Source organism: Plantibacter sp. Mn2098, from assembly GCF_049319745.1.
Taxonomy (GTDB): Bacteria; Actinomycetota; Actinomycetes; order Actinomycetales; family Microbacteriaceae; genus Plantibacter.
This window is the reverse complement of sequence record NZ_JBMOUH010000008.1, coordinates 227967-285637: the sequence shown is the minus strand read 5'-3', so window position 1 is coordinate 285637 and position 57671 is coordinate 227967. Positions and strand designations below refer to the sequence as shown.

41 protein-coding genes and 2 pseudogenes (2 of these 43 cut by a window edge) are annotated in these 57671 nt (G+C 68.8%); 27 read left to right on the top strand and 16 right to left on the bottom strand.

Annotated elements, in window-relative coordinates; translation table 11 throughout:
• On the top strand, positions 1 to 557 hold the 3' portion of the coding sequence (locus ACL9RL_RS14260) for a heme ABC transporter ATP-binding protein (RefSeq protein WP_422780926.1). Its footprint begins 250 nt before the window's first position; 557 of the gene's 807 nt are visible here — the last part of the coding sequence; its start codon lies off the left edge, out of view; the stop codon is at positions 555 to 557.
• A 58-nt stretch (positions 558 to 615) separates the two neighbouring features.
• Here ACL9RL_RS14260 and ACL9RL_RS14255 read toward each other — a convergent pair whose 3' ends face one another.
• Together ACL9RL_RS14255 and ACL9RL_RS14250 are read right to left on the bottom strand one after the other, a co-directional pair.
• Positions 616 to 1284, bottom strand: coding sequence for a TetR/AcrR family transcriptional regulator (locus tag ACL9RL_RS14255; protein WP_422780925.1), 669 nt, complete (start codon positions 1282 to 1284; stop codon positions 616 to 618).
• Positions 1285 to 1477: 193 nt separating this feature from the next.
• On the bottom strand, positions 1478 to 2185 hold the full coding sequence (locus ACL9RL_RS14250; protein WP_422780924.1) for a LysE family translocator: 708 nt from the start codon (positions 2183 to 2185) through the stop codon (positions 1478 to 1480).
• Between the two features lie 97 nt (positions 2186 to 2282).
• Between ACL9RL_RS14250 and ACL9RL_RS14245 the strand changes: the two genes are divergently transcribed.
• Together ACL9RL_RS14245 and ACL9RL_RS14240 are read left to right on the top strand one after the other, a co-directional pair.
• The gene (locus ACL9RL_RS14245) at positions 2283 to 2738 is read left to right on the top strand and encodes an Lrp/AsnC family transcriptional regulator (RefSeq protein ID WP_422780923.1); all 456 of its coding nucleotides are present in this window, start codon (positions 2283 to 2285) and stop codon (positions 2736 to 2738) included.
• A 184-nt stretch (positions 2739 to 2922) separates the two neighbouring features.
• Positions 2923 to 3072: a hypothetical protein gene (locus ACL9RL_RS14240; RefSeq protein WP_422780922.1), complete on the top strand. Its 150-nt coding sequence runs from the start codon at positions 2923 to 2925 to the stop codon at positions 3070 to 3072.
• A gap of 130 nt (positions 3073 to 3202) precedes the next feature.
• On the opposite strand, the gene ACL9RL_RS14235 is transcribed toward ACL9RL_RS14240, so the two are convergent.
• Entirely contained in the window at positions 3203 to 5125 is a 1923-nt protein-coding gene (locus tag ACL9RL_RS14235) for a glycosyl hydrolase family 28-related protein (protein ID WP_422780921.1), read from the bottom strand.
• A 385-nt stretch (positions 5126 to 5510) separates the two neighbouring features.
• Here ACL9RL_RS14235 and ACL9RL_RS14230 point away from each other — a divergent pair, with 385 nt between their 5' ends.
• The 5 genes and pseudogenes from ACL9RL_RS14230 (at position 5511) to ACL9RL_RS14210 (ending at position 11244) form a co-directional block, all read left to right on the top strand.
• A complete protein-coding gene (locus ACL9RL_RS14230) occupies positions 5511 to 6425 on the top strand; it encodes an ABC transporter permease (RefSeq protein ID WP_422780920.1) in 915 nt (304 codons plus the stop codon).
• Positions 6426 to 6430: 5 nt separating this feature from the next.
• Entirely contained in the window at positions 6431 to 7450 is a 1020-nt protein-coding gene (locus tag ACL9RL_RS14225) for a carbohydrate ABC transporter permease (protein ID WP_422780919.1), read from the top strand.
• Between the two features lie 133 nt (positions 7451 to 7583).
• Positions 7584 to 9215: an ABC transporter substrate-binding protein gene (locus ACL9RL_RS14220; RefSeq protein WP_422780918.1), complete on the top strand. Its 1632-nt coding sequence runs from the start codon at positions 7584 to 7586 to the stop codon at positions 9213 to 9215.
• A 225-nt stretch (positions 9216 to 9440) separates the two neighbouring features.
• Positions 9441 to 10823, top strand: a pseudogene (locus tag ACL9RL_RS14215) (peptidoglycan D,D-transpeptidase FtsI family protein); the annotation flags it as partial.
• 19 nt (positions 10824 to 10842) lie between these two features.
• A complete protein-coding gene (locus ACL9RL_RS14210; protein ID WP_422780946.1) occupies positions 10843 to 11244 on the top strand; it encodes a penicillin-binding transpeptidase domain-containing protein in 402 nt (133 codons plus the stop codon).
• 206 nt (positions 11245 to 11450) lie between these two features.
• Here the strand turns inward: ACL9RL_RS14210 and ACL9RL_RS14205 are convergent, their stop codons facing one another.
• Positions 11451 to 17678 carry a hypothetical protein gene (locus ACL9RL_RS14205; RefSeq protein WP_422780917.1) on the bottom strand — a complete coding sequence of 2076 codons (6228 nt, stop codon included), beginning with the start codon at positions 17676 to 17678 and terminating at the stop codon, positions 11451 to 11453.
• 179 nt (positions 17679 to 17857) lie between these two features.
• Here ACL9RL_RS14205 and ACL9RL_RS14200 point away from each other — a divergent pair, with 179 nt between their 5' ends.
• From ACL9RL_RS14200 to ACL9RL_RS14190, 3 genes are all read left to right on the top strand, one after another.
• A complete protein-coding gene (locus ACL9RL_RS14200; protein WP_422780916.1) occupies positions 17858 to 18931 on the top strand; it encodes a hypothetical protein in 1074 nt (357 codons plus the stop codon).
• Positions 18928 to 22443, top strand: coding sequence for a fibronectin type III domain-containing protein (locus ACL9RL_RS14195; RefSeq protein WP_422780915.1), 3516 nt, complete (start codon positions 18928 to 18930; stop codon positions 22441 to 22443). The genes ACL9RL_RS14200 and ACL9RL_RS14195 overlap by 4 nt, the downstream gene beginning before the upstream one ends.
• Positions 22444 to 22939: 496 nt before the next feature.
• Positions 22940 to 23302 carry a ribbon-helix-helix domain-containing protein gene (locus ACL9RL_RS14190; protein ID WP_422780914.1) on the top strand — a complete coding sequence of 121 codons (363 nt, stop codon included), beginning with the start codon at positions 22940 to 22942 and terminating at the stop codon, positions 23300 to 23302.
• A gap of 69 nt (positions 23303 to 23371) precedes the next feature.
• Here the strand turns inward: ACL9RL_RS14190 and ACL9RL_RS14185 are convergent, their stop codons facing one another.
• Positions 23372 to 23737, bottom strand: coding sequence for a sterol carrier family protein (locus tag ACL9RL_RS14185; protein WP_422780913.1), 366 nt, complete (start codon positions 23735 to 23737; stop codon positions 23372 to 23374).
• Between the two features lie 19 nt (positions 23738 to 23756).
• Between ACL9RL_RS14185 and purD the strand changes: the two genes are divergently transcribed.
• Positions 23757 to 25025, top strand: coding sequence for a phosphoribosylamine--glycine ligase (gene purD / locus ACL9RL_RS14180; RefSeq protein ID WP_422780912.1), 1269 nt, complete (start codon positions 23757 to 23759; stop codon positions 25023 to 25025).
• Between the two features lie 17 nt (positions 25026 to 25042).
• Positions 25043 to 25906: an alpha/beta fold hydrolase gene (locus ACL9RL_RS14175; protein ID WP_422780911.1), complete on the top strand. Its 864-nt coding sequence runs from the start codon at positions 25043 to 25045 to the stop codon at positions 25904 to 25906.
• A gap of 284 nt (positions 25907 to 26190) precedes the next feature.
• On the opposite strand, the gene ACL9RL_RS14170 is transcribed toward ACL9RL_RS14175, so the two are convergent.
• Both ACL9RL_RS14170 and ACL9RL_RS14165 read right to left on the bottom strand, forming a co-directional pair.
• Positions 26191 to 27732 (bottom strand): DHA2 family efflux MFS transporter permease subunit, encoded by a 1542-nt coding sequence (locus ACL9RL_RS14170; RefSeq protein WP_422780910.1) that lies wholly within the window; start codon positions 27730 to 27732, stop codon positions 26191 to 26193.
• Between the two features lie 193 nt (positions 27733 to 27925).
• A complete protein-coding gene (locus ACL9RL_RS14165; protein WP_422780909.1) occupies positions 27926 to 28624 on the bottom strand; it encodes a PadR family transcriptional regulator in 699 nt (232 codons plus the stop codon).
• A 101-nt stretch (positions 28625 to 28725) separates the two neighbouring features.
• Here ACL9RL_RS14165 and ACL9RL_RS14160 point away from each other — a divergent pair, with 101 nt between their 5' ends.
• Entirely contained in the window at positions 28726 to 29703 is a 978-nt protein-coding gene (locus ACL9RL_RS14160) for a phosphoribosylaminoimidazolesuccinocarboxamide synthase (protein WP_422780908.1), read from the top strand.
• A gap of 20 nt (positions 29704 to 29723) precedes the next feature.
• Here the strand turns inward: ACL9RL_RS14160 and ACL9RL_RS14155 are convergent, their stop codons facing one another.
• Entirely contained in the window at positions 29724 to 30455 is a 732-nt protein-coding gene (locus ACL9RL_RS14155) for a hypothetical protein (protein ID WP_422780907.1), read from the bottom strand.
• A 248-nt stretch (positions 30456 to 30703) separates the two neighbouring features.
• Between ACL9RL_RS14155 and ACL9RL_RS14150 the strand changes: the two genes are divergently transcribed.
• Positions 30704 to 31585 (top strand): VOC family protein, encoded by an 882-nt coding sequence (locus ACL9RL_RS14150; protein WP_422780906.1) that lies wholly within the window; start codon positions 30704 to 30706, stop codon positions 31583 to 31585.
• On the opposite strand, the gene ACL9RL_RS14145 is transcribed toward ACL9RL_RS14150, so the two are convergent.
• From ACL9RL_RS14145 to ACL9RL_RS14120, 6 genes and pseudogenes are all read right to left on the bottom strand, one after another.
• Positions 31582 to 32709 (bottom strand): zinc-binding dehydrogenase, encoded by a 1128-nt coding sequence (locus ACL9RL_RS14145; protein WP_422780905.1) that lies wholly within the window; start codon positions 32707 to 32709, stop codon positions 31582 to 31584. The two genes, ACL9RL_RS14150 and ACL9RL_RS14145, sit on opposite strands and share 4 nt — an antisense overlap.
• 15 nt (positions 32710 to 32724) lie before the next feature.
• Positions 32725 to 33705, bottom strand: coding sequence for an HAD family hydrolase (locus ACL9RL_RS14140; RefSeq protein WP_422780904.1), 981 nt, complete (start codon positions 33703 to 33705; stop codon positions 32725 to 32727).
• Between the two features lie 44 nt (positions 33706 to 33749).
• A complete protein-coding gene (locus ACL9RL_RS14135; RefSeq protein WP_422780903.1) occupies positions 33750 to 35045 on the bottom strand; it encodes a TIGR03364 family FAD-dependent oxidoreductase in 1296 nt (431 codons plus the stop codon).
• Positions 35042 to 36889, bottom strand: a complete 1848-nt coding sequence (gene phnE, locus ACL9RL_RS14130; protein WP_422780902.1) for a phosphonate ABC transporter, permease protein PhnE — start codon at positions 36887 to 36889, stop codon at positions 35042 to 35044. Before phnE ends, ACL9RL_RS14135 begins: the two co-directional genes overlap by 4 nt.
• A 299-nt stretch (positions 36890 to 37188) precedes the next feature.
• A pseudogene (phnC, locus tag ACL9RL_RS14125) lies at positions 37189 to 38022 on the bottom strand (phosphonate ABC transporter ATP-binding protein); the annotation flags it as partial.
• A 175-nt stretch (positions 38023 to 38197) separates the two neighbouring features.
• On the bottom strand, positions 38198 to 39124 hold the full coding sequence (locus tag ACL9RL_RS14120) for a phosphate/phosphite/phosphonate ABC transporter substrate-binding protein (RefSeq protein WP_422780901.1): 927 nt from the start codon (positions 39122 to 39124) through the stop codon (positions 38198 to 38200).
• Between the two features lie 625 nt (positions 39125 to 39749).
• On the opposite strand from ACL9RL_RS14120, the gene ACL9RL_RS14115 reads away from it, so the two are divergent.
• Entirely contained in the window at positions 39750 to 40943 is a 1194-nt protein-coding gene (locus ACL9RL_RS14115; RefSeq protein WP_422780900.1) for an alpha/beta hydrolase fold domain-containing protein, read from the top strand.
• A 165-nt stretch (positions 40944 to 41108) separates the two neighbouring features.
• On the opposite strand, the gene ACL9RL_RS14110 is transcribed toward ACL9RL_RS14115, so the two are convergent.
• A complete protein-coding gene (locus tag ACL9RL_RS14110; protein ID WP_422780899.1) occupies positions 41109 to 42842 on the bottom strand; it encodes a helix-turn-helix domain-containing protein in 1734 nt (577 codons plus the stop codon).
• A 123-nt stretch (positions 42843 to 42965) separates the two neighbouring features.
• Between ACL9RL_RS14110 and gabT the strand changes: the two genes are divergently transcribed.
• The 8 genes from gabT (at position 42966) to purQ (ending at position 53053) form a co-directional block, all read left to right on the top strand.
• Positions 42966 to 44348, top strand: coding sequence for a 4-aminobutyrate--2-oxoglutarate transaminase (gene gabT / locus ACL9RL_RS14105; RefSeq protein WP_422780898.1), 1383 nt, complete (start codon positions 42966 to 42968; stop codon positions 44346 to 44348).
• Positions 44349 to 44571: 223 nt separating this feature from the next.
• Positions 44572 to 46038, top strand: coding sequence for an NAD-dependent succinate-semialdehyde dehydrogenase (locus ACL9RL_RS14100; protein ID WP_422780897.1), 1467 nt, complete (start codon positions 44572 to 44574; stop codon positions 46036 to 46038).
• A 275-nt stretch (positions 46039 to 46313) separates the two neighbouring features.
• Positions 46314 to 47747, top strand: coding sequence for an aminobutyraldehyde dehydrogenase (locus ACL9RL_RS14095; RefSeq protein ID WP_422780896.1), 1434 nt, complete (start codon positions 46314 to 46316; stop codon positions 47745 to 47747).
• A 68-nt stretch (positions 47748 to 47815) separates the two neighbouring features.
• Positions 47816 to 49258 carry a flavin monoamine oxidase family protein gene (locus tag ACL9RL_RS14090; protein WP_422780945.1) on the top strand — a complete coding sequence of 481 codons (1443 nt, stop codon included), beginning with the start codon at positions 47816 to 47818 and terminating at the stop codon, positions 49256 to 49258.
• Between the two features lie 173 nt (positions 49259 to 49431).
• Positions 49432 to 50328, top strand: coding sequence for a universal stress protein (locus ACL9RL_RS14085; protein ID WP_422780895.1), 897 nt, complete (start codon positions 49432 to 49434; stop codon positions 50326 to 50328).
• Positions 50325 to 51902 carry an APC family permease gene (locus ACL9RL_RS14080; RefSeq protein ID WP_422780894.1) on the top strand — a complete coding sequence of 526 codons (1578 nt, stop codon included), beginning with the start codon at positions 50325 to 50327 and terminating at the stop codon, positions 51900 to 51902. Before ACL9RL_RS14085 ends, ACL9RL_RS14080 begins: the two co-directional genes overlap by 4 nt.
• A 168-nt stretch (positions 51903 to 52070) precedes the next feature.
• Positions 52071 to 52355, top strand: coding sequence for a phosphoribosylformylglycinamidine synthase subunit PurS (gene purS, locus ACL9RL_RS14075; RefSeq protein WP_422780893.1), 285 nt, complete (start codon positions 52071 to 52073; stop codon positions 52353 to 52355).
• Positions 52352 to 53053: a phosphoribosylformylglycinamidine synthase subunit PurQ gene (purQ, locus tag ACL9RL_RS14070; RefSeq protein WP_422780892.1), complete on the top strand. Its 702-nt coding sequence runs from the start codon at positions 52352 to 52354 to the stop codon at positions 53051 to 53053. The genes purS and purQ overlap by 4 nt, the downstream gene beginning before the upstream one ends.
• 271 nt (positions 53054 to 53324) lie before the next feature.
• On the opposite strand, the gene ACL9RL_RS14065 is transcribed toward purQ, so the two are convergent.
• Positions 53325 to 53687: a winged helix-turn-helix transcriptional regulator gene (locus tag ACL9RL_RS14065; protein WP_422780891.1), complete on the bottom strand. Its 363-nt coding sequence runs from the start codon at positions 53685 to 53687 to the stop codon at positions 53325 to 53327.
• 96 nt (positions 53688 to 53783) lie between these two features.
• Between ACL9RL_RS14065 and ACL9RL_RS14060 the strand changes: the two genes are divergently transcribed.
• From ACL9RL_RS14060 to ACL9RL_RS14050, 3 genes are all read left to right on the top strand, one after another.
• Positions 53784 to 54707, top strand: coding sequence for an SDR family oxidoreductase (locus tag ACL9RL_RS14060; protein WP_422780890.1), 924 nt, complete (start codon positions 53784 to 53786; stop codon positions 54705 to 54707).
• Positions 54708 to 55078: 371 nt separating this feature from the next.
• Entirely contained in the window at positions 55079 to 57073 is a 1995-nt protein-coding gene (locus tag ACL9RL_RS14055) for an amidohydrolase (RefSeq protein WP_422780889.1), read from the top strand.
• On the top strand, positions 57070 to 57671 hold the 5' portion of the coding sequence (locus tag ACL9RL_RS14050) for an ABC transporter substrate-binding protein (protein WP_422780888.1). 292 nt of this gene lie beyond the right edge of the window; only the first 602 of its 894 coding nucleotides appear in the window; the start codon lies at positions 57070 to 57072; the stop codon falls past the right edge of the window. Before ACL9RL_RS14055 ends, ACL9RL_RS14050 begins: the two co-directional genes overlap by 4 nt.

Below are 57671 nucleotides of genomic sequence, written 5' to 3'. Positions count from 1 at the left end.
CGCTGCGGGATCTCGCCAGGCGTCGTGCGGTGCTCCTGCAGCACAACGAGGTCTTCTTCCCCTTCACGGTGCAGCAGGTCGTGGAGATGGGGCGCGCGCCCTGGCAGCGCACCGAGCGGGAGCGGGACGACGACGAGGCCGTCGCCGAGGCGATCGCGGCCACCGACATCGCCCGGTTCACCGATCGGCACGTCCCGTCGCTGTCCGGCGGCGAGCGCGCACGCACGGCGCTCGCGCGGGTGCTGGCGCAACGGACCGGCATCCTCCTCCTGGACGAACCGACGGCAGCCCTCGACCTGCGGCACCAGGAGGACGTGTTGCGGCTCGCGCGGGAGGCAGCTGCGGCCGGCGACGCCGTCATCGTGGTCCTGCACGATCTCAACCTGGCTGCGGCGTACGCCGACCGGATCTCGCTCCTGCAGACCGGGCGGCTGGTCGTGACCGGGCGTCCGGCCGACGTCCTCACACCCGAGCGGATCACCGACGTCTACCGTTATCCCGTCGAGGTCATGTCGCATCCGACCACCGGGGCGACGATCATCCTCCCCGTCCGATAGCTGCTCGCGAACGGTCACTCATGGCTGCTCCGACACCGTCGTGGCCAGCCACGACTGCCTACTCGCGGGCCAGGATGCCGGCGACGAGCACGTCGAACGCCCAGCGACGGCGGTCGAGCGGGTCGCCCTCGACGAACACGGCTGACCCGAAGTCGGCGACGGTCGGATGGCGGTCCGGATCGGCCGATTCGAGCGTCTCGATGAGGTCGTCGAGGTCCTGCCCGTCCTCATCGAAGCGTGCCGCCCGCTCCACGGCCGACGAGGTCGCGAACTGCAGCAGCAGGTCGACCGCCATCGCCGCGGTGCGCCTCGTGACGCCCGCCGCCGTCAGCAGACGCAGCAGGAGCTCGATGAGGTCGAGGTAGTGGGGGCCGTCCGGCCACACGATCTGGGCGGCGCGCGCGAACTCACGATGCTTCGTGAGCAGCGCCGTGTAATCGTCGAGCACCCGGTACAGACGAGGGCGCCATGCCTCCTTCCCGTCCCACCCGAGGTCGAGTTCGGCGACGAGGCGGTCGATCAGCAGCGCGTACAGCTCGGTGGTGTTCTTGACGTAGACGTAGAGCGAGGCCGGCCCGGTGTCGAGTGCGGCGGCGAGCTTCCGCATCGTGAGCTTGTCTGCACCGTCCCGCTCGATGACGGCGAGCGCCGCATCGACGATGGCCGCCCGTGACAGGGCTGGTTTGGACGGTCGGTCGCGCCGGCTGATCGGTTCCTGTCTCACCATGCGCTCACGATAGCAGCGGCTCGTTCGTGACGAACGCGTTCGTCGTTCCTGGATCCCGTTCACAACTCAGGAACGCGCTCGGCGTGTCGCCCGCACGGGCGACGAAGGGGCGCGACACGCCGGGGCTGCTCCTGAATTGCGAACAGCCTGCGGACGGAGATGCCCAGAGAGAGAGACAGGTCGCGGCGGTCGTCTAGATCAGTTCGATGACGCGCTCCACGAGGATGCCGGCGCCGATCACCAGCATCGCGATGCCGGAGGCTTTGGTCACGATGATCGTGGCGCGTGGGCGCGACCGCAGGATCCGACGTGCGAGATGCGCGACCGCGGAGTAGATCACGGCGCAGTTCACGAGGTGGATCGCGCCGAGCGCCAGCATCTGCACGGTGGACGGCCACCCGGTCGGCGAGGTGAACTGCGGCAGCAGGGCGAGCAGCAGAAGAAGCCCCTTGGGGTTGATCGCGCTCACGCCGGCACCGCGGAGGAACTGGCCCATCGCCCCATCGCTGCTTGCGCCCGCTCGCCCGCGCCCCGCATCGCCGGCCGGGCCGACGGCCCTCCCGGCACCTACCGGCTCGCGCACTCCGAGCCGAGCCGCCGCCACGACCTCCGCGACGGGCACCACGCGCCGCACGAGCGTCGAGACGCCCAGCCAGATCAGGTAGGCCCCTCCCGCGATCGTCAGGACGGTGAGCAGCATCGGGTACCGCGTGACGAGGGAGCCGACACCGACCGCGACGACCGTGATGACCACGGCGTAGCCGGACAGCATGCCGAGGATCGACGGCGCGATCGACCTGGCGCGGAGACCGGCGGCGATGGCATACGCCCAGTCGGCGCCGGGGGTGAGCGCCAACAGCACGGCGACCACCCAGAACTGCGTGACGAGCGATCCATCCATCGTGACTCCTTCCGACAGGAAGAAGCTACGCATGATGGCACGCAATGTGTTTCGAACCACGTCGCCAATTCCGGCATATTGCGGCAGAATTGACAGCATGGACGCACTTGACCGGGAGATTCTTGCAACCCTCCAGGACGACGGCCGGATCAGCGTGACCGAGCTGGCATCGCGGGTCGGGCTGAGCCTGTCCGCCTGCCATCGCCGCGTCCGCGAACTGGAGCAGTCCGGGGTCATCGAGCACTACCGCGCGGTGGTGTCCCCCGAAGCCGTCGGGCTCACCTTCGAGGCCATCGTCTTCGTGACGATCGGTCGGACGGACCCGGAGACGGTCGCGGCGTTCGAGGCCGCGGCATCGGCCCTGCCGAACGTCGTCCAGGCCGAGCGGCTCTTCGGCGACCCCGACTACATGCTGCGCGTGCTGACGAAGGACCTCTCGGCCTACCAGGAGTTGTACGACGGCGCCCTCGGCGGCTTGCCCGGTGTCCAACGCCTGCGGTCCACCCTGGTGATGAAGCGCCTCGACACCACCCCCGGCCTCCCGCTGGCCTGAGCGGCCCGCGCCGTCGTGAGGGTGGTGCCCTTCGACAAGCTCAGGGACCGGGGTCCAGCGGCCAGGACGACGGGGTGGTTCCCTTCGACAAGCTCAGGGACCGGGGTCCAGCGGTCGGTCCGGAAGGCTCGGTGGCGCACCCCGGGCGTTGTCAACCGACCGACTTCGTGCAACAGTGTGTGCCATGAACGAGATGACGGGTGTGCACGCGCTGGTGGTCCTCGCCGTCATCGCGCTGCCCTTCATCGCCGTCGCAGGGGTGACCTGGCTCGTCGTGCACCTGACGAAGAGCCGCACCGCACCGCCACCTCCGCCGGCACCACGCGGCGACTAGCGCGGCGCGGGCGAGTGCGCGGAGCACGGGAGAAGGTGAACCGCGCGAGAGAATGCCTGGATCGCAGATTCGGACCTTCTCTCGCGCGGTTCTCCTTGTCTCAAGACGGTTCGCGATGCGGGGAGGTGCGTCAGGCGGACTGACGCCGAGGCCGTGAGGAGTCCACGACGGTGAGCTCGGGGAGGTCTTCGAGGTGGTTGAGCGCGAGATGCAGCTCGCGCACGTCGCCGAGCACGAGAACCGGGTGGAACCGCTCGGTCGGCGGGTTCTCGGTGGCTCCAGCGGCACTAGCAGCACCAGCGGCACCGGCCACCACAGCAGCACCGGGCGCCGCGACCAGCTCGTTGCCCTCGAACCGCACGGACTCGACGTTCTCCGCCTCCAACACCCGGTCGTGCGCCAACACGAAACGGTTCCCACGGACATCGAGCCGACCGTAGACCGCCGCCGCCGGTAACGCGTCCGTGTTGGTGACTTCCAGGGTGATCGCCGGCCCGCCGGACTCGATGAACTCGTTCCCGGTGATCACGATCTCGGGACTCGGCCCGGTCTCGAACCACTCGCCAGCATCCGAGCTGAGGAAGATCGTGGGCATCGCCGACCGTTCGAACACGTTGTCGGCGATGAGGATCGGCTTGCGGCTCGTCGCCAGCACACACCGGACGGGCGAGTTGCGGAAGACGCTGCCCCGGATGACGATCTCCGGTGTGAGCGTCGTGTTCTCCAACACCGCCCTGCCGCCGCCGCGCACCTGGGCGAGCAATGCCTCCGGGAGCTCGTCGCGGAATCGGAGCACCGTTTCGAGCAGGCTCCCCGTCGACCCGACGCCACCGAAGCCGTCCGGACCGTCGACGGACTCCACCACGAGGTCGTCCCCCAGCGCATCCTGGGTCGCTCCGGCGAGCGCCGAGACGAGGTGCCCCGGACGGAACTGCGGGAACCCGCCCGTCTCGTCGTGCTGGAACGACACCCGCACGGTCCTGGCGTCGATGACCTCGTCGACCTCCAGGAACGTGCCGTGGATGTTGATCGGGTCGTCGTGCGGGTTGTCGAAGACGCAATCGGTCACGGTGACCGTCCCGCCGACACCGGAGAACTGCAGGAAGTCGGCGAAGCCTGCCGTGTACCGACCCTCGCTCCGCGGCGCCTCGAATCGGACGGCGTCGACCGTGAGGTCTGAGCTCATCTGCGCGACGAGCCCGAAGCCGTGCAGGTAGCGGACGTCGAGGTCGCGGAATGTGACGTCCTCCGTGTCGACCACGAGGATCCCGGGGTGATCGCGCGTCGTCTCCCGCATCTGATAGACGAGTCCCTGATCGGTCGGGGCCGCCGCGTCGACGCCGTAGTCGAGACGGACGAGGCCGTCGCCGAGGTCCGTCGTGGCGACGACGTCGGTGAAGACGGGGTTGTCTGCGCGGTAGGACCGCCCGGCGGCCGGGTCGTGGATCTGCGTGTAGACGAGTGCGTCCCAGCCGGTCCAGTAGGGCGTGCCGTCGAGGCTCGCCGATGAGCGCCACTGGATGTGACCGGCCGCATCGCCGGCGCCATCACCGACGGCATCACCGATGGCGTCGCCGAGGGAGAACGGATTCGCCGACGGGATCGACAGCACCCGGTACGCCCGACCGCCCGCGAGCCCGCTCTCGACGACCGTCGCGTCGATCACGGTCGGCACGTCGAAGTCGATGCTGAACCCCTCGATCACGATGCGGGAACTATCGATCACGGCGATCGTCGTCTGCCGGCCCGCGAACACGAGCGCCGACCCGTTGCCCTGCAACCGGACATCGTGGAGTCCCTCGACCAGCACGCCGATCGACTTGTCGCGGAACGCCTGGTCGACGCCGACCGTGTTCGACACGTACAGTTCGCGCCGCTGCGCGCCCTCCGGCCGGAAGAGATAGGTGCCGGTCGGGAAGTCGACGATGGCGGGCGCGCGCCGCCCCGCCTCCGCCAGGGCCGCCCACACGGCGGGAGCAGAGTCGTGCTCCCCCGTCGGATCGGCGCCGAAGTCGAGGACGGAGACGACGGTGGGCTGCGCGGTGGTCGTCATCGTCGACTCTGCTCGCTTTCAGTTGGAGACGGGATGGGCCGCCATGGCGGGGTTGGTGGCACCGCAGGAACCGGCGCATCCCAGGGTTCCAGAGAACCCCGGGTCACACCACCAGCACGCGGCATACATCTGACGTTACCCCTTCGGATGGATTCCTGCAGGCCGCCGAAATTCTCATAGACAGCCGATAACGCCGAAAACACGGCAATTTCTTGCAGTCCGACGGGTAGACATCGGATCAATGTGTCGGCGAAACATCCGAGCTGTGTAATGATGTGCTGACAAATAGTCATACATCGAGAGGTAGTCAAAGATGGCGCTCAACGTTGAGCAAGCGCCCCCGCTGAGGGTCAGCCGGAAGCAACCTCCGGCCAAGCGTCCTCGAGTGACCGGACGAGCCAGAGCCGCACGAAGCTTCCGCCGCCACTGGCAGCTGTACGTCCTCATGATCGTGCCCATCGCCTACTTCATCATCTTCAAGTACGTCCCCATGACCAACGCGGTCATCGCGTTCAAGGACTACAACCCGGTCCAGGGGATCTGGGGCAGCCCGTGGGTCGGCTGGAAGCACTTCGAAGCCTTCGTCTCGAACCCCGCGTTCTGGCGGCTCCTGCGGAACACCTTCATCCTCGCCGCCTACGTCCTCATCGCGAGCTTCCCGATCCCGATCATCCTCGCGCTCGCCCTCAACGAGGTCAGGCACCGCTTCTTCAAGCGCTCCGTGCAGATGATCACCTACGCGCCGTACTTCATCTCCACCGTCGTCATCATCTCCATGACGATCCTCATCCTCTCCCCGCGCATCGGCCTCCTCAACAAGGGGCTCAACATGTTCGGCATCGCATCGGTCGACTTCCTCGGCGACGCGGAGTTCTTCCGCAACATCTACGTCGTCACCGACATCTGGCAGACGACGGGCTACTCGGCGGTCATCTACATGGCGGCCCTCGCCGGGGTCGACCAGTCGCTGTACGAGGCGGCACGGGTCGACGGCGCCTCCCGCATCCAGAAGATCATCCACGTCGACATCCCCGCGCTCCTCCCGACCGCGACGATCATCATGATCCTCGGCGTCGGCAACATCATGGCGATCGGGTTCGAGAAGGCGTTCCTCTTACAGAATCCGTTGAACCTCTCGCAATCGGAGATCATCGCGACGTACGTCTATAAGACGGGTCTGTTGAACGCCGACTTCAGCCTGGCGACGGCGATCGGGTTGTTCAACTCGGTCATCAACCTGATCCTCCTGCTGATCGTGAACGCCGTGGCGAAACGCGTCACGGGGAACGGGCTCTGGTAACCGCCATGACGAATCTCACGACGAATTCCACCAACGTCCCGGACGAGACGACGACCGCCGCGATCGTGCTCCGCAAGACCCGCGGATCACGCGGCTCGCGAGGCTCACGCCCCTCCCGTCGCGACATCGCACGCGCGGAGCGCTCCGTGCGCATCAAGGACAACTCCACCGACCGCGTGTTCATGGTGGCGGTGTACATCCTGCTCACGACGTTCCTGCTGGTGGTCCTGCTGCCCATCATAAACATCGTCGCCTCCTCGCTCAGCAGCCCGGCGGCGGTCTCCTCCGGCCGGGTGCTGTTCTGGCCGGTCGACTTCTCCCTCCGCGGCTACGAGGTCGCCCTGAGCGACCCGCAGATCCTCACGGGCTTCGCGAACTCCGTCTTCTACACGGTCGCGGGCACCTTCGTGAGCGTCGTCCTGACGATCGCGATCGCCTACCCGCTGTCCCGCAAGAACCTGTGGGGGCGAGGCTTCATCACGAGCGGCATCATCTTCACGATGCTGTTCGCCGGCGGTCTGATCCCCGCGTACCTCGTGGTCCAGTCCCTCGGGATGCTCGACACCAGGTGGGCGATGATCCTCCCGCAGGCGGTCGGCGTGTGGCAGGTCATCATCGCGATGGTCTTCTTCCGCAGCTCCATCCCGGAGGAGCTCTTCGAAGCGGCGGAACTCGACGGCGCGGGCGACCTCAAGGTCCTCTGGCGGATCGTCCTGCCCTTGTCCAGGCCGCTCATCGCCGTCATCGCGCTCATGTACGCGATCACGCAGTGGAACTCCTACTTCGATGCGCTGCTCTACCTGCGCAGCTCGGAACTGTATCCGCTGCAACTGGTCCTGCGGAACATCCTCATCCTCAACAACTCCGGCGGCGGCGACATCGCCAACCAGATGGAGCGCCAGCAGCTCGCAGACCTCCTGAAGTACTCACTCATCGTCGTCTCGACGGTGCCGATGATGATCGTCTACCCGTTCGTGGCGAAGTTCTTCACCAAGGGCATCATGATCGGCGCCGTCAAGGGCTGATCCGGCGCCCGGACATCGGCTCCCGGTTCCGTCCGCACCTCCCCACACGTTCAATCCGCTCCACCGCACCACGCACATCCCATCCACAGCACTGCCGGAAACGGCACCCACTCAATGAAGAGGAGCACCTCCAATGCGTCCGAAGTTCACCAAGATCGCCGTCGCGGTGGCCGCACTCGCGGTCACGGCGCTCGCGATGTCCGGCTGCTCGCCAGCCGCGTCCGACAACGGGAAGTTCACCGTCTTCGCCCCGCAGGGCGCCGACGGCAAGCTCTCGAAGAACGCGTTCACGAAGGTCGTCGAGGACAAGTTCGGTCTCGACTTCGACTTCCAGACCACCACGTACGACAACGGTGCAGCCAAGGAGAAGCGTCAGATCTCCCTCGCGAGCGGCGACTACCCCGACGCGTACATGCTGATCTCCTGGGTCGACACCTTCTCCCAGGCCGAGATCCTCAAGTACTCCAAGCAGGGCGTCATCGTCCCCCTCGACGACCTGATCAAGAAGTACGCGCCCAACATGACGAAGGCGCTCGACTCCGACCCCGAGCGGCTCAAGGCGATGACGGCGCCAGACGGTCACATCTACGGCATCAACAGCTGGAACGACTGCTACCACTGCTCGTACCCGAACAAGCTCTGGCTGAACTCCGCCTGGCTGAAGAAGCTGGGTCTCGCGCAGCCGACGACGACCGAGGAGCTGCGGACCGTCCTGCGCGCCTTCAAGACGCAGGACCCGAACGGCAACGGCATCGCGGACGAGATCCCGCTGAGCGGTTCGATCAGCAACTCGATCATCCCCTACCTCATGAGCGCCTTCACCTACTCGCCGATCGGCGGCGACAACAAGCCGGCCCCCATCGTGCTGAAGGACGGCAAGGTCACGATGCAGGCGACGACAGACGAATGGCGCGCCGGCCTCGAGTACATCCAGTCGCTGTACGCGGAGGGACTCATCGACAGCGGTGCGTTCACGCAGAACTCCGACGCGCTCAAGGCGCTCGGCGACAATGCGGACGCCGTCATCGTCGGTGCCGCCACGATGACGCACCCGGCCATCCTCACGACCCTCGGTCAGGCGGACGGACGCGACAAGCAATACGACGCCGTTCCGCCGCTCACCGGCCCGAAGGGTGTCAGGACGGCGACGTTCCAGTCGTCCATCGACTCGAACGCGATGTTCGTCCTGACGAACAAGTCGACCGAGAAGGAGCGCATCGCCGCCATCAAGATGGTGGACTACCTCTACACGCTCGACGGTCAGCTGGCCGGTCAGTTCGGTGCGGAGGGTGTCGGCTGGAACCCGCCGAAGGCCGGCGACGTCGCCCTCGACGAGTCGCTCGAACCGCAGTTCTCCCGCATCTCCGGCAGCAACCGCAGCGGTGAGGTCGCGTGGGATGCGCTCGCGCAGTACTACAGCCCGCAGTCGTTCCGGAACTCGGAAGCGGTGTCGACCGACATCTACGACCCGAACGGCTACGAACGCCGCCTCTTCCAGGCGACCAAGGAGTACGACGGCACCGCGCCGAAGGACGAGATCTTCCCGTTCAACAGCCTGTGGCCCGACCCGGAGACATCCGGCGAGCTCGCGACGCTGCAGACGAACATCACGACGTACATCACGCAGGCGAACGCCGAGTTCGTGACCGGTCAGCGCAACATCAACGACGACGCGGCCTGGAAGTCCTACGTCAAGGACCTTAACGACCTCGGGATGCCCCGCTACCTGGAGATCTGGCAGAAGATGTACGACGCCGGCAAGTAGCCGTCGCACACCGTCGAAGCACCACCACCCGGGGTAGCGCGATGCGCTCGCGCACGCGCTACCCCACACCGCGAGCGCGGGTCGGATACGGCCCGCGCTCGCGGCGTTCACCCGCGCTCACGGCGCGCCCGGGGGCGCGAGGCGCGCGCGGGCGCGGGCGCGAGGCGACCTGGGAAGCGCCTCCATGCTCACCATCAAACATATGTCTGCGCTTAGACTGGGACGATGAAGCGTCGTGGCAGGCTGGTCGTCCGGCGACGACCCGGGGACTCCCGTCGCCGCCGGACGACCGGCACCCTCGTCATCGTGTGCGTCGCCGCCGTCCTGTTCGGCGGACGACTCGTCGACATCCAGGTCCTCCGCGCCGACGAGCACAACGCCGACGCCCACGAACGGATCGGTGTGCAGACCGCCGGCGTCCGGAGCGAACGCGGGCGGATCCTCGACCGGGACGGCGCGGTGCTGGCAGCATCGGTGCTCCGATTCGACCTCACCGTCTCCCCGAAGGACGCCAACACCTTCGAGCGCACGGCCGATGGCGTCTCGACGACCGTCACGCGCGAGCAGGCCGCAGCCGACATCGCATCCGTGACCGGCCAGGCCCCGGAGGACGTGCTCGGCGTCATCTCCTCGGCGCTCGAAACCGACCGGGCGGCGAACTGGGCGATGCTCGCACGAGGACTCACGCAGGAGCAGTTCGAACGCCTCGACGCACTCGACATCCCGTGGACGTACTTCGAGGAGCGGCAGGCACGCAGCTACCCGAGCGGAGCCGTCGCCGGCAACCTCGTCGGCTTCGTCGGAGCTGACGGCACCGCGCTGGCCGGCATCGAGCTCCAGCACAACGACTGTCTCGACGGCGAGGACGGCTCGTCGAGCTACATCAGGAGTGCGGACGGCGTCCCGCTCCCAGGCACCCGCCGCGACACCCCGGCACGGAACGGCGACGACGTCGTCCTCACGATCGATGCCGAACTCCAATGGCTCGCCCAGCAATCGCTCGCAGCGCGTGCAGAGGAGGTCGGAGCCAGATGGGGCGCCGTGACGGTCATGGACGTGCAGACGGGTGAGCTCCTCGCCGTCGCCGAGTACCCGAGCGTCGACCCTGGCGACGTCTCAGCGAGCGCACCGGAGGATCGCGGGTCGCGGGCGTTCACGGCGCCGTTCGAGCCGGGATCGACCTACAAGACCCTCACAGCGGCCGCACTCATCGAGGAGGGCGCTGCGGGGCCAGGCACGGAGATCCTCTCCCCGTACCGCTACATCGCCCCGAACGACGCCGACATCAACGACACAGAACTGCACGGCGACCTCCGCCTCACCCTGACCGGGGTGATGGTGGAGTCCTCGAACACCGGTATCTCTCAACTGGGCGAGCGCCTCTCGGCCGAGACCCGCGCCGGCTACTTCACCCGCTTCGCGCAGGACCGCGAGAGCGAGGTCGACTTCCCCGGCGAGTCCGGCGGGATCCTCGCCGACGTGGACGCCTGGGACAACCAGACCACGTACACGACGATGTTCGGGCAGGGCTTCTCGACGACCGCGATCCAGGGCGCCAGCCTGTACCAGGCGATCGCCAACCGCGGGGTGCGGATGCCGGTGTCGCTCGTCGCGGGATGCCGCAGCGATGGCGGGAGCGTCGATGCGCCGGGTGGCGCAGGGGGGGGAGCGCGTCCTCTCCGAGTCGACCGCAGAGCAGGTCGCCCTCGTCCTGGAGGCCGTCGACCGGGAGAGCTGGGTCGCCGACCAGGTCGCGATCCCCGGGTATCGCGTCGCCATGAAGACGAGTACGGCGCAGCAGCCGGACGGCTCTGGCGGGTACAGCACGAGCTATCTGGTCTCGATGGCCGGGTTCGCACCGGTGGAGGCGCCGCGGTACGTGGTCACGGTGAACCTCGCCGACCCGGTCGACATGAACACCTCGGCAGCAGCTGCACCCGTGTTCCGCGATGTGCTGACCTACGCGTTGCGCGACGGTCTCGTCCCGCCGTCGACCACATCGCCGCCGGATCTGCCGCTCACGTACTGAGCCGACGACGCCCGAGCGATCCGCGCCACGGGTGTCCATTCACAACTCAGGAGCGGACTCGGCGTGTCGCCGCGACGCGCCGTGAGCGCGGGTCGACACGCCGGGGTGCTCCTGAATTGCGAACGGACGGACGACGCCGGGTGACATGCGTGTGGCCGTGAGCCGCTGCGGTGCGCGCAGCGGCCCACGGCCACACGGGTGGCTCATCAACCGATGAGCGCTCCCTGCTCGCGGCGGCGACGGGCGGAGACCGCCAGCCACGCGCCTGCGAGGAGGAACAGGCTCGCCGCGAGGATCGGCAGGACGGGGTCCGCACCGGTCGAGGCGAGCTTCGTCGCGGTGGTCGTGGTCGTGCCGTCCGGGTTGACCATGACGGTCACCGTGAACGTCGCGACACCGATCAGCTCACCAGCGGCGTCGACGACCGCGATGCGGTGCTCACCGGCCGGCAGACCGGCAGGCAGCGTGATCGTGACCTTCCCGGCTGCGTCGACGAGCGACCAGCCGACCCACTGCGGCGTCGAGTACACCGTCGCGCCGACGTACTGTCCGGCGTGCGAGACACCGACGTCGAGCGTCACGGTGCGACCCGTGATGCCGTCGATCGTGACGTCCGTGTTGGGCGTCGCGCCGTTCAGCTGCTCGTCCGTCAGCGGCTTGGGAGCCGATGCCGGAGCGGTCAGCGTGATCGCTGCAGCGGAGCTCGTGACCGAGCTGCCACCCGAGCCGCCCACCGTGGTGGGGATCGCGTTGCCCACCACCGCACGGTAGGACTCGCCGTTCCGGACATCACCCGGAGCGACGGTGAGCGTCGTCCCGGTCGCACCAGCGACATCGGCCCACGAAGTGGCACCGAGCGCCTGCTTCTGCCACTGGATGGCTGGAGTCGGCGATCCGGCCACCGCGACCGTGAACGATGCCTCGGCACCGCTCGCGACCGTCACAGCGACCGGCTGCGCGGTGATGCTCGCCTGCTCGCCGACCGTGAGGGTCGCAGCGCTCGAGCGGACCGCGTCACCGACACCGTTGGTCACGACCGCGCGGTACTGGTTACCGTTGTCGGCAGCCGTGTACGCGACATCGAGCGTTGTGCCCGCCGCGCCATCGAGTACCGCCCACTCGCCGCCCGGAACCTGACGCTCCCACGAGACCGTCGGGGCGGGGCTGCCCGCGACACCGACCGCGAACCGCGCGACCGGCGAACCCGTCACCGGTGCGACCGGACCGGTGACCGATGCCGGCTGCGCCGTGATCGTCGCCGGGGTGGTGACGGTCAGGACGGCCTGCTCGGAAGTGACGGTGCTGCCGATGCCCGCGAGCGATGCGTCGGTGATCTCCGTCGGGATGGTGCCCGCGACGATGGCGCGGTACGCGGTTCCCGAGTTCGCGAGCGCTGCAGAGACCTGCAGGGTCGCGCTCGTCGCACCGGCGAAATCGGTCCAGGTGGACGCACCGGCCGCGAGCGACTGCCAGCGGACGGTGGTTCCCGTTCCGGTGAAGGCGACGGTGAAGTCGACCTTCGTCCCGTCGAGGGCCGTTACCGCCGCCGGCTGTGCCGTGATGGCCGCCGGGGTCCCGACCGTGAGGGTCGCGACGTGGCTCGTCGCGCTCTCGTCTGCCGTGTTGGTGACGACGGCGCGGAACTGCGCACCGTTGTCGGCCTCGGTGTAGGCGAACGGGTAGGACGCGCTCGTCGCACCGTCGACATCGGTCCAGTCGGACCCCGTCAGGCGCTGCCACTGGATCGACTTCAGCGCGGGCTGCGCGGTCGCCTCGATGCCGAAGGTCACCGATGCAGCACCGGTCGCCGGGGCGACGGGGGCGATATAGCTCGTCGGCTGCTTCGTGATCGCAACGGCCGTGGTCTGGACGGTGAGGCCGGCTGCCGCACTCGTGACCGTGAACACGGAACCGTTGACCTCGGTGGGGATGGAGCCGGTGACGACCGCGCGGAACTGCGCACCGTCGTCTGCCTTCGCCGCCGTGATGCTCAGCGTGGTCTTCGTCTCGCCCGCGAGGTCCTTCCAGGTGGAAGAACCGGCGTCGAGCCGCTGCCACTGCACTGCCGCGTCATCGCCTGCGACGCCGACCGTGTAGCTCGCGGTCTGCTTCGGAAGGACGTTGGCCGCGACCGGCTGCGAGGTGATCGCCGGCGCGTTGCCGACGGTCAGCTTCGCGGCGTCGGAGGTGACAGGCGCGCCGAAGCCGTTCGTCACGACCGCACGGTACGAGGTGCCGTTGTCCGCTGCGGTGTACGCGACGTTGAGCGTGGCTGCTGCCGCACCGTCGATCGTCGTCCACTCACCGGAGCCGACGCGCTGCTGCCAGCTGATCTGCGGCGTCGGGGCACCCGTCGCCGCGATCGTGAAGCTCGCCGTCGCATCGCCAGTCGCAGGCGTGACCGGTGCGGTCACGTTCTTCGGCTGGGTGGTGATGACGGGTGCGCCCTGACCGGCGATCGGGAGGACGATTCCGGCGTCGTAGCTCCGGTCGGTCGTGTTCTTGTTGAACACCACGGCGGAGTACGCGACGTTCGGGTCCAGCATGCCCGGCTCGATCGTAGGCACGAAGGTGAAGTACCCCTTCGTGAAGTTCCACTGCGACTGGATGTCGTTCTTCCAGACCGCGTCGGGAGCCGTGTAGGTGGCGCCGCGCGCGTTCCAGCTCGCCGTCGGAACGACCGCGACCGTGACGTCGGCGGTCGGGTCGGGGAACCCGCCTCCGCGGATGTAGACGTTCGTCTCCACCGTCGGGTCGATGACGCCGGTGCCAGGGAGGCTCTCCGGGGCGACAGCGACGGTCGGCTTCGTCGGCTTGGGCAGGACCCGGAGGGTGGCCGGCTTGCTCTCGATCGTGTCGTAGCCGTTGGTGACGTGCAGGCGGTACAGCGCGCCGTCGTACGACTCGGGGATGTCCGAGATCTGGTAGTTCGAATACGGCTGGGCCGGCGCGAGGTCGGTCCACGTCTTGCCGCCGTCCGAACTGAGCTGCGGCGTGTACGACGGGTCGGGGAACCCGCTGACGTACGCGCTCAGGGACAGGTCGGAGCCCGCGAAGACGGTCTCATCGCCGACGGGGTACTCCTCCACCAGCGGCACCTGGGCCTTCACCCGGAAACGGGCAGGGTCGGAGTCGACGGACAGGCCGTCGTTCGTGATCCGCACCTTGACGTACGTCTGGTCGTTGGTCGCCGGGGCGTTCGTGACCGAGTAGTCCGCTGACGTCGCACCGGCGATGTCGGTCCAGGTGACCCCATCGGGCGTCTGCATCCACTGGTAGTGCAGGTCCTGCTCGCTCGTGGCCTGGACGGAGAAGGTGGTGTCCTTGCCCGTGACGAGGCTGACGCCCTTCGGCTGCTGCGTGATCGTGATCGGCTTGAGCGTCGTGTACGGCGGGATTCCACCGTTGAGGCTCAGGCCGACGCCGGTCGGCGGCTTCAGCGGGTCGGCGCTCAGACCACTCGTGTGCCAGTAGCTGGACAGGCCGCTGCGGTACTGGAAGTCGACCATGTCGGTCGGCCAGGAGCCCCAGTTCGGGTTCGCGGCCTTGGCTGCGTCCGGGATGGCCGATGCGGCTTCACGGCCGGAGTTCGGGTCGTTCGCGTGCACCAGACGGTGGTAGTCGACACCGGCGTAGACGGGCGTCGAGGTGATCGTGTCGCCCGAGATCGAGACGTTCTTGAGGTTCAGGATCGTCATGTCCGGCTCCGGCGGGAGCGGAACCTTGACGTTCGGGTCCTCCATCGACGCCGCGAAACCGGAGAGCTGCGCCTTCATCACGCCGTTGCCGGCTGCATCGATCGTGAGCTTCGGGTCCGTGACCGACCATGGAACGAGGCCGCCGTAGGAGTTGATCGTGAACGATCCCTTCCACTGGATGACGGTCTCGCCGGTGTCCGGGTTGGTGGTTCCGGTTCCGTTCGTGAACAGGACGCGCTGACGTGCGTCGCCGTTCTCGATCGGGGTGCACCGGTTCTCCTTGGTGACCTCGATGGCTGCACCGTTCGAGGCGCGCTTGATGAGGACGACATCGCCGTCCATCGTCTTGTAGGTCGCGTCGGTGCCGTCGGCGATGCCCGCGACGAAGAAGCTGCACGCGCCATTGGCGGACGCGCCCTGCGAGACCGCGTTGATGCCCCACTCGAAGGTCGCGTGCTCGACGGGCTTCAGCACGACGGGCTTCGGGACGACGGTCAGGGTGACGACGTCGGAGGTGACGGTGCCGGCGACCACAACGCGGAACTGCGCGCCGGTGTCGGCCTTCGCAGCCGAGAGGCTGAGCGTCCGGTCGGTCGCGCCCTGGACATCTGCCCAGTCGGTGCCGTTGTTGCTGCGCTGCCACTGGTAGCTGACCGGGTTGCCAGAGGCGTTGACGGTGAACGCCGCGGCCTTGCCCTCATCGACCGTGACGTTCTTCGGCTGCGTCGTGATCACGGCAGGGGTCTGCGCGAGCGAGACGGTGAAGGGGAGCGTCGGCTTCTTGAGGTTCAGGCCGGTGCAGCTCGTCGTGTAGTAGTGCGTGCGGACCGAGGACGGGACGAAGTTGATCCAGTCGGTCGGCCAGGCGCCGCCGATGCCGTCGCAGAGGTTGTTCTTGACGACGCCGTCGACGGAGTAGGTGCGGCCGGCGTACTCGGGGACCACGGAGATGACGCCGTCCTTGAGGGTGACCTTGGAGAGGGTGACCGTCGTGATGCGGGTCGGGCCTGCCGCCGGAGTCGGGTTGCCGGACATGTCGACGCCGGCCGGGATGTACGCCTCGAAGCTGAGCGAGCCGGTGCCGTCGGGGTTGATCGTCAGGATGGGCTTGCGGAGCGTCTCGTCCGGGGCGCCGAACTGGCCGCTGTACGCGTTGATGACCCAGTCGCCGGTGTCGGCCCAGGTGATGGTGCCTGCGCCGGTCGCCTCGTCGAGGGTTCCCGTGCCGCCGTCGAAGCGTGCGAGTGTGAAGGCGGTGTCCTTGTCGGTGTCGCTTCCGGTGACGTCCTTGCCGTTCTTGGTGGTGAGGCTGACGTTCTTGCCGTTGGCCTTCTGCGACCACGGGCCGAAGACGCCGTACTGCGCGTACGCGGTGTACGCCCACTCGAGCTGGGCTCCGGTGACCTCGATGGTCGGCTTCGCAGCGACCGTGAGCGCTGCAGCGTCGGAGGTGACGGGCTTGGCCGCCTGGTTGTCGACGATCACGCGGAACGATGCCGCATTGTCCGCCGCGGTCGCGGTGAACGTGTAGCTCGCCGAGGTCGCTCCGTCGATGTTCGCCCAGTCGGTGCCGTTGCCGCTGCGCTGCCACTGGTAGCTGAGCGGTGCGTCACCGGCTGCCGTCACCTGGAACGACGCCTGTGCGCCATCGGCCACGGAGGCAGCGACGGGCTGGGTCGTGATGGACGCAGGGACGATCGTCGGCGTCGGAACCGCCGTGTACGCGATCGAGAGCGGCAGGGTCGGCTTCGGGCGGTCGGCGCTGCTGCCGCTGGAGTACCAGTACGCGGCCTGGCCGGTCTGGACCTGGAAGTCGACGAACGACTGCGGGAAGGAGCCGGCGTTCGCGCCGCCCATCTCCTGCGCCGGGATCGACGGGTCGGTGGTGATCTGCACACCGAGGTAGTCGGGGGTGACGGTGAAGCCCGTCGGGGTGACCGTCACACCGGAGAGGCTCGCGATGACGACGCCGGGCTTCTCGGGGAGGACCACGAACTTCGTCGGGTCGTTCATGTCGGTGCCCCAGCCGCCGAGGGTCGCGGTGACCGTTCCGACGCCGTCGGAGTCGACGCTGAGCTTGGGGTTGACGATGTAGAACTGGGTCAGGCCCTGGTAGTAGGCGACCGTGAAGGTGCCGGTCCACTGGATCTCGGCGGTTCCGGCCGATGGGTCGACGGTTCCCGTTCCTGCGCCGATGACGACCTGGTGGTCGCTGTAGACGGCGCTCGTGGGGGGCGAGATCGGACCGCCGGTCGCCGAGGTGCGGAGGCCGGCCCAGGTGGCGGCCGCGTAGCTGCCGTCCGCCTGCTTCTTCTCGATGCTGACGTTGCCCTGGTGCTGCGACCACTGCGCTTCGGTCATCTTCGATGCCGCGCCGGTCTTGTCGATCTTGCCGGCCGCGAGCAGGTTGATGCTGCCGTCGAACGCGGAGTTGTTGGTCTCGTTGTTGATGCCCCAACGGAACACGGCGTCGGAGACGGTCGATGCGCCGACGGGTTCCGCTGCGGTCGCCGGTGCTGCGGCGGTGAGGCCGACGGCGACCACGGCGATGGAGGTCAGGAGGGTCGTCGCGGTGCGGAAGAGGCGACGACGGCGTGGTTCGCCTGGGGTGGCGTCGCGTCGGCTGCGCGACCGGCTGCGCGACGGATTGCTGGGCGGACTGCTGGGCGGGCTGCTGCTGATTCCCCCGGCTGCTGCGCCTGGGGCGCTGCCGGGAGTGCTGCTCGGAAGTGGCACGACGGACTCCGTTTACTGTGACGAAGGGAACGCCTGGAACCGTCGAGGTGACGGGCTCGCTCGGACGAGTCGATCCAGGCCTGGTTAGCCTAGCCTTAACTAACTAAGGTTATCCATACCTAATTAAGGGTAGGCTTACCCATTGCCCCTCAACCACGTCACCGCAGGAGAGAACCGGCATGACCGCGAGCACCACCCCGCAGCTCCCCCAGCAGTTCGCCAGCCAGCTTCCCGGCCACGCTCCCGGCCACGCTCCCGGCCGCGGCGCCACGAAGCTCCCGGAACGACTCCTGCGGCGCATCGCCCGCCGCCCGGTCTTCGCCGCCGCGATGGCCGCCGGCATCGTCCTCGCAGCCATCGGCGCACCGCTCAGCGTCCCGTCGCCGGCGCACGCCCAAGGCTCGGTCTCGGTGAGCGTCGTCGATCATCCGGAACTCACCAACGTCGCCGACAGCACCTACCTGACGCAACTCCGCGTCTCCGGCAGCGGATTCCAGTCCATCAAGAACGGCCACGGCGGCATCTACGTCCTGTTCGGTTGGGTCGAGCCCGGGCAGTCCTGGCGTCCGAGCAACGGCGGGACCACGGGCGGCGAGTACCGCTACGTCCCAGACGACGAGACCAACCCGGCCGGCTACGCACTCTTCGTCTCCTTCCCAGGCGGCGACACGGAATACGCGGCAAATGGCGGAGAGGTCGATGCCGACGGCAACTGGTCCGGCGTCATCAGCGTCCCCGGGTCGAGCTTCCAGGCCTTCGACCGCAGCGGCAACCCGACGAACGTCGACTGCGCGAGCGTGCAGTGCGGCATCATCACGATCGGCGCCCACGGTGTGAAGAACGCCAACAACGAGAGCTTCACCCCGGTGAACTTCACCGACCTGTACGGCCCGGACGCAGCGACGAAGCTCGCGCCGCCCGCAGCGCCGGCCGCCGCCCCGGAGAGCGCACCGACGCCGACGATCATCTCCAGCACGATCACGGCCGAGGCCCCCGTCGCCACGGCGTCCTCGAACACCGACGACCTCATCCCGATCCTCACGGGCGCGATCATCGGGGTCGGCGTCCTCGCCGTCGGCGCCGTCGCATTCCTCGTGTGGGCGGTGCTGAGCGGGCGGAGGAAGGCGAAGGTCGCTGTGGCAGACGGCGATGGGGCGGGCGGCAGTTCGGGCGGCGGCTCGGCTGGCGGTTCGGGCGACAGCTCAGCCGACACCGCTGCCGGCGCGGACCGGGCGGGAAACCCCTCCGCATGATCCGGACGACTCGACCACGGACCGCGGTGACGCTCGCCGCAGCACTCGGCCTCGCCGTCATCGTGTCGGGTCTCGGGGCGGGGGCGGCCGCGGCGACGAGCGCTCCGCCGACTGGATCGCCCGGTTCAGCCGGCTCCGGCGAGCACGCCTACGCTGCGCCCGTCGTCGAATCCTCCACGTCCGACGCCGTCACCCTGAGTTGGCCCGCTCCGACCAGCGACCACCTCGGGCTCACCGGGGCGCTTCCGGCAGGCATCGACACACACGTTCTCGTCTACCCGGGCGATGCGGTCCTCCCGGCGGATCCGACGGCAACACCGCCGACGCCGCTCGCCGAGCTGGACCCGACGCCTGGTGATCCGGATGCCGGTGCCGGCGGCAGCGGCGCCCCGGCATCGACCGGCCCCTCCGCTTCGCCGTTCACCATCGTTCCGGCGACGCTCGACCGGCCGCTCGGCGACGGCGAGACGGCTGCCGTGATCGGCGGGCTGACCGCCTCGACGGCCTACCGCTTCACGCTGCGAACCCTGGATTCCACGGGCGCGACCGTCCGGGAGTCCGCCCCCACCGACATCGTCGAGACGGCTGCGGCACCCGACGCCGGGCCATCACCGTCCGCCGATCCCACCGCCGCCCCGACTCCTGCGGCAGAGCCCACACCCGCCGCATCGCCGTCTCCGACACCGAGCGCGGCGACGCAAGATGGCGACGCATCGGCATCGGCGAACGCCCGCCTCGCCCCGACGGCTGAGGCGCCCGGCACCCCGGACGCGCCCAACGCGACGCCGGTCAGCAGCACGGTGATGACCGTTTCCTGGCCGGCCGTCTCCTCGGGAGCGACCGTCAAGAGCTACGCGATCCAGGTGTTCCGCGGCACCGAGCTCGTCCGCACCGTTCCGAACCTCGATCCGCTCCTCGTCGGCACCACGTACGACGTGACGGGTCTCATCGCGAACACCGAGTACACGTTCCGCATCGTCGCACAGGGTGTCGACGCCGCGAGCGAACCGTCCCAACCGTCGAAGGCGGCCACCACCCTCCGCGGAGCCCCGTCCGCGCCGGCCAAGCCGGAGACGAGCCTCGCGAAGAGCGACCCGCTCGGCATCGACGTCACCTGGTCGCCCCCTGCGACCGACGGCGGGTTCGGCATCACCGGCTACCGCCTCGAACTCTTCACCGGCACGACCGTGAACCTCACGAACCTGGTGCAATCGGTCGAGGTGCCGTCCGATGCGCGCAGCCACACCTTCGCGCGCATCGGGCTCATCGGGAGCAACCTGTCCGTGCGCGTCGTCGCGATCAACGGCGCGGGCGAAGGCGTCTCGGCGCTGAGCTCCGCGGTGCGCATCGAGGCGACGGCCGTGCCGTCGACGCGCATCGCCCAGCCGACGCTGACCGAGCCGCGCCCCGGCCGGGTGTCGGTCACGTGGACGGCGCCGACGGGCGCGAGCACAGCCACCGGCTACCTCGCGACCGTCACGACCACCGAAGGCCAGAGCACCTCGGCCGCCGTGACCGTCGTCGATCTCAGCACCGGCCATCCGACCTCCGGCGATGTCACGGTAGGCCTGCCCGACCTCCCCGGCGGGCGGGTCATCGCCGTCCAGATCACCGGCTACGAGCAGACGGGCGGCGAGCAGGGCGGCGAGAAACGGTACCGCGTGACCTCACTCAAGAGCGCCCAGCTCCAGGTGTCAGGGTCATCGGTCCCGCAGCGGGCAGACCGGCCGACCACCGTGACGGCGAACGGGATCGACAGCGTCACCGTGTCGGGTGCAGGCATCGCCGCCGCCAAAGCGAACGGGTCGGAGATCACCGGCTTCGAGCTCACGCTCTACCAGGCCGGAACCTCCTCGGCCGTGGGCAAGGCGACCGTGGCCGCATCGCCGTCGCCCGACGATCCGACGTACATGCTCCAAACGGCATACACCTTCACCGGCCTCGACCGATCGACCACCTACACGGTCAGGGCTGCCGCGGTGAACGCCGCCGGATCGGGACCGACCTCGGCATCGAGCGTCCCGGTCACAACTCTCGCCACACCCGTCCCAGGATCGGTCCCGCCCTCCATCACGACGCTCGCGGGGCTCACTGCCGCGATGAAGAACGGCACCGTCCGGACCGTCGCCCCGAAAGACGCCGGGATGAAGGACACCGTCGAGCCGACATCGACCGTCGAGGTCTCGTTCCCGTGGACCGGTGCGGCGAGGAGCGGTGAGGTGTGGCTGTACGAGCCGCTCGCGTTCGTCGGCACGTTCAGCGTCGCATCCGGCACGCTCACCGCATCCGTCAAGCTCGGCGAGCTGCCGGACGGCGACTACGCGTTCTCGTTCGTTCCGGCTGCGGCAGACGACGGGAACCGCGCGTCCGCCGCGAACGCCACGCCGGATCAGGTCACCGCGATCCGCTTCGTCGTCGCCGCGAACCGGGGCGGCCCGACCACGATCGACAACGCCGTCCTGCGCTGGGGGTTCAGTCACGAGGCCGGGAACGGCGCGTTCTTCGGCGGCTGCAACTTCCTGACCGCCGGGCGCATCCCGGATGTCGGCCACGGCGAGATCGTGGGGCCCGACCGCTACTCGGCATCGTCCGGGGCCGTCAGCATCGAGAAGCCGAACGCTGCTGGAGCCTACGAACGCGCACGCTTCGAGACCCGCTGCACCGACCGCAACGGCAAGCCGGTCGACTCCAACGTCAACAGCCCCGTCACCGATGCCCAGCTCGTGATCGTGGGCGGTGCAGGCACGGTCGATCCGTCGACCAACAGCGGCACGATCCAGTGGAAGGGCGACTTCTCCGTCGCCTTCTACGGCGGGCTCACCTTCTGGTACGGCTCCGACCCGAAGCTCACGGTCGTGAACGGCGTCGGGACGCTCACCGCGACGGCGAGCGGATTCGGCACCGACATGGACGACCTCAGCAAGTGGGTGCAGCTGCCGCCGCGGGAGATCATGCTCGCGACGCTCAACGGTGTGACGATGCGGTCGGACGGGTTCACGGTGGATCCGGACTACGTCGGCGTCAAGATCAGCCAGGGCGAGCAGGTTGCCCAGGACTCGGTCAACCGCGGCTACTGGGGTTCGTTCCCGCAGTCGTTCGTGGACTTCCAGCAGCTGACGGGTCAGTTCTCGTACTGGTTCACGAGCGGCGGCCGTCAGGACCCAGGGAAGGTCGCCTCACCGTTGACGGTCGGGTTCGACGCTGCGACCTTCGTGGCGGTGCCGCCATCGCAGCACGGTGACGGCACGACGGTGTCGCTCGTGCCGAACGCGAAGAAGCCGCCGTTCGGGATCAAGGCTCCTGCTGCGCCGAAATCGGTCGGGGCGCTGCCCTTGGCCGGGACGATCTACGAGACGGTCACCGTTGTGCAGCCCGCCGCGGCGTCGCCGCTCGCGTCGCAGCTCGTGCCGCTCATCCTGACGCTCCTCGTGCTGCTCGGCGGGGTGACGGTCGTCGCGGCCGGCGGTGGGGGTCTCATCGCCTCCGGTCTCGTCCCCCTGTCCCGTCACTGACCCCGTCCGCGCCCGGTCCCTGAGCCCCAGCCCCGCACGGTCCCTGAGCCTGTCGAAGGGCCCGGCACAAGGAGAACCGCACGAGACAAGGACGTTTCCGCCCAATCCCTCCTTCTCCCACGCGGTTCTCCTCCTCCCGCGCAGCGCCCCGATGCCGGTGTACTCGACATCTGCAGCATATTGTGTAACCCTTAATGCGGACACACAATGGTATCTTCGGATATGGCACCACGATAGGAAACGTCCAGCCTCAAACACGGCATCCCCCGAGGCGACCAGATCTACGCGATGCTGCACGCGACCCTCGTACAGTCCCTTCCCGATGAGGAGGACGGTCGCGACGGGCGGATCCGACTGTTCATCGGGCCCGCACACGCCCAAACCGAACGTGAATTGGAGATTCTGGTGCGTGAGTTCGACGACGGGCGAGAGGCCATCGTCTTCCATGCCATGGAACTCGGATCCAAGTACCGCATCTACCGGGAGGAGCATCGCAATGACTGACGAAACCGACTACGAAGCGCTCGCTGCGCGATTGACCGACGAGAGGCTTCCCATTCAGCCGACTGGCGGGTCCCTTGCGAAACCCCTCACGGGCGAAGCAGCTGCGGCGGCAGGACGCGCGTTCCTCCTCGAGCAGTACGGCGACGATGAGGCTATCGAAGCTGCCATCCGCGCCGGACGTCCGAAGCTCGGGCGCACAGCGACCAGCGGCCCGTCTCCGCTCGTCAAAGGGCGAATCGCGGAAGCCGACTTCGCCGCGTTCAAACTCCTCGAAGCACAGACTGGCAAGAAGCAGAGTGAACTCGTCCGCGAAGCAGTCCATCTGCTCCTCGAACGCTACAAGCTCGCGAGTTGACACTCGTGGCGGGTTTCAGCCCGCTCTAGCCAGCCACGACTGACAGTTCGCGGGCAGAAGCGACAGGGGTCAGCGCGGGAGGAGGAGCGGGACGAGTCCCGTCAGATCGGCGCGCTGACCGGAGGCGTGCACCTTGCCGGTCGCGACGGCCTCGGTCCACGTCGCCCCTCCGCTCGCGAGCGAGAGCCACGTCTGCGCATCCATCTCGACGACGTTCGGCGGGGTTCCGCGCGTGTGACGAGGGCCCTCGATGCACTGCACGGCCCCGAACGGCGGCACCCGCACCTCGACCGTGTTCCCCGGCGCACGCTCGACGAGCAGCTCCAGGAGGTAGCGGACGGCTGTCGCGATGTCGGTGCGTGACGCCCCCGGTCCGGCCAACGCCTGCTGGAGAGCTGCCCTGCCGGTGGAATCCGTGATCCGAGGTCGTGCCATGCGCCCTAGGCTAGTACGCGTGAAGATCCTCGTCCTCGGTTCCGGTGCCCGTGAGCACGCCATCATCAAGGCCCTCCTCGCTGAGGAAGCCGGCCACCAGATCATCGCGGCCCCCGGCAACATCGGCATCGCCGGTGACGTCACCGTGGTCGGCATCGATCAGGAGAACCCGTCGATCGTGCGCGACTTCGCCCGCGATGAAGGGGTCGATCTTGTGGTCATCGGTCCGGAGGCACCGCTCGTCGCGGGCGTCGCGGACAAGCTGCGCGCAGCCCGCATCCCCGTGTTCGGCCCCAACCGGTCAGCCGCAGCGCTCGAAGGCTCCAAGTCGTACGCCAAGCGCATCATGGACGAGGCCGGTGTGCCGACGGGCCGTGCGGTTCGCGCGGAGACCGTCGAGGACGCCATCGCTGCACTCGACGAGTACGGCGCGCCCTACGTCGTCAAGGCGGACGGCCTCGCAGCAGGCAAGGGCGTCCTCGTGACGACCGAGCGCGATGCCGCCATCGAGCACGCCACCTACTGGCTCGGCTACGGCGGCGTCCTGGTCGAGGAGTTCCTCGAGGGCCCGGAGGTCTCGCTCTTCTTCGTGACCGACGGCGAGACCGTCTACCCGCTCTCCCCCGCACAGGACTACAAGCGCCTGCTCGACGCCGATGCCGGCCCCAACACGGGCGGCATGGGCGCGTACTCCCCGCTCCCGTGGCTCGACGAGCGCTTCGGCGGAGAGGACCTCTTCGTCGACGAGGTGCTGAAGACCATCGCGATCCCCGTCGTCCAGCAGATGGCCGCCGAGAAGAACCCGTTCTCCGGCCTCCTCTACGCCGGCCTCATCCTCACGGAGCGCGGCATCCGCGTCATCGAGTTCAACGCGCGCTTCGGCGACCCGGAGACGCAGGTCGTCCTCCCCCGCCTCGTCACGCCGCTGTCCGCACTGCTGTTCGGCGCGGCCACCGGGACGCTCGCGCAGCAGCCGAAGCCGGCCTTCGCGGAGGCGAGCGCCGTCACCGTGGTCCTCGCGAGCGAGAACTACCCGGAGAAGCCCGTCACGGGGCGACCCATCACGGGGCTCGACCAGACTGTCGCCGTCGACGGTGTGCACCTCGTCCACGCGGCGACGGCCGATGTCGACGGCGGGCTCGTCGCGACGGGCGGGCGCGTCCTGAACGTGGTCGCCCTGGGCACCACCTTCACCGAGGCGCGGGCCCGTGCGTACGACGCGATCGGCCGCATCCAGCTCGAAGGCGGCCAGTACCGCACCGACATCGCGGCGCGCGTCGCCGACTGACCAGACGGGACATACCGATGCCGAGCTTCACCAGCCATGACGGGACCCGTCTGCACGTCGACCTGATCGGCGACGCCTCGCTCCCACCGCTCGTCGTCCTGGCGGGCGGTCCGGCGCGGCACCCAGAGTACCTGGGCGATCTCGGCGGGCTGAGTTCGCGACGTCGGCTCGTTGTACTGCATCAGCGCGGCGTCGGAGAATCGGAGTCCGGTCCGGACACGGAGGCTGGCGCCGCCGCCGCGACGTGGCCGGGTCTCGCCGAGGATGTCGAGGCGTTGCGTCTCTGGCTCGAACTCGACCGCATCGAGCTCCTCGGGCACTCGGCGGGCACACGCGTCGCGATCGCGTATGCGGCTGCACACCCCGAGCACGTCGAACGCCTCTGCCTCGTCACACCGCCGGCCACCTGGCTCGTGGACACCGACGACGACAGCGCAGGCATCATCGCGAAGCACGCCGGTGAGGACTGGTATCCGGACTTCCTCGATGCGGTGCCCGGCATCATGTCGGCCCCGGATTCCGCGACGGGCAACCAGTTCTTCCCCAGGCTCGCTCCAGCAGCGTGGGCGGTCTGGAACGATGCGGCCAAGGCCCACGAGCAACTCGGCGCGTGGCATCCTGTGGCGCAGGACGCGTTCGTCCGCACGATCGACGATGAGGCCGTCTACGAACTGCGCGATGCGCTCAAGGCGGTCAGAGCGCAGGTGCTCGTGGTCGCCGGGGCCGAGGACGGCCTGACGGGGCTGGCCCCGGTCGTCGCGCTCGCGGAGCGGTTCCCCTACGGTCAGGCGGTCGTCCTGGACGACTGCGGTCACTATCCCTGGATCGAGCAGCCCCGTTCCTTCTCCGCGGCCCTGACCCCCTTCTTCCCGCTCTCCTAGCCGCCCCGGACCCAGCCCGCCTCAGCCCGCGAGCTGTCACTCCTGGCTGCTTTCAGGCCGCCAGAACGGCCACGACTGCCAGCTCGCGAGTTGTCAGTGGTGGCTGTTCTGGACGACGGAGAACCGCCACGACTGACAGTTCGCGAGCGGAGGTGGGACGACGAATCCCGCCGACCGGGGAGTCCGACGGGATTCGGGTGCAGCTGGGCGTGTGAGGCGACGGGCGCGACGTCAGTCGACGAACGACGAGGACCGACGAACGACGAACGACGACGGGCGCGACGTCAGTCGACGACCGCGACCTCCGGAGCCGCCGCCGCGGCCTGCTGGCCCGTGCGGGTCTCCGGCGTCGACCAGGCGGCCGCCTTGGGCTTCTGGAAGAACAGCACCACAACGGCGCCGACGAGCGCGAGCGCAGCCGGGAGCAGCAGCGACTGCGACATCGCGGTGGTGAATCCGGCGTGGAGCGCCTCCGGCAGTTCGGATCCGGTCACGTCGCCGGCCCCACCGGTGCCGCCAGGAGCAGCCGGCAGGTTCGCGGCGAGACGCGACTGGATGAGCGCGGCGATGCCGGCGCTGCCGAGGACGGCGCCGATCTGACGGGTCGTGTTGAACACGCCTGATCCGGCGCCCGCCTGGTGCTGCGGCAGGTTGCGGGTCGTGAGGTTGGAGACCGGTCCCCACATAAAGCCGTTCGCGAACCCGAGGATCGCGCTCGGGAACAGCAGCATCCAGATCGGCTGCTCCGGCGTCAGCAGCAGCGAGTACCAGCCGAGCGCCAACGACAGAAGCAGCAGGCCGGCGAGGGCGAACCACTTCGGATTGACCTTGTCGATGGCGCGACCGACGACGGGTGCGAGGCCGGCGGAGATGACGGCCATCGGCACGAGCATCAGGGCGGACTGCGTCGGTGTCAGGCCGCGGACGGTCTGGTAGAAGAACACGAGCGGGAGGGACATGCTCGTGATCGTAAAGCCGATGGTGGAGATCGCCAGGTTGCCGACGGAGAAGTTGCGGTCGCGGAACAGACCGAGCGGCAGGAGCGGCTCGCCCTTCGTGATCGCCTGCCAGCCGACGAACAGCGCGAGGACGACGACACCGGCGATGATGAGGCCCCACACCGTGATCGGCCCAGTGATGGTGCCCCAGTCGTAGGTCTGCCCCTCCTGGATGCCGAACACGAGCAGGAACATGCCGATGGCGCTCAGCACCACACCGAGGATGTCGAACTTGTGTGCGCTGGTCGCGAGGTGCGGGACGTTCCGCCACACCATGATGAAGCCCACGATGCCGACGGGCACGTTGATGAAGAAGATCCACTCCCAGCCGAAGCCGTCGACGAGCACGCCGCCGAGGATCGGGCCGACGAGCGTCGCGACACCGGCGGTCGCGCCCCACAGGCCCATGGCCGCACCGCGGCGGTCCGGCGGGAAGATGCGGGTGATGACGGCCATGGTCTGCGGCGTCATGAGCGCTGCGCCGAGGCCCTGGATGACGCGGGCGACGATGAGCATCTCGATCGTGCCGGACAGGCCGCACCAGAGCGATGCGAGGGTGAAGATGACGAGCCCGATGAGGTACAGGTTCTTCGGGCCGAAGCGGTCGCCGAGGCGGCCGGTGATGAGCAGGGGGACGGCGTACGCGAGGAGGTAGGCGCTCGTCACCCAGATGACGCTGTTGATGTCGGTGTCGAGCCCCTTCATGATCGAGGGGTTCGCGACGGACACGATGGTCGTGTCGATCAGGATCATAAAGAACCCGATGACGAGCGACCAGAGCGCCGGCCAGGGCCGCACTGCGGTGTTCTTGGTGGTTGTCTGTGACATGCTTCGTGCTTTCTGAGCTGAGGCGGTGGCTGCCGCGGGATGCCGCGGCGGCGGTCTACGAGCGAGCGCGGACACTGAGGGTGTGCGCGCCGGTGCGAGAACTTGGGGTGTTCGGCGGCCTGTCCGCGCCCTCCGATGGTGCTGGAGGCGGTGCGGGGGCGAACCGGGGACGATGCTGGGCCGACGGTGCGGGCTAGCCGCTCGGGGAGGAGATCGGCGAGGGTCGGTTGTCGTCGGTCCGATGGTCGCCGGAGTCGATTCTGGCGGCGACCTCCGACACCGATGCGCCGTCGTGGATGTGGGACATGGAGCAGTGGTGGTGGTCCGGGTCGTGCCAGGGCAGTTCGCCGGATTCGATCTCCGCGAGGAGGGATTCGGTCCACTCGACCTCCGCGTGGGCGAGGGCCTGCGTGTATCCGACGTTCATCCAGTACACGCGGGGTACGTTGCGCAGCACGACATCCGCGACGCGCGCATCGGTCTCGGCGATCTCGCGGCGTCTGGCGACGAGTCGTTCGCGCAGGAGCCCGCAGACGACCTCGCGCGTGAGGTTGTGCGCCTCCGCCATGGCGAGGGCGAACTCGGGGAACTCGTTGACGGGGGTCCGCAGCATCTCGACGAGACGATCGGTGAGCGCCTCTCGTCCGGCATCGGTGATCTCGAAGGTGGTCCGCTCCGGACGGGCGCCGTCCCGGTCGGTGCCGACGTCGCGGACGAGGCCGTCGCGTTCGAGGGCGTACACGGCGCGGTAGAGGGAGCCGGCGCTCGCCTTGACGACCCGGTCCTCCTGGCGCAGCACGGCGAGTTGGTACATCTCGTAGGGGTGCATGGGGCGTTCGTTGAGGAACCCGAGGGCTGCGACGCCGAGGGCGCCGAGTGGTTTTGCGACCATGATCGTATCCTCTCCGTGTGTGCGTCTGGGCTCGGATAAAGCTCCGCGTGAACTATTCCACATGGAATATACCCCGCGGAATGCACCGATGCAACCATCAGATGTCGGGCACTCGCCCACCGCCGATCGCACCACCCGCCGTACGGGATAATGTTCCGGTGAGCGAAACCACGGAACCCAACGGCTGGACCCACACCTACTCCGGCAAGGTGCGCGACCTCTACGCGCCGGCCGACGGGAGCACCGATCGGATGCTCGTCGTGGCGAGCGACCGGGTCAGTGCGTTCGACCACGTCCTCGAACCGGGCATCCCCGGCAAGGGCGAACTCCTCACCGCGCTCAGCCTGTGGTGGTTCGACCAGCTGTCGGACATCCCGAACCACCTCCTGCCCGACCACGCGCAGAACGCCGACGACACGGTCCGTGAGCTCATCCCGACCGAATTCTCCGGGCGGGCGATGCTCGTCATCGGTCTCGACATGTTCCCCATCGAGTGCGTCGTGCGCGGCTACCTCACCGGCTCCGGCTGGAAGGAATACGTCGCCAGCCAGAGCGTGTGCGGCATCCCGCTGCCGTCTGGCCTCCGCAACGGCGACCGTCTTCCTGAGCCGCTCTTCACGCCCGCCTACAAGGCGCCGCTCGGCGAACACGACGAGAACATCAGCTTCAGCCGCATGATCGAACTCATCGGAGAGGATGACGCGGTCGCTCTCAAGGACCTCTCGCTCGCCATCTACGACACCGCGTCGACGATCGCCGAGGCTCGCGGCGTGATCCTCGCGGACACGAAGTTCGAGTTCGGCCGCAACCCGGCGACCGGCGTCATCACGCTCGCCGACGAGGTGCTCACGGCCGATTCCAGCCGCTACTGGGACGCGGCGGCGTACGCGGCCGGCGGATCACCGGAGGAGCGGATGGCCAGCTTCGACAAGCAGATCGTGCGCGACTGGATGGCCGCCAATTGGGACCAGGCGGAGGGGTCGACCCCGCCGGCGCTCCCGCAGGACATCGTCGAGCAGACGACGGCGCGCTATCGCGAACTCCTCGAACGCCTGACGTCCTCGCCGTCGCAGCGCTGATCGGGCGGCCGAAACCGATCTCAGAGACCGGCGGCGGAAGAATTCCGACGACCGTTGCGCCCGCGCTGCTTGACACCGTTCGCCAGGATCGCCTGCGCATCGGGCAGCGGCCCTGTCGGGACCGTGACCCCCATCTGCTGCGCGGTCTTCTCCAACGCGGCCCTCGTGTCGTTCGCGATGAACTGCGCATCGGCGACCCGCTGGGCGCTCTCGGTGCCGACCTCCTGCTGCGTCGCCCCCATCTGGACGAGCTCGCGCTGGGCACGCTCTGCGGCCGAGTACATCCGGCTGAGCGTCCAGAGCTCCGTCCAGGCGACATCGTCGTCGAGCCCGATGAGGTGGTCGTTGAGCGGATCGATCCAGCGGGAGGGCTGGTGACCGCCGTAGATCGATCCAATGCGACGGCGCCGCTCTCCGCGAGCGACCAGCAGGAACACCGCGAGGATGACCCCGAGGACGGCGCCGGCGACATCGAGCCCTGGCACCCAGTTCGGGTCGGATCCGGGGAGTGACAGCGAGAAGCTCTGGCCGCGGCCGCGTGCGATGAGCCCGTCCGCGATGGCTCCGAGCAGGCCGCCGACGATGATGGCGACGAAGACGAGGAAGCCGCCGAAGAGCATCGTGAGGCGCATCCTGAGCCGTTTGACCTGCAGCTGGGCCTCGGTGAGTTCACCTCGGTCCGCGAACGGATCCACCACCATCAGGCGGCCGCCAACGCGAACCACCCCGGGGTGCCGCGCGGAGACCGTCATGTCGACAAGATACCTCAGATGGCGTGCATTCCGGTCCGTGTGGACCGCCTACTTCTCAGTCGTACCGCGGGATCGCGCGGGGGTTGTCCCCTGAAAAGAGGACAGGCGGATCGCGCCTGTTCGGGTGCGACTCGTCCGGGGGCGATTCGCGGGTTGCTCAGATGTGTCCAGGACGTTTCACGATCGCTCCTCCGAGCGCGTGGACGGACATCGGGAATGCCTCGGCGTCGGCGATGGTTTCTATGCACATGAATGCTGATCTGGGGACGACGAACGCCGACAAGCTCGCTGGCGACACCGCGATGGGAGCCGTCACGCTCCTCGTCGGCGACCTCGACGCGATGACCGCCTACTACCGCGACGCCGTGACGCTCCAGGTCATCGGGAGCGATGTCGGCAGTGTGACGCTCGGCCGCGGGACGACGCCCATCGTGATCCTCCAGGCCGCCCCTGAGCTGCGGCACGCGGCATCGGGATCCGCCGGGCTGTATCACACGGCGATCCTGTTCGACACGCAGGCGTCGCTCGCCGCAGCGCTCAACTCCGTCGCCAGGCACGCGCCCGGGACGTTCACCGGCAGCGCAGACCACCTCGTCAGCCAGGCGTTCTACTTCACCGACCCCGAGGGCAACGGCGTCGAACTGTACTGGGACCGCGCGCGCACCGAGTGGAGCTGGGTGCACGGACAGATCGAGATGGCGACGCTCTACCTCGACCCCAACGAGTTCCTGCGCGAGCACCTCACCGAAGCGCAGCTGGCGGCCGCACCCGGCCCCGCCGTCGTCGGGCACGTGCACCTGTCCGTCGGCGACGTCGCCTCGGCCAGGGACTTCTACGTCGGCACGCTCGGGTTCGAGCAGACGACGGCGCTCGGCAACCAGGCGCTCTTCGTCTCGGCGGGCGGCTACCACCACCACATGGCGATGAACGTGTGGGACTCCCGCGGCGCCGGCCCGCGGATGCCGGCGCTGGGGCTCGGCCGCATCGACATCGTCGTCCCGACGGCCGACGACCTCGGCGCCATCGAGGAGCGGCTGCGGCACCACCGGCTGCCCTCGAGCAACGACGGCCGGACGCTCAGCGTGCAGGACCCCTGGGCGAACGCCCTGCACGTCGTCGCCGCCGGCTAGGGGCGCAGCGCCACTCTGGGGTGGGCCCCTGAGGCCGCCAGGTCGAGCGCCGCGTCGACGTCGGCGAGTGGGAACGTCGCCCCGACCAACTCGGCGAACGGGTGCCGCCGCCACGCGCCCGTGAGGAAGTCCACCGCACGCGACAGGTGCTCGGCACGATAGTTGTGCACACCGCGCACCTGCAGCAGGTTCCGGACGATCTGCTCCGCATCGATCGTCAACGGCACCCCGGGGAACACACTCCCGACAAGGATCGCCGCCCCACCGACCCCGAGCGACCCGATCGCGGCCTCGACCGCTGATCCTGCGCCGGACATCTCGATCGCGATCGGGAACCCGTCGACCTCGGCTGCGAGCTTCGCGGCCGAGATGGCGTCGGCGGAATCCACCGCGGCGATCGCCCCGAACTGCAGCGAGAGCGCCCGGCGTCCGGGATCCGGGTCGCACACGACGACCCGCGCACCGGCATCAGCAGCGATCGCCGCGACCGTCAGCCCGAGCATCCCCGCACCCGTCACGAACACGGCCTGCCCGGCCAGCGGGCGCGCCGTCGACTCCACAGCGGCATCCAGTGCAGCGATGGCGGTCGCCGTCGCACACGAGGCAGGCGCGAACACCTCGGCAGGCGGCGTCTCCCCCACGATGACGATGGGCGTCCCCTCCAGGACCTCGACGTGCGTCGCGAACCCGCCGCTCAACTCCCAGCCGCGGTGCACCCGGTCGTGCCCGTACTTCGCAAGCCGGCGGCACTTCTGCTCCAGCCCGGCGACGCAGCGGTCGCACGAGCCGCAGCTCACGATGACCGACCAGACGACCCGCATCCCGGCCACGAGCACGGTGCCGTCGACGGCGGTCACCGGCCCTCCGACCACAACGACCCGACCGACCTGCTCGTGCCCGAAGACGAGCGGCGTCGTCGCGTTCCGGTGCCCGAGCACGGTGTGGACGTCCGACCCGCAGACCGTCGCGAGCTCGACCTCGACGAGGACGTCGCCCGCGCCGAGCGTCACGCCGGGGACGGCCATCGCCTGATGCGGCAGTCCGACCCCCTGCCAGACCATCGCGACGGGTGAAGGTTTGATGAGGACATCGCTGCCGACGTGCGCAGTGAGTGTGGTGTGCATCCCCCGGACCGCCCGTCAGTCGAGACCGAGGAGCGCAGGCAGTTCCGCGATGCTCGAGATCACGTCGTCGGCACCGGCCTCGAAGAGCGTGTGCTCGTCGTGCGCGCCGGTGAGGACACCGACGACGAGCGCTGCGCCCGCGTTGATGCCGGAGAGGATGTCGCTCGCCGTGTCGCCGACGACCACCATCGTGTCGACGGAGCTCGTGCCCGTGCGGATGAGTGCGGTGAGCGGCAGGTCGGGAGCCGGACGGCCGCGACCAGCGTCCGACGGGGAGAGGACGAGGTCGGCGATGTCCGTCCACCCGAGGCTCGCGAGGAGCGCGTCGCGCGTCTCCGGCGCGAAGCCGGTGGTCAGGACGACGGTGACGCCCAGCTCGCGGAGGAGGCGGATCGTGTCGCCTGCGCCGGGGATCTCCTCGATGCGGCCGTCCGTGATGAGCTGCGCGTACGCCGCCTCGAACGCGGCGTTGCCGGCCTGGGCGCGCTCCTCGTCGCCACCCGTCAGGACACGGAAGACGTCGATCTTCGACTGGCCCATCGTGCGGCGGACGTAGTCGAGGGCGTCGTCGATGCCGGTGCCCCGGTCGAAGCGGTCGGCGGAGGTGTGCTCGTCGTCGTCCGCGTCGTCTTCGTCCTCGTCGTACTCGTCGTCGTCCTCGCGGGCGCGGTCCTCCGCGTCGTCGGAGTCGTCGTCGTCCGCGTCGTCTTCGTCGTCCTCTTCGTCGTCGTCCGCGTCGTCGTCGAACGCGTCCTCGTCGCCGAGGCCGATCGCCGTCGCAGCGATCCGGAACGCCTCCTCGACGATGCCGTCGTCCGCGACCGTTGTGCCGGCGAGGTCGAGGACGACGAGCTCCAGGACCAGTTCGTCGTCGAGGTCGTGGTCGTCGGCAGCCGTCGTGTCCAAGGGGTGGCGCTCATCGAGGTCGCGCTCGTCGAAGTCGCCTCCGTCGACGGCAGCGGTCCGGTCGGTCCCCGAGGTGTGGATGGTGGTCATGGTGTGCCTTTCGAGAGAAAACGGATCGGACGGATGTTCACAACTCAGGAGAGCGCCGGCGTGTCGGCGCCGGAATGCGGCGTCCCGGCGCGACCCGCCGAGCCGCTCCTGAATTGCGAACGGGACTGGGTGGCGATGGGGCCGGACGATGCTGCTGCCCGACCGGCGAGGGCCGCGATGACCGCGTACTCGCCGAGCGCGAGACCCGTCGTCATGCCGATGCCCGTCGTCGCGGCGACCAGATGGACGCCAGGGTCCGGCTCGTCGACGAGGAAGTCGGCCGGCGCACTCGCGTACACGCCCTGCCACCGCTCGATCACGCGCAGCTCACTCGTCCCGAACAGCTCACCCGTCGCGCGCAACAGCTCCTGGAACGCGTGCTCGCTCTGGAACGGCGGCACGGCATCGCCCCGGTAGTGCGTGTCGCCGACGATGAGGCTGCCGTCCGGCAACTGCGTCGACATGAGGTTGAGATCGAGTGCCGCGAGCCCCGGCTCCGTCGTGGTCAGTCGTTCACGGACCGCCGCGATCGACGGCAGCACGGCGAACGCGCCGTAGCGCAGCATCGACCACCCGGTGAGCAGCGGCGCGTACAACGGCGCGCGCAGGTGGCCGCGCACGCGCATCATGTCGAGGCCGCAGCGCCTGATGCCCTCGCGTTCGGCGATCTCCGGGTACAACTGGTCGATGTCGTGGTTGACGGCGACGACGATGCTCCCGGCCGCGATCGCACCACGGGTCGTCTCGACGACGCCCGACCGCACCGCGGTGACCGCCGTCCGCATCCGGAACTCGACCCCGCGCGAGCGCAACCACGACGCGATCGCCGGGGCCGCCTGCCGCGGATTCGTCTGCAGGTCGCGCGGGAGCCACGCGCCGCCGACGACGTCAGCCGGCGCGACGGGCGCCATCGACCGGAACGTGTCGGCGTCGAGCAGCCGCACATCGACGTCGGCGGGGGCGGCGCCGGCGCCAGCATCCGCACCAACGCCGGCGGGCCCGGCCGCGGACGCCTCCGCGAACTCACGCAACGCCTGCATCTCGTCCTCGTGCCGCGCGACGACGAAGGTGCCGCTCTCGCGCACCCACACATCGGCCTCCGTGCGCAGCCGCAACCAGATCTCGCGGGAACGCTCCCCCAGCTCCCTCGCGAACCCGGCCTGCGGCGTCACGCACAGGTGCCCGAAGTTCCGCACCGTCGCACCCTGCACCTCGGCCGAGCGATCGATCACGACCACGCGCAACCCGCGATCGGCAGCCGCGAGCGCAGCCCCCAGACCGACGATCCCTGACCCGACGATCGCGACGTCGAACGTCTCCGCATCGGCGCCCCGCGTCATCGGAACACCCGCCGCATCCACATCGCGAGCCCCTCGACGACCAGCACGACCGAGAGGATCATGAGCACGATCGCGGTCACCTGGTCGTAGTTGCCGCCCTGGTCCGCCTGGATCAGGTAGTAGCCGATGCCGCCTCCGCCGACGATTCCGAGCATCGTCGCCGCCCGGATGTTCGTGTCGAGCGCGTAGAAGGTGTGCCCGATGAGCGCCTTCACACCCTGCGGGAGCGTCGCGGACCCGTAGACCTGCAGCCTGGTCGCGCCGACCGCCTTGAGCGCACGCTCCGGACCGCCCTTGACCTCCTCGAAGGAGTCGGCGATGAGCTTCCCGAGCAGGCCGATACCGCAGATCCCGAGCGCGAGCACACCGGCCTGCGCGCCCATCCCGGTGACGACGATGAGCAGGATCGCGAGGATGAGTTCCGGGATGCCGCGGATGCCCACGAGCAGGAAGCGGAAGCCGGAGCGGACCGCCGGGGTCGGTGCCACGTTGCGTGCCGCGAGCGATCCGACGACGATCGAGAACACGAGCGAGATGAGGGTCGCCGCGAAGGCGATCGCGATCGTGTCGAGCATCGCCTGGAACATCTGCTCAGGCAGGTAGGTGCCGAACGACGGCGGCCAGAGCTTGCCGAGGACCGCCGGCGCCTTCGCCCACACGGTCAGGAAGTCGCCCCATTGGATGTCGGAGACGACGATGCCGCCGAGGACGACGGCGACGCCGATCCAGCCGTACACGGTGCCCCTGATGCGGGCCGGCGTCCATGGGCGGCGCGCGGCGGCGGCGATGCGGTCGCCGTCGCCCCCGGTCGCTGAGGCCGAACCCCCGGTCACTGAGCTTGTCGAAGTGCCCGCGCCGCCGGTCACTGAGCCTGTCGAAGTGCCCTTCGACAAGCTCAGGGACCGCGCGGCAACCACATCGCCCGCTTCACCACCACTCCGTCGACCGAACCCCCGCACCACCCGATCGCCGATGCCGCGTCCGCTCGGCGCGACCCCGAGCATCGACTTCCGGATCGTGCTCGACACGATCTCCATCACGATGCACAACGCGAATAGGACGAGCGCCAGCCCGATGCCCGTCGAGTAGTCGAGCGACTTGAACGACAGCGACAGTTCACGCCCGAGCCCGCCGACGCCGACGTACCCGAGCAGCACCGAGCCGCGCAGGTTGATGTCGCCGCGGTGCAGCACGGTCGCGACCCAGGACGGCAGCACCTGCGGCAGCACACCGCTCGTGAACTCCTGCAGCTTCGAACCGCCTGCTGCGCAGATCGCGAGCCGTGGCCCCTCGTCGATCTGTTCGATCGCATCGGCGAACAGCTTGGAGATCATCCCGATGGAGTGGATGCCGATGGCGATGATGCCTGGCAGGGATCCGAGCGAGAACATCAGCACGAGGATCATCGCGATGACGACATCGGGGACGGCACGGGTGAACACGCCGATGAAGCGTCCGAGGGCGCGCCAGCCGTTGCCCGGCGTGGTGTTCGCGGCGGAGAGGTACGCGACGGGCACCGAGAGGACTGCGGCGAGCGCCGTGCCGGTGATGACGATGCCGAGAGTCAGGGCGGTGAGGCCGATGAGTTCGTCGAGCGGCGGGAAGGTGATCGTGCCGACGCGGTTCACGAAGTTGACCGCGTTGCCCCAGCTCGCGATCATCTTCGGGATGGAGATGTTCACGTCGATGAGCGAATAGATCGAGAACCCGATGAGCGCAATGAGCGTGAGCGATGCCGCGATCGTCTGCGTGGAGATCCGACGCGATGGGATGCGGTCGCGGAAGTCGGCCGGCTCCGGTCGTTGGGCGCCTGGCGGGCGCGTCGGGGCGAGTGTGACGGCCATCAGCTGACGCCGTCCTCGGTCGCCCCGGTCCCGGTCCCTGAGCCTGTCGAAGGGCCCGCCCCCGCACCGGTCCCTGAGCCTGTCGAAGGGCCCGCCCCCGCACCGGTCCCTGAGCCTGTCGAAGGGCCCGCCCCCGCCGCAGCACGCCGCTCCCCGATGTACCGCCCTGGGACGTCGTCGTCCGCATCGCCGTCCCACGCCTCATCGGCGTCCATCGGTCGTCCGTCGATGCCGACACGGGCGTCGATGCCCAGGTTGTCGCGGATGTCGTCCTCCTGGTCGCCGAGGATGTCGTCGATGAGGAGTTCGCGTTCGATCGTCTGCAGCTCGCGGGTCGTGGTGGCGACGCGGCCGTAGATCTCCATGACCTCGGCTTTGCTGAGTCCGTCCGTCGGGGTGTCGAGGACCACTTCGCCGTGGCGGAGGCCGACGATGCGGTCGCCCCAGGACAGAGCGAGGTCCACCTGGTGGAGGCTGCACACGACGGTCAGCCCGCTGTCGACGGCGATCTCGCGGATGAGGGCCATGACCTGGTCGCTCGACTCAGGGTCGAGGGAGGCGACGGGTTCGTCTGCGAGGAGGATGTCGGGGTCCTGCATAAGCGCGCGGGCGATGGCGACGCGCTGCTGCTGTCCGCCGGAGAGGGTGTCTGCGCGCTGATAGGCGCGTTCCAGGAGGCCGACGCGGTCGAGGTGGCGAAGCGCCTTGAGCCGGAGGCTGCGGCCGTAGCCGATGATGCCGAGCCGCGGTCCGCTGACCGTCGCGAGCGATCCCGTGAGCACGTTCTCGAGGACCGTGAGCGATGGGACGAGCTCGAACTGCTGGAAGACGAACCCGACCTTCGCGCGGAGGCGGCGCAGCTCGCGGCTGCGCAGCGCCGGCACGTCCTGCCCGAGGACGTTGACGCTGCCTGCCGTGGGGAGTTCGAGGCCGTCGAGGTGTCGCAGGAGCGTCGACTTGCCCGATCCGGAGAGGCCGAGGAGGACGACGATCTCGCCGCGTCCGATCTCGAGGTCGACGTGTTTCAACGCCACCGTCGAGTCGAAGCGTTTGGTGACGCCGCGCAACGCGATCACCGGTGAGGCGTCGGTCGATGCAGCGGTGGCGTTGGCCTGCTGGTCGGTGACGGTCATGTCGTCGGTCCTTCCGGTGGTGTGGTCGTGCGGTTGTGGTGCCCTTCGACGAGCTCAGGGACCGGGTGTCGCCCTTCGACAAGCTCAGGGACCGGGTGTGCGCTGAACCGGATCTCCCGGTCGCTGAGCCTGTCGAAGCGCCCAGCGACCGGGAGGATTCAGCCGATGCTGATGACTACTTGCACTGCTTCGCGTTGGTCTTCTTGCAGATGTCGCGGATCGTGTCGTAGTACTTGTCGTCAACGGGCGAGGTCGCGTAGAAGGTCGCGCGGAAGGCGTCGCTGTCGGCGTTCTTGATGCCGGCCTTGATGATCTGGTCGATCGTGACCTGGGAGAGCGTCTTGGTGAGCGTGTCGCGGACGTCCTGCGGGAGGGCGGTCGAGACGACGATCGGGGCGCCGGGGACCATCGTCTTGTCGATGACCTTGACCTTGTCGCTCTTGGCGACCTCGGAGTCCTCGGCGAAGCCCGCCTCGCACTCGACGCCCTCACCGGTCTTGGTGACGGAGACGTCGTGCTTGCCGGCGAAGACCGGGGTGACGTCCTTCTCGGGGTCGATGCCGGCCTTCAGCAGGTTGTAGGAGGGGAAGAGGTAGCCGGAGGTCGACGACGGGTCGACGAAGCAGACCTTCTTGCCCTTGAACTCTTCGAGCTTGGTGATGCTCGAGGACTTGGGGACGATCGCCTCGGAGTAGTAGCCGGGCTCCTGGCCCTGCTTGGTGACGATGGAGGAGATCGGGGTGAGCTTCGCGCCGTTGTTGACGGCGGTGACGTAGGTGAAGCCGGAGAACGATGCGACGTCGATCTTGCCGGCGACGGCTGCCTCGATGAGCGCGGCGTAGTCGGTCGACTCGTGGTACTCGACCTTCTTGCCGGTCTCCTTGGCGATGTAGTCCATGAGCGGCTGGTAGTTGGTCTGCGTTGCGACGCTGTCGGGGACGACGCCGAAGACGAGGGTCTGGTCGTCGACGGCGAAGGCGCCGGTCGATGCCGCGTCGGTCGTGGTGTCGGTGGAGGCCGATGCGCTCGAACACGCGGCGAGGCCGAGTGCGAGGAATGCCGCTGCGCCGAGGGCGACGGTACGGGCGATGGTGAGCTTCATGGTGGTGAGCGTCCCTTTCGAAAGAACGGTCGCGCCCATCGCCTGGTGCCGTTGGGCGCTGCTGTGACGTGCGGTGAGGTGCGTGCGGTGCTCGGTGCCCTTCGACAGGCTCAGGGACCGGGGTGTCTGCAGCGGTTCCGCACCCGGTGTCTGCCCGGTCGCGCGGTTGTTCTGCGTACGATCACCGACGCTAGAAGTGCCACCCGAACGGGGCGGGGCGGCACGGTGAACGGCTGGTGAAGTGCCGACGACACCTGACCGCCGCGAATATCAGATGTCCGTCCTCCGCCCGGTCCCTGCGCCTGTCGCGCCGGTCCCTGAGCCTGTCGAAGGGCCCGGTCCCTGCGCCGCGCACCCCGGTCCCTGAGCCTGTCGCGCCGGTCCCTGAGCCTGTCGAAGGGCCCGTCCCTGCGCCGCACCCCGGTCCCTGAGCCTGTCGAAGGGCCCGCACGCCAGAAGGACAACCGCCCCAGACAAGGCCGATGCGCAACAATCCGTCCTTATCCCGTGCGGTTCTCCTCCTCCCGCGCAGCCGACATCGCCGCGGCAGGAGCGGCCGCGCCTAGACTGCTGGGATCGTCGACGGCTGTCGGCTGATCGCAGGAGCACCAGGAAGGCGGACGGCATGCCCCTCGACCCGATCTTCACGGAGCGTCTGCGCACACACCGCAAGTACCTGATCTCCACCGCTCTGGAGCAGGCGAAGGCGTTCCTGCTGCATCCGCGGGGCGGCGCGCAAGCAGCGCAGCGAGCAGCGGCGAAGCCCGCACCGGTCCGCGCCCCCAAACGGCCCCCTGAATCCAGACCGGTCCCTGAGCCTGTCGAAGGGCCCAGAGCACCGGTCCCTGAGCCCGTCGAAGGGCCCCGAGCACCGCACGCTGCTGTCCCCGCCAACACCCCCAAGGTTCCCCGCAAGAAGAAGACACGCGCCTCACATCGGAAAGCAGCGCTCAACTGGGACAAGAAGGAGCTGCAGACGATCGGGACGCCCGGTCCGCGCGTCCTGACCGTGGAGCACACGGTCCCGGTCGACCGGTTCCCGGACGTCCGCGTGCGCATCTACTACCCGGGCAGGACGGTGACGACCGATCGGCCGATCCCGGGCGTGCTGTCGTTCTTCGGCGGCGCGTTCCGCATCGGCGGGATCGACTACCCGACGACCGATGCGGCCTTCCGTCGCCGGGCGGCCGATGCGGACGTCGCGATCGTGGCCGTCGACTACGCGCTCGCGCCGGAGCATCGCTATCCGACGCAGGTCGAGCAGTCCTACGCCGCCCTGGAGTGGCTGTTCGCGAATGCTGAGTCACTCGGGATCGATCCAGGGCGCATCGCGGTGTCGGGGGTCTCGGCCGGGGCGAACATCGCCGCCGTCGTCACGATCATGAACCGCGAGCGCGCCGGTCTGCCGATCGCGCTGCAGGTGTTGGAGGTGCCGGTCGTCGATCTGACGGGGCGGCACATCGATCTGGCTCCGGTCCGCGCGATGCATGTGCCGCGCATCCTCGCGATCCGGGAGATGCGGTCGATCGCGAAGACCTACCTGCCCTCGCGGGCGCAGGCGAAGGAGGCCTACGCGTCACCGCTGTTCGCCGCGTCGCACATCGGTCTGCCGCCCGCTGTGATCCTGACGGCCGAGTTCGATCCGCTGCGTGGCGACGGCGCCGCGTACACGGCGGCGCTGCGGGCGGCCGGTGTTGATGCGAGCGCGACGCAGTACCTCGGCGTCACGCACGACGCCTCGATCTTCACCGGAGTCCTCCCTGCCGCCCGTCGGTGGCACACGGACGTCGTCTCAGCGCTCCGTTCCCTCCACGCCTGACCTCCCGCCCCGCCCTGCCCCACCCCGCCCACCCCTTCCACAATTCAGGAACTTTTCCGCGATTCAGGACGATTCGGACCCGAACAGCGCCGATTCGTCCTGAATTCTGTTTTTCTTCCTGAATTGTGGAGCAATTGTGGAGGGCGGTGCGGGCGGCGAGACGCGTCAGGGGAGGGAACGGATGGCCAGCCAGAGGTTCGTGCGGGCCTCGAAGGCGTCGAGACGATGTCCGGTCAGCTGCTCGACCCGCGTGATCCGGGCGCGCAGCGTGTGCCGATGGATGCCGAGCCGCTTCGCCGCTGGATCCCACTGGCCGTTGGTGGACAACCACACCGACACGCTCTCCAGGAGATTCGCACCCTCGGCACGGTCGACGTCGAGGACCGGCTGCAAGACCGCCTGAGCCACCGCCGCCAACTGCGGAGCATCGAACAGCCCGAGCACCCCGCCGACCGCCAGATCGCTGAATCGCGTCACCGACACCTCGTCGCCGGAGCGCTGATCGAGGGCCAGACGCGCCTGGTCGAGCCCTGCCGCGACCTCGGCGTGCAGCACCGGGTCCGACAGCCCGGCGTGCAACCGCTCGGCCGATCCGCCGTCGACCCCCGCAGCATCGTGCCCCTCGACGATCTCCCGCACGAGTCCATACGCGATGTCCGCCGGCAGGCACGCGATGACCTCACCTCCCAGGGCGGCCGCGAACACCGCTCCCGGCCGCCGCTCGCGCAGCCCCTCCAGGTCGGCGAGCAGCACGTCCCGCGCCCCGCCGGACACGGTCCAGACCGCGACGCGGACCGGTTCTGCCGGCAGCGGCGTCCCGAGCTGCCTCGTGACGTTCCGGACCAGTGAGACACGATCGGACCCCCCGATGCCGCCGGCCGGGCCGCTCGCACCGCCACCGCTGCCGGCCCCCGCGCTGCCAGTACCGCCTGCACCCGCAGCCCCACCTGCACCTGCACCTGCACCTGCCCCGGCCCCAGCCCCAGCCCCACCGAGCAGCGCGGCAAGCAGCCCTGACCGCAACGTCCCGGTCGCCCGCGACAGCGCACGCCCCTGTTCGAGCGAGAGCCCGGCGAGCGCGACAACCGACGTCACCACCGTCTGCGCGGCGCCGTCGAGTGCACCGACGCCGCCGATCGCGAGCACCCCGCGGAGGTCGCCTCGCCGACCGAGCGTCTGCAGGGACACCGTCTCCGCATCGGTCGTGATGGTCGCGCTCGACCGTTGTCCGCGCTGGAGCAGCCGCAGCGCCTCTGCGCCGGCTGCGTCGACGAGTGCCCCTGGCGCCCCGTCGACCCCGTGCACCCCGGCCAGCGCGCCCCGCGCATCGAACAACGCCACCCAGCGTCCCAGCTGCCTGGACAGCTCGGCGAGGATCGACGGCGTCGCATCGGGGCGGAGCGCCGCGAAGGAGATGGCCCGCTGAGCGTTGATCGCCCAGGTGTCCCTGGCGCGCTCGGCTTCCGCGATGAGGTCGGCCGCGTACCGGATGACGGCGATGAACGGGGTCCGATACGGCACCTCGAACAGCGGCATGCCCGCGTCGGCGCACGCGCGCACGAGCACCTCAGGGGTCCCGGCGGTGACGACCTCCGTGCCGAATCCGATGCCCGTGACCCCGGCGGTGACGAGCCGGGCGACGTACGCGTCGACATCGACCGGCCCAGAACCCGTCAGCCACGTGCCGGTGGTGAGCAGGACCTGTTGGTCGACGAGGAACGGCGTCGGATCGAGGAGGTCGGAGCCTGACACCCAGGTGACCGGGCCGTCGAGGGCGTCTGGTGCCCCCGCGTCGGCCCCCGCGTCGGTGTCGGCGTCGGCGTCGTGGACCCGGCCGGCGCCGATGAGCCGGAGCGAGAGCTCGCGGCGGTCGAGGAGTTGTCGGAGGGATGGTGGCACGTCGCGAGTCTACGTCGATCTGACAATCCGTCGAAAGATGCATCATAAATTCGACAAACTGGCACGGCGTCAGTCCGTCGCGACTCCCTAGCATGGCTGCACCACCCACGGAACGGAGCATCGATGACGATCACCGACACGTCCGCCAGCATCGCGGCAGACCGATCGACCACCCCGACCGGCGGACCGTCCCTCCCCCAGGAACGCCGCCTCGTCACCGCCATCCCCGGCCCGCTCTCCGTGGAACGTATGGCGCGCAAGCACGCGGCGGTCGCCTCCGGTGTCGGAACCACGATGCCCGTGTTCGCGGCGGCTGCCGGTGGCGGCGTCCTCGTCGACGTCGACGGCAACTCCCTCATCGACCTCGGCTCCGGCATCGCCGTGACGGGTGTCGGCAACAGCAACCCGCGCGTCGTCGAGGCGGTCACCCGGCAGCTCAACGAGTTCACGCACACGTGCTTCACGATCACGCCCTACGACTCCTACGTCGGCGTCGCCGAAGCCCTCAACCGGCTCGCCCCCGGCGACCACAACAAGCGCACGGCCCTCTTCAACTCCGGCGCGGAGGCCGTGGAGAACGCCGTGAAGATCGCCCGCAGCCACACGAAGAAGCAGGCCGTCGTCGCGTTCGACCACGCGTACCACGGCCGCACGAACCTCACGATGGCACTCACCGCGAAGTCGATGCCGTACAAGAGCGGGTTCGGACCGTTCGCCTCCGAGGTCTACCGCGCTCCCCTCTCCTACCCGTTCCGCGACGGCGGCCTGACCGGCCCTGAGGCTGCGAAGCGCGCGATCACGCAGATCGAGAAACAGATCGGCGCCGACAACCTCGCCGCGATCATCATCGAGCCGATCCAGGGCGAGGGCGGCTTCATCGTCCCGGCCGACGGCTTCCTCCCCACCCTCGTCGAATGGGCGCGCGCCAACGACGTCGTCTTCATCGCCGACGAGGTCCAGACCGGCTTCGCCCGCACCGGCGCGATGTTCGCCTCGGAACTGTTCGGCATCGTCCCCGATGTCATCATCACGGCGAAGGGCATCGCCGGCGGTCTGCCCCTCTCAGCGGTCACGGGCCGCGCCGAGATCATGGACGCCCCGCACACGGGCGGCCTCGGCGGCACCTACGGCGGCAACCCGCTCGCGTGCGTCGCAGCCCTCGCCGCGATCGAGACCTATGAAGAGGACGACCTCGCAGCGTCGGCCCGCGTCATCGAGGAGCGCATCCGCGCGAAGTTCGAAGCGGCGCAGCAGAGCGACCCGCGCATCGGCGACATCCGCGGACGCGGGGCGATGATGGCGGTGGAGTTCGTGGATCCGGCCACCGGCGAACCGGATGCGGCGCTCACGAACGCCGTCGCGAAGGCGTCGCACCAGGAGGGCGTCATCGTGCTCACCTGCGGCACCTACGGCAACGTCGTCCGGTTCCTGCCTCCACTGACGATCCCCGTCGACCTGCTCGACGAGGGCCTCGACGTCGTCCTCGCCGCCCTCGCGGCGAACTAGCGCAGGCGGGTCGAGCAGGTGCACTTCAACAAGCTCAGTGACCGGCCCACGGTCCCTGAGCCTGTCGAAGGGCCACCACACCACAACACTTCGACAAGCTCAGTGACCGGCCGACAGGCCCAGCGGTCGAGAACCGGTCTCTGAGCCTGTCGAAGGGCCACCCGCCACACAACCGCAATTACCGCAAACCCCGCTCAGAGACAGCGATCAGAAGGAGCATCACATGACCGATCCCCGCGAAGCAGCACTCCTCGCGAAGGTGCCGTCCGGCCTCTCCATCGGCGGCGAATGGCGCGATGCGGAGGGCGGGCGCACGCTCGACGTGATCGACCCGTCGACGGGCGAGGTCATCAAGACGATCGCGGATGCGAGCGTCGCCGACGGCAAGGCGGCACTCGATGCGGCCGTCGCCGTGGCCGACGAGTGGGCTGCGACCCCGCCCCGCACCCGCTCGAACATCCTCCGGAAGGCGTTCGACCTCCTTCAGGAGCGCCGCGACGACTTCGCGCTCCTGATGACGCTCGAGATGGGCAAGCCGCTCGCGGAGTCGAACGGCGAGGTCACCTACGGCGGCGAATTCCTCCGCTGGTTCTCCGAGGAGGCCGTGCGCATCTCCGGCCGCTACGGCACGAACCCGGAGGGCACGGGTCGGATGATCGTGTCCCAGCACCCGGTCGGCCCGTGCTTCCTCATCACGCCGTGGAACTTCCCGCTCGCGATGGCGACCCGCAAGATCGCCCCGGCCCTCGCCGCCGGGTGCACGGTCGTGGTCAAGCCGGCAGAGCTCACGCCGCTCACGACCCTGTACTTCGTGAAGCTACTCGAGGACGCCGGCCTGCCGAAGGGCGTCGTCAACGTCATCACGACGTCCGAATCCGGTGCGGTCTCCGCCCCGATCATCGCCGACCCGCGCCTGCGCAAGCTGAGCTTCACGGGGTCGACGCCCGTGGGCCAGAAGCTCATCGAGCAGTCGGCCCAGAACGTCCTCCGCACCTCGATGGAGCTCGGCGGCAACGCGCCGTTCGTCGTCTTCGAGGACGCCGACCTCGACAAGGCCGTGGACGGCGCGATCGCCGCGAAGTTCCGCAACATCGGTCAGGCGTGCACAGCGGCCAACCGGTTCATCGTCCACGAGAGTGTCGCGGACGAGTTCGCGAAGCGCGTCACCGAGCGGGTGCAGGGCTTCCGCATCGGCCGCGGCACCGAGGACGGCGTGACCATCGGGCCGCTCATCGACGACCGCGCGGTCACGAAGGCGAAGACCCTCGTGGACGATGCGGTCTCCCGCGGCGCCGAGGTGCTCACGGGCGGCAAGGCGATCGATGGCGCCGGCACGTTCTACGAGCCGACCGTCGTCACGGGCGTCGCGGCCGGGTCCGACATCCTCCGTGAGGAGATCTTCGGGCCGGTGCTCGCGATCGTCTCGTTCTCCGACGAGGATGAGGCGGTCCGGCTCGCGAACGACACGGAGTACGGCCTCGTCTCCTACGTCTTCACCGAGGATCTCGCACGCGGTCAGCGGATGATCGACCGGTTGCAGACCGGCATGATGGGCCTCAACATCGGCGTCATCTCGAACGCAGCGGCACCGTTCGGCGGGGTGAAGCAGTCCGGCATCGGCCGAGAGGGCGGGCTCGAGGGCATCCACGAGTACCTGTCCACGAAGTACACGATGACGCCCGCGCCCTAGTCACCGCTCGGTCCCTGAGCTTGTCGAAGGGCCCGCACCCCGGTCCCTGAGCCTGTCGAAGGGCCCACACCCCGGTCCCTGAGCCTGTCGAAGGGCGACAAGCTCAGCGACCGGACCGAACCACAACCGAATACGCAGCTGATCGGGTGCACCGCACTCGAAATCACCATGATGTGTTCCGCAACGCGGCGGATACCGGCATACTCGTCACAACCTTCCCTCGGGAGCCAACGACGAGGTGCCGGCCGCAGGCGGCACACGTGAAAGGAACGGCAATGTCAGGCTCGACCCTCCAGAACTTCATCAACGGATCGTTCGTCGATGCGCACGGCACCGGAACGCTCGAGGTCGTGAACCCGGCCACGGAAGCAGTCGTCGCGATCTCCCCGATCTCGGATTCCGACGACGTCGACGCCGCGTACGCAGCGGCGAAGGCCGCAGCGAAGACGTGGAACCGCTCAACCCCCGGCCAGCGTCAGGCCGCGCTCCTGAAGCTCGCTGACGCGTTCGAGGAGCACGCTGACGAGCTCGTCGAGGCGCAGCACCGCAACACCGGGCAGCCGTCGGCGACGATCAAGTCCGAGGAGGTCCTCGTCGGCGCGGAGCAGCTCCGCTTCTTCGCCGGCGCGGCCCGCGTCCTCGAAGGCAAATCGGCCGGCGAGTACATGGAGGGTTTCACGTCCTGGGTCCGTCGGGAGCCGATCGGCGTCGTCGGTCAGGTCACGCCGTGGAACTACCCGTTCCTCATGGCCGTGTGGAAGATCGCCCCGGCCCTCGCCGCCGGCAACACGATCGTCCTGAAGCCGAGCGACACGACCCCGGAGTCGACCCTCGTCCTCGCGAAGCTCACGCAGGGCATCCTGCCTGACGGCGTCTTCAACGTCGTCCTCGGCAACGCCTCCACCGGCACGTTCCTCACGGAGCACCCGACGCCGGGGCTCGTCGCCATCACCGGTTCCGTCCGCGCCGGTCAGGCCGTCGCCACCTCGGCGGCGAAGAACCTGCACCGTGCGCACCTGGAGCTCGGCGGCAAGGCGCCCGTCCTGGTGTTCCCCGGCGTCGACATCGCCGCCGCAGCGGAGGGCATCGCCCAGGCCGGCTACTTCAACGCCGGCCAGGACTGCACGGCCGCGACCCGGGTCATCGTGCACAGCAGCATCCACGACGAGTTCGTCGAAGCGCTCGTCGCGGCCGCAGAGGCGACCGTGACCGGCGACGCGGAGGACCCGGACGCGTTCTACGGCCCGCTCAACAACGTCAACCACTTCGGCCAGGTGCAGGGCGTCATCGATGCGCTGCCTGAGCACGTGACGATCGCGACCGGCGGCAAGCGGGTCGGCGAGCGCGGCTTCTACTTCGCACCCACGGTGCTCACGGGGGTCCGTCAGGATGACGCGTGTGTGCAGCAGGAGACGTTCGGGCCCGTCCTGACGGTGCAGTCGTTCGAAACCGAGGAGGAGGCGATCGAGTTGGCGAACGATGTCGAGTTCGCCCTCGCGTCGAGCGTGTGGACGAAGGATCACGGCCAGGCGCTCCGCGTCTCCCGCGACCTCGACTTCGGGTGTGTGTGGATCAACACGCACATCGTGCTCGTCGCGGAGATGCCGCACGGCGGGTTCAAGAAGTCCGGCTACGGCAAGGACCTGTCCTCCTACGGCTTCGAGGACTACACGCGCCTGAAGCACGTCATGTCGAGCCTCGACGCCTGACCCGCTCCCCCGGCGCCTGAGCCTGTCGAAGGGCACTTCGACAAGCTCAGTGACCGGACCACAACCTCATCCCGCTCCACCCGGTCCCTGAGCCTGTCGAAGGGTCGAAGGGCCCACGCAACACCACTTCAACGAAGGAAGCACACACCATGACCGCACTCGAACGCGACGTCGTCATCATCGGCGCCGGCGCCTCCGGCCTCACGGCCGCAACGAAGCTGCGAGCCGCCGGCCTGTCGGTCGCCGTCCTCGAAGCACGCGACCGCGTGGGCGGCCGCCTCTGGACCGACGACATCGACGGCGCGATGCTGGAGATCGGCGGCCAGTGGGTCTCCCCCGACCAGACCGCGCTCATCGAGACGCTCGCAGAGCTCGGCCTCGACACGTACTCGCGGTACCGCGAGGGCGACAGCGTGTACATCAACGCCGAGGGCGCGCTGACGCGGTTCACGGGCGACATCTTCCCCGTCGAGGCGTCGACGCAGCGTGAGATGGAGCGTCTCATCGACCTCCTCGACGTGCTCGTCGCCGAGGTGGGCGTCGAGGAGCCGTGGGCGCACCCGCGCGCGAAGGAGCTCGACTCGATCTCCTGGAGCGCGTGGCTCGCCGAGCAGACCGACGACGTCGAGGCCCGCGACAACATCGCCCTGTTCATCGCCGAGGCGATGCTGACGAAGCCTTCGCACTCCTTCTCCGCTCTGCAGGCGCTGCTGATGGCAGCATCTGCCGGCAGTTTCACGCACCTGGTCGATGCGGACTTCATCCTCGACAAGCGGGTCGTCGGCGGCCTCCAGCAGGTGCCGCTCAAGCTCGCCGAGGCGCTCGGCGACGACGTGCACCTGAACTCGCCCGTGCGCCGCCTCGAATGGTCCGACCAGGGCGTCTCGGCCGAGGCCGACGGCATCACGGTCAACGCGAAGTACGTCATCGTGGCCGTCCCGCCGAACCTGTACACGCGCATCGACTACCAGCCGCCGCTGCCCCGCCTCAGCCACCAGATGCACCAGCACATGTCGTTGGGCCTCGTCATCAAGGTGCACGCGGTCTACGAGACGCCGTTCTGGCGCGAGGCCGGCCTCTCCGGCACGGCGTTCAGCCCGTACGAGCTCGTCCACGAGGCGTACGACAACACGAACCACGAGGACCCGCGCGGCACCCTCGTCGGCTTCGTCTCGGACGAGAAGGCCGATGCCGTCTTCAAGCTCTCCGCCGAGGAGCGCCGCGAGCGCATCCTCACCTCGCTCTCGCACTACTACGGCGAGCAGGCCCTCAGCCCGTTCGTCTACTACGAGAGCGACTGGGGCAGCGAGGAGTGGACGCGCGGCGCGTATGCGGCGAGCTTCGACCTCGGCGGTCTGTCACGCTACGGCGCGATGCAGAAGACACCCGTCGGACCGATTTACTGGTCCACGAGCGACCTCGCCTCAGAGGGGTACCAGCACGTCGATGGCGCGATCCGCATCGGCGCGGCGACTGCGGCTGCGATCATCGAGCGTCACAGCGCTTCCTGATCGGCACCACACTTCGACAGGCTCAGTGACCGGGACTTCGGTCCCTGAGCCTGTCGAAGGGCACACCACGGTCCCTGAGCTCGTCGAAGGGCCACCCGCACACCGCCGTGCACCACGCTCCCCCGGTCCCTGAGCCCGTCGAAGGGTCGCACCCGATCGAAAGCGAACACCAGATGAGATACATCGTTGGATACACCGATACCCCGGCCGGGCGCGACGCGCTCGCCCTCGGGGTCCGCCTCGCCAGGGCTGCGAAGGCCCGCCTGGACGTGGTCCTCGTCCTCTCGAACGAGGAGCGCCCGACCCTCGTCCCGGCAGACCCCGGCTACGAGCGGTTCCTCCGGGAGACCGCGGACGGCTGGCTGCAGGAGGCTCTCGCCTCGGTGCCGAAGGACCTCAAGGCCAAGTCGCACCTCGTGTATGCGGAGTCCTTCGCAGAGGGCCTGCTCGAAGCGTCGAAGATCCTCGAGGGCTCGCTCATCGTGATCGGTGCTGCGCGAGGAGGCCTCCTCGGCCGCTTCTCCCTCGGCAGCGTCGCGAGCACCCTCCTGCACTCTGCCGTCGTCCCAGTCGCCCTCGCACCTGACGGCACCCGCGACATCGCGACCGATGCCACCGGCGGCCCATCGCTCACCCGCATCACCTGCGCGGTCGGCACGAGGGCCGGCGCCGACGAACTCCTGGACGCCGGGATCCTCGCCGCCAGGACCGCCGGCATCCCGCTCCGGCTTGTCTCACTCGTCGCCATCGACCAGCCGGAGGGCGCACAGCACCCGGATGCGCTCGCCAGGGCCGCTGCGCACGCGCAGGAGGTTCTCGAGTACGCGGGCGAGCACCTGCCGTCCGACCTCACCGTCACGACCGAGATCGCCACGGGCGGCCGGGTCGAGGACGCCGTCGTCAGCCTCGACTGGGATCCGGGTGAGATCGTCCTGGTCGGCTCCAGCCGTCTGGCCCAACCGAAACACCTCTTCCTCGGCTCAACGGCAGCGAAGATGCTGCGTGAGCTTCCCGTTCCCATGGTGGTCGTGCCGCGACACTCCGTGCTGAGCATCGGAGACGCATCATGACTCCTCCAGAAACCACCCCACCCCGCGACATCGCCCACCCCGAGACGACCGCGACGGGCGCCCTCTCCAAGAAGGGCCTCGGCGCCGGCACGGTCGGCCTCATCGGCGCGATCGTCATCGGCATCTCGTGCATCGCCCCGGCGTACACGCTCACGGGAGCCCTCGGGCCGACGGTCGCGCAGGTCGGCACGCACGTGCCGGCGATCTTCCTCGTCGGCTTCATCCCGATGCTCCTCGTCGCCTTCGGCTACCGGGAGCTCAACAGCCGGATGCCGGACAGCGGCACCTCGTTCACGTGGGCGACGCGGGCGTTCGGCCCGTGGATCGGCTGGATGGCCGGCTGGGGGCTCATCGCGGCGACGATCGTCGTGCTGTCGAACCTCGCGGGCATCGCCGTCGACTTCTTCTACCTGATGCTGTCGCAGATCTTCCAGAACCCCGGCATCGCGGATCTCACCCGCAATCCGTTCATCAACGTCATCACCTGTCTGGCGTTTATGTTGGGTGCGACGCTCATCTCCTACCGCGACATGCAGACGACGCAGAAGCTGCAGTACGTGCTCGTCGGCTTCCAGCTGCTCGTGATGGTGTTCTTCGGCATCGTCGCGTTCACCCATGTCGCCGCCGGCAACGCGTTCGACGCCACGGCGATCTCGCTCGACTGGTTCAACCCGTTCGCGGTCGGCTCGTTCAGCGCCTTCGCCGCCGGCCTCTCGCTCTCGATCTTCATCTTCTGGGGTTGGGACGTCACGCTCACGATGTCCGAGGAGACCAAGGGGTCGAGCTCCACTCCAGGCAAGGCCGCAACCGCGACCGTGCTCATCATCGTGGTCCTGTACCTGTTCCTCTCGGTCGCACTCATCAACTACGCGGGCGTCGGGAAGGGCGAGGTCGGTCTCGGCAACGAGGCGATCCAGGGCAACGTGTTCTTCTCGCTCGCCGGCCCCATCCTCGGTCCGCTCGCGATCCTCGTGTCGATCGCCGTGCTGTCGTCGTCCGCCGCGTCGCTGCAGTCGACGTTCGTGTCGCCGGCCCGCACGCTCCTCGCGATGGGTCACTACGGCGCCATCTCGCCGAAGTTCTCGAAGGTGCACCCGAAGTTCTTCACGCCCGGCTACGCCACGATCATCTCGAGCGTCGTCGCCTCCGTGTTCTACGCGGTGATGCGCTTCATCTCCGAGGACGTCCTGTGGGACACGATCACGACCCTCGGCATGATGATCTGCTTCTACTACGGCCTCACCGCGTTCGCGTGCGTGTGGTACTTCCGGAAGCAGTGGTTCTCGAGTGTGCGGAACTTCTTCTTCCAGTTCTTCGCCCCGCTCGTCGGCGGCCTGATCCTCGCGGTGCTGTTCTTCACGACCATCATCGAGAGCGCGGACCCGGCCTACGGCAGCGGATCGAACATCGGCGGGGTGGGCCTCGTGTTCATCCTGGGGATGACGATCATCGTGCTCGGCATCGTGATCATGCTCATCCAGGCGAAGCTGCGGCCGGACTTCTTCCGCAACCGCACGCTCGCGCGCGGTGTCGCCGGCGACTCCAACGAGGCCGATGCGGCGCTGCCGGAGTAGCGCGGGCCACGGCGTCGGCCGTCGTGCCGGCCACAGCCCGAACCGCTGATTCCACCCGATTTCCGGAACGATCGAGGGCCGAGTGTGCAACGCACTCGGCCCTCACCTCTTCCTGAATTCGGATAGGGTGAGAGCATCCCCCGTCGCGTCGCAACGAAAGAGATATCCGTGCCGACCATCGTCGTAGAAGTCATGCCGAAAGCCGAACTGCTCGACCCGCAGGGTAAGGCCGTCGCCGGAGCCCTCGCACGTCTCGGCCACGCCGAGTTCACCGATGTGCGCATCGGCAAGCGATTCGAACTCACCGTCGAAGGCCCCGTCACCGATGAGGTGCGCGCCACGGTCGAGCAGATCGCCGTCGACATCCTCTCCAACCAGGTGATCGAGGACGTCGTCGGCATCCACTACCCGTCAGAGGACGGCCAGGACGCAGCAGCGGGCGACGCAGCATGACGACCCGCATCGGCGTCGTCACGTTCCCGGGCAGCCTCGACGACCGCGACGCCCAGCGCGCGGTGAAGATGGCCGGCGCTGAGGCCGTCGCCCTGTGGCACGGCGACCACGACCTGCAGGGCGTCGACGCCATCATCCTCCCCGGCGGCTTCAGCTACGGCGACTACCTGCGCGCCGGCGCCATCGCCGCCATCGCGCCCATCATGACCGAGGTCAAGGACGCCGCCGCGAAGGGCATGCCCGTCCTCGGCATCTGCAACGGCTTCCAGATGCTCGTCGAGGCGCACCTGCTCCCCGGCGGTCTCATCCGGAACGCGCACCAGCAGTTCATCCGTCGCGACCAGGCACTCACGGTCGAGAACGCGGACACCGCGTGGACGCACCAGTTCACGCGCGGCCAGGAGATCGTCATCCCGTTGAAGAACGCCGACGGCGGCTACATCGCCGACGCAGAGACGCTCAAGCGCGTCGAGGGCGAGGGGCTCGTGGCGTTCCGCTACGCGGGGATCAACCCGAACGGTTCGCTCGACGACATCGCCGGCCTCACGAACGAGGGCGGCAACGTCGTCGGTCTGATGCCGCACCCCGAGCACGCGATCGAGCCCGGCTTCGGTCCGGACACCTCCGCAGCCATGCGTTCGGGCGTCGACGGTCTCGCCTTCTTCACGAGCGCGGTCCAGGCCCTCCAGGCCGTCTAGCCCCGGTCCCTGAGCCTGTCGAAGGGCCACCCGGTCCCTGAGCCTGTCGGAGGGCCCGGTCCCTGAGCCTGTCGGAGGGCCCGGTCCCTGAGCCTGTCGAAGGGCCGTCTAACCTCCGGTCCCTGAGCCTGTCGAAGGGCCCCGGCTCCCCGACTTCCACGAAACCTCCGCCCCCTCCGGTGCGGAGGTTTCGTCGTCCTCCCAGCCCGCGAGGGGTCGCAAATGGCTAGTTGACAGGTCCGTAACTAGCCGTTTGCGACCCCTCGCGGGCCTACGGGGCGAGGATGGCGTCGGCGTTGTCGTCGATCCAGGCCATCAGGGGGATGAGGTGAGCGTTCAGCGCAACGCCGCGCTCACTCAGGCGGTACTCGACGTGCGGCGGGATCGTCGGGTACGCGGTGCGGATGATGATGCCGTCGCGTTCGAGGGTGCGCAGCGTCTGCGCGAGCATCTTCTCGCTGATGCCCTCGACGACCCGTCGCAACTCACTCCATCTGAGGGTGCCTTCTGAGAGGGCGAGGAGAACGAGGACGCCCCATTTGCTCGTCACGTGATCGAGCACGGTGCGTGTCGGGCACGCTGCAGGAAGAATTCCGTCGGTGAAACCGGGCCGATCCGCAAGACTGATGGACATGTGAGTACCTTACCTGAAAGTGGGTACTCTCCCTCGGGAAGTATCAGCATCCGTCTGCGTTAGGTTGAAGCGAACCCACGGGAAAGGACCCACATCATGTCGCTCGACACCGCAGACGCACCAGCAGAATCCACCACGGCCACCGGACGCCTCGTCGTCACTGGCGCCTCCGGCCAGCTCGGCCGCGGCGTCGTCGACGCCCTCCTCGCACGAGGCGTCGACGCCGGACGCATCCTCGCGACCGGTCGCCGCACGGAAGCCCTCGCGGACCTCGCCGCGAAGGGCGTCGCGACCGCGCACGTCGACTTCGCAGACCCGTCGACGATCGATGCGGCGCTCAAGACCGGCGACACCCTGCTCCTCGTGTCCGGCTCCGAGGTCGGCAACCGCGTCCCCCAGCACCGCAACGTGATCGATGCCGCCGCCCGCGCGGGCGTCGCCCGCATCGTGTACACGAGCGCCCCCAAGGCGACGACCTCCACCCTCATCCTCGCCCCGGAGCACAAGGCGACCGAGGAACTGCTGGCGGCATCGGGCGTCCCCACGACGATCCTCCGCAACGGTTGGTACACGGAGAACTACGTCGGCGCGTACCAGCAGGCCGTCGAGGCCGGTTCGTTCATCGGCAGCGTCGGCGACGGCCTCGTCTCCAGCGCATCGCGTGCCGACTACGCGGAGGCGGCGGCCGTCGCCCTCATCACGGACGGCCTGGAGGGTCGGGTGTTCGAGCTGTCTGGCGATGTCGCGTGGTCGCACGATGACCTCGCCGCCGCGTTCTCGGAGGTCGCGGGCACGGAGATCACCTACCGCGACCTCAGCTCAGAGGAGCACACCGCCGCTCTCGAGGCTGCCGGCCTGGATGCTGGGACGGTCGGTTTCGTCGTCGGGCTCGATGCGAACACGCGCGAGGGTCTGCTCGGCGTGGTCAACGGCGAACTCGCCGAGCTCATCGGCCGTCCGACAACGCCGCTCGTCGACGGGTTGCGCGCGGCTGTCGGCGCGTCCGTGGCTGCCGCCTAGCGTCAAGCGCCACCGCACCACACCACACCATCCCACCGAGCGCATCGCGCTCACGCGAGCGCGGGTCCGACCGGACCCGCGCTCGCGGCGTAGGGGCGCGCGTGCGCGAGCGCATCGCGCCAAGGGATGAAAGCCGACCCGCGCCGGACATTTAGACCACAGGTGTTCGACAAAGGCGCCTGACGACCACCACTCGGGGGCCACCAGCACGGGAAACCGAATTCCGTTGCCAAATCGCGATGTGACGGCCGAATCCGCAGCAATATCTCAAGTTATGCTCTCGATACCGCCGCGACGCCAAGGACGACGCCGAGGCACCAACACAGCAGCACAGGCACCACCGGGAACTCCCAACTCGATGAGCAGGTGACATGACGAGCAGTGCGGACACGGTCTTCCTCGGAGGCACCATCTTCCATGGACCATGCTCCCCACCGCGCCGCGGCGCCGTCGCGGTCACCGCCGGTCGGATCTCCGCACTCGATCAGGCCGCCATCGACTCGATCGGCGACGACACACGAGTCATCGACATCGGCACGGGTCTCCTGCTGCCCGGATTCGTCGACGCGCACGTCCACCCGATCGAAGGCGGCCTCGAACGGATGCGCTGCGACCTCTCCGCCCAGCGGACGGCGGCGGAGTACCTCGACGCGATCACCGCCTACGCCGCGTCCCACCCAGATCTGCCCTGGATCATCGGCGGCGGATGGCAGCAGTCGGCCTTCCCTGGAGGCACCCCGCTCGCGAGCGATCTGGACCGCATCGTCCCCGACCGACCGGTGTTCCTGCAGAACCGCGACCACCACGGCGCCTGGGTCAACACCGCCGCCCTCCGCATCGCGGGCATCGACGGCAGCACCCCCGACCCTGCCGATGGCCGCATCGAACGCGCCAGGGACGGCAGCCCGAGCGGCACCCTGCACGAGGGCGCGCGTGGACTCGTCGCGCACCTCGTCCCCGCCGACACGTCCGCGGACACCGCGACGGCCCTCCGCACCGCCCAGGCATATCTGCACTCGGTCGGGGTCACCGGCTGGCAGGACGCCATCGTCGGCGAGGCGGACAACCACTCGGACACGACCGACGCCTACCTCGATGCCGTCGCAGACGGATCGCTCGTCGGGCACGTGGTCGGGGCGCTCTGGTGGGAACGCGACCGCGGCCTCGAACAGATCGACGAGCTGATCGACCGGCGGGATCGCATCGCGGGGCGGATGGAAGCGATCGACGCAGCAGGCGGCGGGGCGGGCACCGGCACCGCCGGCTCCTTCACCGCGAGCACCGTGAAGATCATGCAGGACGGCATCCCGGAGAACCGCACCGCGGCGATGATCGACCCGTACCTCATGGTCCCGGACAGCGCCGACCCGCAGCCCGCGAGCCCGGCCTCGCCCCCGGCCCCGCACCCCGTCGAATCCGGCATCTCCTTCCTCCCGCCGGCGCTCCTCGACGAAGCCGTCACCCGACTCGACGCCGCAGGCTTCCAGGTCCACATCCACGCGATCGGCGACCGCGCCGTCCGCGAGTCGCTCGACGCCTTCGACGTCGCCGTCGCAGCGAACGGACGCACGGACAACCGCCACCACATCGCACACGTCCAGATCGTGCACCCGGACGACGTCCCCCGGTTCGCGGCGCTCGGCGTCACGATGAACGCGCAGGCGCTCTGGGCCACCTGGGAACCGCAGATGGTCGAGCTCAACCTGCCGCTCCTCGGCGAGGAACGCGCATCGTGGCAGTATCCGTTCGGCGATGCGATCCGGGCCGGAGCGATGCTGTGCGCCGGCTCCGACTGGCCCGTCACGACCCCGGACCCGTGGGCGGCCATCCACGTCGCCGTCAACCGCACCCTCCCGACGGATGACCCGGACCACAACCCGCGCCCGCTCAATCCCGCGCAGTCGATCACACTCACCGAGGCGATCGCCGCCTACACGGCGGGCTCCAACCGGGTGAACCATCGCGATGACGCCGGCACGATCAGGGTCGGCGCGGTCGCGGACCTCGTGCTCACCGACCGGAACCCGTTCGACGGCCAGGCCGCCGACATCCACCGCACGAGGACCCTCGGGACTTGGGTGGGCGGGCGACGGGTGTTCACGGCCGAGTCGGGGTCGTCGGCCCTTCGACAAGCTCAGGGACCGGGCACGTCCGAGTCCGGGTTGGTGGCCCTTCGACAGGCTCAGGGACCGGGTTGGCCCAACCTTCGACACGCTCAAGGACCGGGCGTGCCCGCACCCGAGCCATCCATCCTTCGACAGGCTCAGACACCGGGCGTGCCGGTACCCGAGCCGCACCACCCGGTTGCTGAGCCTGTCGAAGCACTGTCCACCGTCCAACCGATCGAGCAAGGAACCACATCATGAGCACCAGACATCTGCTTCCAGCAGCCCTCATCGCCGCAACCGCGCTCCTCCTCACCGGGTGCGTCAACAACGAGGTCGCCACCCCGACGGACAGCGGGTCTGCGGCATCGGTCTCCGTCGACAAGGCGGCCGCCGCGCTCCTCCCGGATGAGATCACCAAGGCGGGCAAGCTCATCATCGGCACCGATGCGAGCTACGCGCCGAACGAGTTCAAGGACGCCGACGGCAACCCGATCGGGTGGGAGATCGAGTTGGCCGATGCGATGGCCGGCAAGCTCGGCCTCACGACCGACTACCAGATCGCGAAGTTCGACAACATCATCCCGAGCATCACCGGCGGCAAGTACGACGTTGGCCTGTCCTCCTTCTTCGACACGAAGGAACGGCAGCAGCAGGTCGACATGGTCGACTACTACACGGCCGGCATCCAGTGGGCGACGCAGAAGGGCAAGACCGTCGACCCCGACAACGCATGTGGGCTGAAGGTCGCCGTGCAGAACGGCACCACGGAGGCGCTCGAGGACGTCCCGGCCAAGTCCACGGCCTGCACAGACGCCGGCAAGCCCGCCATCCAGGCCCTCGGCTACGACACCCAGGA

Excerpts from the sequence above, each read along its gene's own strand:
- ACL9RL_RS14255 (WP_422780925.1), bottom strand. The coding sequence starts at position 1,284 with ATGGTGAGACAGGAACCGATCAGCCGGCGCGACCGACCGTCCAAACCA.
- ACL9RL_RS14250 (WP_422780924.1), bottom strand. The coding sequence starts at position 2,185 with ATGGATGGATCGCTCGTCACGCAGTTCTGGGTGGTCGCCGTGCTGTTG.
- ACL9RL_RS14245 (WP_422780923.1), top strand. The coding sequence starts at position 2,283 with ATGGACGCACTTGACCGGGAGATTCTTGCAACCCTCCAGGACGACGGC.
- ACL9RL_RS14240 (WP_422780922.1), top strand. The coding sequence starts at position 2,923 with ATGAACGAGATGACGGGTGTGCACGCGCTGGTGGTCCTCGCCGTCATC.
- ACL9RL_RS14235 (WP_422780921.1), bottom strand. The coding sequence starts at position 5,125 with ATGACGACCACCGCGCAGCCCACCGTCGTCTCCGTCCTCGACTTCGGC.
- ACL9RL_RS14225 (WP_422780919.1), top strand. The coding sequence starts at position 6,431 with ATGACGAATCTCACGACGAATTCCACCAACGTCCCGGACGAGACGACG.
- ACL9RL_RS14220 (WP_422780918.1), top strand. The coding sequence starts at position 7,584 with ATGCGTCCGAAGTTCACCAAGATCGCCGTCGCGGTGGCCGCACTCGCG.
- ACL9RL_RS14210 (WP_422780946.1), top strand. The coding sequence starts at position 10,843 with ATGGCGGGAGCGTCGATGCGCCGGGTGGCGCAGGGGGGGGAGCGCGTC.
- ACL9RL_RS14200 (WP_422780916.1), top strand. The coding sequence starts at position 17,858 with ATGACCGCGAGCACCACCCCGCAGCTCCCCCAGCAGTTCGCCAGCCAG.
- ACL9RL_RS14195 (WP_422780915.1), top strand. The coding sequence starts at position 18,928 with ATGATCCGGACGACTCGACCACGGACCGCGGTGACGCTCGCCGCAGCA.
- ACL9RL_RS14190 (WP_422780914.1), top strand. The coding sequence starts at position 22,940 with ATGACTGACGAAACCGACTACGAAGCGCTCGCTGCGCGATTGACCGAC.
- ACL9RL_RS14185 (WP_422780913.1), bottom strand. The coding sequence starts at position 23,737 with ATGGCACGACCTCGGATCACGGATTCCACCGGCAGGGCAGCTCTCCAG.
- ACL9RL_RS14175 (WP_422780911.1), top strand. The coding sequence starts at position 25,043 with ATGCCGAGCTTCACCAGCCATGACGGGACCCGTCTGCACGTCGACCTG.
- ACL9RL_RS14170 (WP_422780910.1), bottom strand. The coding sequence starts at position 27,732 with ATGTCACAGACAACCACCAAGAACACCGCAGTGCGGCCCTGGCCGGCG.
- ACL9RL_RS14165 (WP_422780909.1), bottom strand. The coding sequence starts at position 28,624 with ATGGTCGCAAAACCACTCGGCGCCCTCGGCGTCGCAGCCCTCGGGTTC.
- ACL9RL_RS14160 (WP_422780908.1), top strand. The coding sequence starts at position 28,726 with ATGTCGGGCACTCGCCCACCGCCGATCGCACCACCCGCCGTACGGGAT.
- ACL9RL_RS14155 (WP_422780907.1), bottom strand. The coding sequence starts at position 30,455 with ATGACGGTCTCCGCGCGGCACCCCGGGGTGGTTCGCGTTGGCGGCCGC.
- ACL9RL_RS14150 (WP_422780906.1), top strand. The coding sequence starts at position 30,704 with ATGAATGCTGATCTGGGGACGACGAACGCCGACAAGCTCGCTGGCGAC.
- ACL9RL_RS14145 (WP_422780905.1), bottom strand. The coding sequence starts at position 32,709 with ATGCACACCACACTCACTGCGCACGTCGGCAGCGATGTCCTCATCAAA.
- ACL9RL_RS14140 (WP_422780904.1), bottom strand. The coding sequence starts at position 33,705 with ATGACCACCATCCACACCTCGGGGACCGACCGGACCGCTGCCGTCGAC.
- ACL9RL_RS14135 (WP_422780903.1), bottom strand. The coding sequence starts at position 35,045 with ATGACGCGGGGCGCCGATGCGGAGACGTTCGACGTCGCGATCGTCGGG.
- phnE (WP_422780902.1), bottom strand. The coding sequence starts at position 36,889 with ATGGCCGTCACACTCGCCCCGACGCGCCCGCCAGGCGCCCAACGACCG.
- ACL9RL_RS14120 (WP_422780901.1), bottom strand. The coding sequence starts at position 39,124 with ATGAAGCTCACCATCGCCCGTACCGTCGCCCTCGGCGCAGCGGCATTC.
- ACL9RL_RS14115 (WP_422780900.1), top strand. The coding sequence starts at position 39,750 with ATGCCCCTCGACCCGATCTTCACGGAGCGTCTGCGCACACACCGCAAG.
- gabT (WP_422780898.1), top strand. The coding sequence starts at position 42,966 with ATGACGATCACCGACACGTCCGCCAGCATCGCGGCAGACCGATCGACC.
- ACL9RL_RS14100 (WP_422780897.1), top strand. The coding sequence starts at position 44,572 with ATGACCGATCCCCGCGAAGCAGCACTCCTCGCGAAGGTGCCGTCCGGC.
- ACL9RL_RS14095 (WP_422780896.1), top strand. The coding sequence starts at position 46,314 with ATGTCAGGCTCGACCCTCCAGAACTTCATCAACGGATCGTTCGTCGAT.
- ACL9RL_RS14085 (WP_422780895.1), top strand. The coding sequence starts at position 49,432 with ATGAGATACATCGTTGGATACACCGATACCCCGGCCGGGCGCGACGCG.
- ACL9RL_RS14080 (WP_422780894.1), top strand. The coding sequence starts at position 50,325 with ATGACTCCTCCAGAAACCACCCCACCCCGCGACATCGCCCACCCCGAG.
- purQ (WP_422780892.1), top strand. The coding sequence starts at position 52,352 with ATGACGACCCGCATCGGCGTCGTCACGTTCCCGGGCAGCCTCGACGAC.
- ACL9RL_RS14065 (WP_422780891.1), bottom strand. The coding sequence starts at position 53,687 with ATGTCCATCAGTCTTGCGGATCGGCCCGGTTTCACCGACGGAATTCTT.
- ACL9RL_RS14060 (WP_422780890.1), top strand. The coding sequence starts at position 53,784 with ATGTCGCTCGACACCGCAGACGCACCAGCAGAATCCACCACGGCCACC.
- ACL9RL_RS14055 (WP_422780889.1), top strand. The coding sequence starts at position 55,079 with ATGACGAGCAGTGCGGACACGGTCTTCCTCGGAGGCACCATCTTCCAT.